Here is a 52,601-nt window from a genome sequence, read left to right on the forward strand (position 1 = left end):
TCTTGGCCGAACTTGTAGCCGTAGTTCTGGGACTCGCTCTCGGTTGTTTCACGAACCAAGGAGGAGGTCACCAGTGAACCGTGCATGGCGGAGAACAGTGAACCACCGAAGACGCCAGCCACACCAAGCATGTGGAAGGGGTGCATCAGGATGTTGTGCTCGGCCTGGAACACCAACATGAAGTTGAAGGTGCCGGAGATGCCCAGGGGCATGCCGTCAGAGAAGGAACCCTGACCGAAGGGGTAAACCAGGAACACGGCGGAGGCAGCAGCCACAGGTGCGCTGTAAGCAACGCAGATCCAGGGGCGCATGCCGAGGCGGTAGGAGAGTTCCCACTCGCGACCCATGTAGCAGAAGATGCCGATGAGGAAGTGGAAGACAACCAGCTGGTAAGGACCGCCGTTGTACAGCCACTCATCAAGAGAAGCAGCTTCCCAGATGGGATAGAAGTGAAGGCCGATGGCGTTCGAGGAGGGAACAACAGCACCAGAGATGATGTTGTTTCCGTAGATCAGGGAGCCAGCAACGGGCTCACGGATGCCGTCGATGTCGACGGGGGGTGCTGCGATGAACGCAACGATGAAGCAGGTGGTGGCAGCCAGCAGGGTGGGGATCATCAGCACACCGAACCAGCCCACATAGAGGCGGTTGTTGGTGGAGGTGACCCACTCGCAGAACTGCTGCCAGCCGTTAGCGCCGGAGCGCTGCTGAATGGTGGTGGTCATGAGAACGGGAAAGAAGCCTGTGGGTCGAAACCCGTCGGCAAGTAAAGAAAGTCGGATAACCGACCACATCAATGTAAAGCTGTTTTGCGCAATGTGAACCGTTCGTATCGCCAAAAACGGGACAGCAACCTTGATCGCAATGATCAGCTCAGCTAATCGTTCCAGCAGGTGACTGATTCCTAAGGGCTTGCTGCGAGCCAACCACAAGCCATCTCCATCGACGCAGCAGGCATCGAAGGCCTCAAATGAGGTGATCAAGCGATGCGCGCTGTTGAGCGAGCCGCCAACCGGCATCGAAAAGCAGGACCGGTTTTAGCCGCAAGCGATTCAAAGCCATCAAAATTGGCTTGAGTAACTAAACACTCGAGCAACCAATAAATCGATTGCAATCAGCACCAGATCACGATGGAGATTGTTCAACTATCTGATCAATTAGCCATTTTGATTCCATATTTCAACATGGAAGGTCTTGCAATCTCACTTAATAGCATCATTATATGCTTTCATTTTTTCAGAGTAGGAGACAAACACAGCTCTCCAACTTTGACCTGAAGATTCCGTGGCATACGCATAGGCTTCATCCCAATTCATGCGCTGCTTGTAAGCATCACAGCGATGCTCTGTATGCTCTTCTGCCCACACTGAGTAAGCATGCTTGGAGTAATCAGCACCTCCTCCACCTCCTCCATGACCAAACAGAAGGGGGAGCAATGCAACCGGAAACAACAAAGGCATTTGCAAAACTTTTAAAATCTTGAATCGCCAACCAGACTGAGACTAGAGGTCGATCAATCGTTTTTTTGATACGAAGAGAGATCTGAATCATTGGCTCCTAATGGTTAGCGACTGGCGTCGAAACGACCACAGCGCTCCACCCCAAACAACCTGCTTATTGCGTAAGCAAGCAAATCACCTTGAAGCCAGTGAAAGCAGCGATCTCTACAACCAATGAATCGTGCCTCCAGGAACTGGCCAAACAGGATGCCGCACCTGAAACAACCACGTCAGTGCTTATGCAAACTGAGCAACCTGAAGATCGAGAAGTGCCACCTCAGCGCTCAGACCGGGACCGAACGCCAGTGCAAGACAAGGGCCCGCAACAGATCGCTTACGCAGGCGTTCGAGAATGAACAAGATCGTCGCCGAAGACATGTTGCCGTGATCCTGGAGAACAGCTCTAGATTCCTCCAGATGCGTCATATCCAGCGCTAACGCCTCAGCGCAGGTCGAGAGAATCTTCGGACCGCCTGGGTGCACGGCCCAACTGCCTATCGCCGAGAGATCAACGGCCCGATCCTGAAGCCAATCCTCTAACCAGGGAAGCAGTGCGGAACCCACCGTTTCCGGCACCAGCGGCGACAGTCCCATGGAAAAACCATGATCACCTATCTCCCAGTGCATGAGATCAGCACTGTGGGGAATCACAATCGAACCGCTGCTCTGCAGTACCAGGTCCCGACCAGACGATGGCGGCGTAGCGGAGCCGACAACGGCTGCTGCTCCATCGGCGAACAACGCATTGGCCACGACTCGTTCGGGATGCCAGCCGTACGACATATGCAGGCTGCACAGCTCCACGGCGCAGAGCAAAACCACAGCGTTGGGGTCCATCTCGGCAAAGGCATGGGCGACACGTAAGCCGTTGAGCGCTCCATGGCAGCCCATGAATCCAACATGCGTTCGTTGCACTGCTGCGGAAAGTCCGAGCTTGTCGATCAGGAACAAATCGACCCCAGGCGATTGAAAGCCCGTGCAGCTGACAGTGACAAGGTGGGTGATCGTCGATGCCGGCAAGCCGGAGTCATTCATTGCCTGACGGGCCGCCTCCAGGGCAAGCCTGCCGGCGTGCTCCGCAAAGGCCTGCATCCGCTCTGCCGTGCCAGGACTCTCCGTGCCGTAAAAACTCAGACGCTTCCGATTCACGCCTCCATCGGCTTCATTTGTAAGCAGCACACTGCCGCGGTTGAGCACCTTGGTCTTTTGATAAATCCGAGCCATCAACCTGGCCTGATCTGGACTTTCGACATTGATCCGACGCGCAACCTCCAGCGCTTCCTCCTGACTCAACCTCTGAGTGGGCACTGCAGTACCGATGCCATGGAGTGTCAGTGACATGGATCAGAGAAAGCTGTGTTGGGAGCAACCCGATTGAGGCCACTGATGACACGCTCGGGGATTGCGGGCCAGTGGTATCCCAACCTGAACACGGCGGCGGTAGCGAGCGGTTGCCGCAATAACGTCGATAAGAGACGACAGAGACGCTGACGACTCACCGTCAGATCGGACAACTTCTTTTGCCAGCGCAGCTCAAGATCAGCGGTCCATGCTCCCTGGGCCTCCTCCACAAAAGGGGCCACCGCCGCACCTGCAGCAAGAGCCCAGGCCATGCCCTCACCGGTGAAAGGTTCCACATAACCGGAAGCATCACCGAGCAGCAGAAAGCGCTCACCTGCAAACACTCCAGCACGACGTGTTAGGGAAGGAGTCAATTGCCAGCGTGATGATTCCAGAGCTCGAGGAATAGCGAACCCGGCCTGGCGTAGAACCTGATCAGCCGCACGAGACACTCCACCTGCAGACCTCAACGCAGAGGGGTCGAAAGCAGCTGCCAGATTGAGAGCACCATCCTCACGGCGCACTAAGCCGACATAACCACGCCGAGCGATAGCCATATGAATAGTCCCGCTGGCGTAAGCGATTTCGTCGTCATTAATCAGGCAACCTGCTCCAATCCTTGATTCGGGAGCGATCCAGGTCTTGTTCTGGTCGCTTGATGCCAAGACCTGATGTTGCAAACCAGCTGCGACAAGGACAATACGGGCCCGAACCCTCTCAGCGGATGCACCACCAGAAGGACGCAATCGCACCACTCGTGCATCGGCGAAAGTCTCCTCAACAGCGGCAGCGGTCTGGAACCTCACTGTGGCTCCTGCCGCCTCAGCCGCATCGACCAACGCTTGATCAAAACGCTCGCGTGAGAGTGCCCAGCCTCCTGGCAACCCCGCATTAAGTGTCCTGGAGTTCCAGCCGAGACGGACTTGATCAAGAGGAACACCTCCCTGATCACGAATCAGGTCCGGTAACCCCAACTCAGCCAAGGCAGCCAAAGCATTGGCATTGAAGCAACAACCACAAACCTTCCAGCGTGGAAAAGAGCGCTTTTCAACGAGCAGGACAGTCAAACCTCGACGCGCACAGGCGAGGGCGGCCAGTCCACCAGCAACTCCAGCTCCAATCACCACGACATCCCAACTGTTTCGCATCTCAGTTGGGTCTCCAGCAAAGCCGATATCTCTCAGGCCAGTTGCGCTCCAGCACGGGATTGTGCAAACCAGCCTGGGCAGCGAGTTCGAGGATCTCCGAGGGAGTGAATGCCGCTTGAACTGAGAGTGGTCCGTCGTAATGCACCACCCAAGAACGGCTCAACAACCGGGTTCCAGCCCAAGCAAGTGCATACCCCAGACGGCTGCGGATCAGATCATCCACCAGCACAAGACGACGCGCCCTTGCAGCCATCACGGACAGCAGTCGCACCACCTCCGGAGGATCGAGGTGGTGAACGAACAGAGTGCAATAGACCACATCAAACGTTCTGTCTTCAGGTGGATTCAGTGCATCAGCAACAAACAATTCGACATTGCTGTTCTGCCTGGCGACATTGCGACGGGCGATGCGAATCGCCTCTGGGTTGAGGTCACAGGCGTGAACCGTCATCTTTAGCTGACGTCGTTGAGCCTGTGCTGCCAGCTCGATGGCGGTGTCAGCTCCTCCACAGGCCAGCTCCAGCACACTTAAAGACTCTGCAGGAGACTCCAGCGCCAGAGCCTCCAGATGCCGAAACAAGCCTGGAACGCAACGGCTGATGGCATTGATGCGACGTAAACCCCGAAGCGCCCGGTCATGTTCAGCTGGGTCCAATCCAGGTTGGTCCATCACCTCCGGCTTGCGATCTCGCAACATCGGGGCCTGGCCTGGAACCATGGGCCTGAACCAACAATTGATCAAAGCTAGGCGCCAGGCGACACCAACTGCTGCGCGCTGGTCTAATTCGAACGCATAGATCCCGTTTGTGCGCGATGGTCTTCGCCGTGAGAAGCGAGGCAAAAAAACGAGCTATCAGAACAACGAAAGTCTCTCGCTCACAACATGACAGGCTCCGTTGGAAATCTTGCCTGGAAAGCCGACACCGACCGCCCGAACATTGTTTTGATGTTGGCCGACAACATCGGCTTCGGAGACCTCGGCTGCTACGGCAGCGGCGGAGACCTCCGCGGTATGCCAACACCGCATCTCGATGATCTGGCGGAAAAGAGCCTGATGTTGACCCAGTTCTTCGTTGAGCCCGGCTGTACCCCGTCTCGGGCTGGATTGATGACCGGTCGATACAGCGTTCGGTCGGGACTCAACAGCATCATCGTCGCTGGAACACCCAGCACCCTGCAGGAAGGGGAGTTGACACTCGCGGAAATCTGCAAGGAGAACGGCTACTCCACAGGGATGGTTGGCAAATGGCATCTGGGTGAAGATGCGCAGAGCATTCCCACAAAGCAGGGATTCGATTCGTACCGCCTCGGCATTCTGGAAACGACAGACGCCACCCTCTATCCCCAGACCATGCGTCGCTCAGGGATGAGCGAAGAGCAGATCGAAGCAGCACAATCCCACATTTGGGAGTCGAATGATGACGGCAGTCTGCGCCGTGTTCGCCCTTATGACCTCGAGTATCGCCGTCACGTCGAAAGTGACATCGCCGATGCGGCAACGTCGTTTATCAAAGAGAAGTCTGCTGACGACGATCCTTTCTTTCTCTATGTCGGATGGTCCCACGTGCACTACCCGGAGGGAGCCCACAGCGATTTCGAGAATCGATCGTCATCCGGTCCCTACGGCGACATGCTCATGGAACACGACCACCGTGTAGGACAGGTTGTGGCCGCTGTTGAGGCGGCAGGAGTCCGAGATAACACGATCATCATCTACCTCTCCGACAACGGTCCGGTTCAGAACCAGGTGATCAGCACCGACTTCAAAGGCAGCTCGCCAGGACCCTTCCGGGGCGAAGTTGGCGACGTACTCGAGGGGTCCCTGCGTGTACCGGGAATGGTGTCATGGCCAGGCAATATTCCGGCGCGCAAGAGCAATGAAATGGTGTCAATTCACGATTTTGTGCCGACCATCGCAGGGATGCTGGGCTCCAAACTGCCGGACGATCGTGCTTACGATGGAGTTAATCAATGGACGTTCTTCGTTGGTGAAAGCGAGCAGTCGAATCGCGATCATCTGATCAGTTTCATCGGTGGTGAGATTGCAGCTGTGCGCTGGAAACAATGGCGTCTTTATCCCAAACAAGTGATCCAGTCGCAGACCAATCCCTCATCGCTCGGAGTCTGCGCCTATCGAGTTGAAGGAATGGGATACCCGTCAATCTTCCATATCGAGCGTGATCCCAGGGAGGAATTCAACGTGGTCGGAACATGTGCCTGGGTCTTGGGTCCATACATGAAAATCGTCGGCAATTATCTAACCTCCATTAAGGAGCATCCCAATCCTCCAACCTTCAGCATGACGTCGTTTCCGCAATGACGAAGCCGAGTGAATTGCAGTTGAACCCAATCGCGACGCAAGACCTTATTCACATTCGCGGTGGATCTCTACTGATGGGATCCGGCGCGTTTTACATCGAAGAATCACCAACAGCTGTGGTGGAGATCGACGATGTTCTGATCCAGTCGAAGCTGGTCACCAACGCGCAGTTCAGCCATTTCATAGCTGAAAGCGGTTATGTCACAACAGCAGAAAGCAACGACCGCCTGGGATCCGTCGTATTCGTTGGGACGACTGGACCCGTCGCTCTAGATGACTGGCGAAAATGGTGGGCTTGGGTTCCTGGCGCGAACTGGCTTCACCCCCAAGGGCCTGAATCGAACCTGGATGAGCAGATGCATCATCCCGTTGTGCATGTGTCCCTACACGACGCTCGGGCCTATGCGGACTGGGCCGGTCTGGCCCTCCCGCAGGAACCGGAATGGGAGTGGTGTGCTCGTGGGGGCCTTGAAGGAGCCACCTACACCTGGGGGGAGGAGCCCAATCAAGGTGAAACTCTCTTCGCCAACACCTGGCAGGGCGACTTTCCATTTGACAATCGTGGGGCCCATGGATGGAAAGGCACGTCACCAGTCGGAGCCTTTCCGGCCAATGGCTACGGCCTTTTCGACATGGCAGGAAACGTCTGGGAGTGAACGGAAAGTGCGTGGCAGGACATTCCTAGTGCACATTCCTGTTGCTCAGGATCAGCAGCCGGTGGTGACCTGAAAATCATCAAGGGCGGCTCGCACCTATGTTCCCCTCAGTACTGCCTCCGCTTCCGTCCAGCTGCCAGATCTCCTCAGGAATCCAGCGAAAGCACGAGTCACATCGGCTTCCGCTGCATCTCGCGGCACAGGCCAAAGTGATCACGTTGCTGACTGCTCAGATCTCCCAGATCAGAGCCTTCTCACTGGCCACGTTGAGAATGTTGCTGCGTGCCTTCGCCTGCAGCTCGGCCGGGTACCAGACACCTGCGGGGATGGTCTGCTCTGCGGACGAGAGTCCTGAACGCCCCCGCAACAGCTCCAATGCGAATGCCGCTGTGGCCTGACCCACACAATCTTCGAGATCCGCATGCACACAGCGCAGGGTGACCTGAGCAGGCATTCCTGAGCTGGCATCACCCTTCCTGAAAGCATCAACACGGATGGCATTGGTGGCTCCGACAAGCTTGTCGACCACCCTGATGAAGGGCATCGAAAACAACGCCAGGCCCTGCATCGCTGAGCGATTGAACAGCCAATCGCTCGGCAGCAGTTTCATGGCCGCGAACAAACTGTTCCAGACACCCGGCGCAGTGCCGAAACGCGAAGCGCAATTAGCAACAGCCAATGCTTCAACAGTGGTCGGCACATCGGGGTTGTCGAGCAGGAAGCAGGCGTGCCTGCCCACACCTGAACCAAAGTCAACGACCCGACGCTCAGTCCAGGGCTCTTTGAGCGTGAGACTGCCATCCAAATAGGTCAACACTTTGGTGGCCAGAAGCAGAAAGGTGGCACTCACGATGGTGGGCCCGGCACCACCGGTTCCGGCTGTGAAAAAGCTCAGCTCGATGCGTTCACAGCTCTCTGGACCTCCAAGCTGTTGTGCTGCCTCGATAGCCATCAGTGCGCTGACTCCGGGCCAGATGCCACAGGAGACCACCGCAGGGATCCCAGCAGCGGCAGCTTCACTCGAGAGCTCCTTGGCATGGCGACTGAGGGCAAATTCATCGCAAACATCGCAATACGGAACCCCTGCTGCGATGCAAGCCCTGAGTAGATCAGGTTGCGTACAACCCTGGAACGGTCCGGCCGTATGCACAACCAGCTTGACGCCACGGACGACGGCGACGAGCGAGTCGAAACCAGTCTCGAGATCCACTGACCTAAAAACGAGCTTCGGGAGGGCGAGACGATTCTGTACGGCCTCAAAATGGGCCCTGCTGCGACCGCCGATGGCAAGCCTGAGTGGCGCACTCGCGTTGCGACGGAGAGAGAGCTGATGGAGCCAACGCACTGTTGAGGCACCAACGCGCCCATTGCCACCGATCACGAGCACATCAATCGTCATTGACGACACCATCACAGCTGGCTGCCGAGCAAGACAAGCCACTAATGAATGAGCGGCATCCTTGGTGCGGCATCCTTGGCCCGCCATGGTTGCTGGACATGCCTCTAGATCGTTCAATCGATTGCATCAGCAAGCAGTCTTGAGCCAAAACGTGCATAAAGAGCAGGGATCATCACAAGCGTGAGCAGCGTTGAGGTGATCAGACCACCCAGCACAACAATTGCAAGCGGCTGCAGAATCTCGTTGCCGGCACCGAAGGCCAGAGCCAAAGGCAACATCCCTAGCGATGAGGTGAGGGCGGTCATCAGGATCGCGTTGAGACGCTCGATGGTGCCGGCCCGGATCAATTCCTTCAAACTCTCTCCCCTCTGATGACGTCGGTTGTAGTTATCAACCAGCAAAAGACCATTACGGACTGCCACGCCAAATAGAGTGATGAATCCGATCAGCGATGCCACAGAGAGCACGCTGCCACTGAGCAGTACGGCAACAAGGCCTCCAACCAGCGCAAGCGGCAGATTGAGCAGGATGGCAACCGTCGCCGGCAGAGACCGGACAGCCACCACCATCACTGCAGCGATGACAACAGCGGCCAGCAAGCTGTAGAGCACCAGAGAACGGCTGGCACGCTGTTCAGACTCAAACTGACCCCCGTAGCGCAGGGTATAGCCAGAGGGCAGTTTCACCGACTGCTCTACGCGGCGGCGGATGTCATTGACCACCGGCCCTAGCGGGCGACCGGCGACATTGGCTGAGACGACGATCCGCCTGGAGACATCTTCGCGATTGACCTCGTAGGGACCCGACGTCTGTTCGAAGGTCACGAAATCACCGAGTGGCTTCAATGCCCCAGATGCCGTTCGGATCGGCAGCTCCTGCAACGCCTGCAGGTCGCCCTGCTGCTCAGTGGGAAGGGTGACGACCAGAGGAACCTGAGCGCCGGAGGATGTCGTATTGCCAACGGCCGTTCCATGCAGGGCCACCTCAGTTGCCCGTGCCAGTGCTGCGACGCGGACTCCCTCACGCAGTGCCGCCTCGCGATCGATCTGAAGTTGGATCTGAGGTACCGGTAACTGTGGCTCCAGCTGCAGATCGACCACTCCGGAGACCTCGGCAACAGCATCGCGAACCTGCCCGCCGAGATCGCTCAGCTCCTGCAGATCAGGACCGGCGATTTTGATCGCGATAGCACTGCGTACCCCTGACAGCACCTCATCCATCCGATGGGAGATGAATCCACCCACATTGGGGGCCACACCAGGCAGGCCAACAAAAGCTTCACGGATGCGCGCGATCGCAGCAGGACGATCCCTCATCGCCTGATCACTCAGCTCAAGATCCACGTGGGCAATGTTCACTCCAGCACCATCGGCATCGCCTGGTGCACGACCAGCTCTCACCTGCACCCACTCCACATCGTCGCTGGACTGGAGCTGTTTGGAGAGAAGTCGACCGGCACGGCTGGTCATCTCTAGAGAAACACCGGGGTAAAGCACCATGGAGTTCACCAGTGACTGCTCCCGGAATTCAGGCAGGAAAACTCGGCCGAGACTGGGAAGAATCAACAAGGTGGCAATCACCACAGACACCGCCAGCACCAAAACCCGACGTGGGGATCGCAGGACAAGCTCAAGCAGCGGTTTGTAAACACGTTGAACACTGGATTCCACCCATGACGCACCTGCAGGCAGAGGAGCACGACTCAGTAGCAAGGCGCAAAGGGCCGGTGACAAGGTGAGCGCAACAGCTGTTGAGGCAACAATCGACAGCACATAGGCGATTCCCATCGGCATGAAAATGCGCCCCTCCACACCACTAAGGGTGAAGATCGGTGCGAACACCACAACGATGATCAAAGTGGAGAACAGCACGGGTTTTCGCACTTCCACCGAGGTGTTGAACACCACCTCAAGCGGATTCAACGGCTGGGCCTGAAGTCGATTGCGACGCAGCCCCCGATAACAGTTCTCCATATCGACGATGGCATCGTCGACAACGGAACCAATTGCCACCACCAGACCACCGAGAGTCATCGTGTTGAGGTGAAGGCCGAACCCACGCATCAATAACAGCCCAACGAGCAGGGAGAGTGGAATGGCGCTGAGAGCGATCAAGGCTGTACGCCAGTTCATCAAAAACAGCAGAAGCACTACGGCAACAATCAACACTCCAAGCAGGAGCGATTCACTGACATTGCGGATGGCAATCTCGATAAACTTCGACTGACGGAAGGTCTGAGTGACCGAGACATCTGCAGGAAGCGACGACTGAAGACGGCGCATGGTGTCTTCAACAGCGCGTGTCAGCTGAGGCGTATCCACATCAGGCTGTTTGTTGATCATCAGCACAACAGCCGGTCGTCCGTTGAGGCTGGCCTCGCCACGACGCAGCGCTGCTCCGGATCTCACCTCTGCAACCAATCCCAGGGGAATGGCACGGCCATCACCCGCACGCACAACGGAACGCGTGATGTCATCGGCATTAGTGATGGCATGGTCGCTGAGGATGAGACGTTCCTGACCACCAGAAATCTGCACCCCACCGCGACCATTGAACTGAGCATTACCAGCGGCTTCAAGCAGCTCATTCAAGGCGACATCCTGATCCTGCAGAGCCTTGAGATCAAGCTGCAACTCGGTCTGAGGACTGTCCCCCCCATAGATCGTGACCTGCGCCACTCCAGCAATGGCAAGCAGTGAGTGTTCATAGGTGCGCTGCACGATGCTGCGCAGTTGCAAGGTCTGCTCGAGCGAAGCGTTCTCCGGAAGCGTGAATGCGTATTGAAGAATCGTTCCCAGAGGTGAAAGCAACGGCGAAATTGCCGGAGCCTCCGCCGATTCGGGAAGCTGCATCCGAACTCGCTGCAAACGTTCCGACACCGCCAGCCGGGCACGCTCCAAGCTGGCCGAATCATCAAACACCACCTGCACCATCGACAGACCAGGTTTGGACGCGGATCGAACCAGATCAACCCCTCTCAAACCGTTCACAGCCGCCTCGATCGGCTCACTGATCTGACGCTCGACCTGTTCAGGTGCCAAACCGGGTGCGACGGTCTGAATTTCGACCTGAGGCGGTGCAAAGGGCGGGAACACATCCAGTGGCATCTGCAGAACATTGATCACGCCAAGGAGGCTGATCAGCAAGCAGCTGATCAGAACTAGCCATCTGCGGGCGATTGACCAGCGCAGAATGTCATTCAGCAGATTGTTGAACATCGATGAACTCTTGAATCGCCAAACGACAAAAAGAAGCTGAGCAGGTTCAACGTTTGTTCTTCTGCGATTCGGCGAAGATCGACAAAGCACCGGAGACGACAATCTGCTCGTCTGCCGTTACACCCTTGAGAACCACCGTGCGATCAACAGAAACGGAACCGAGTTTGATGACAACCGGGTCGTAGGTGGTTCCACTGAAAACGAAGACATAGGGCTCTCCATTCGCCTTGACAATGGCAACGTTCGGCACACTCAACTGACCGTTGGCCTCGACCTTGGGCTTTTCAGAGACGATTCCGAGCAACTGATCGCGGTTGGGGTTGGCCTGCACCTGGCCCACGGCACCGGTCTGGACAAATTCATCGCCATGACCGGCGTGAGCCAACACTGGAGCCGTAGAGAAACCGCTGATACCGGCCAGGGCTGCCATACACATCAAAGCGAGAGCGCGCATGCAAAATCCGTCGTTGTCTTCATTGTGGTGAGAATGATTATCAGTGGCCACTTTTGTGACATCACACAGACAAGCCCGCTGCGACAAAAAGCCTCAAAGCAGCTTCAACAATGCCCAGTCCATGCTCAGCTCAGGCAAGATTGGCTCAGTCCAAGCCGACTGCACTCGGCGAGAGGGTCTGAACCTCAATCTGAATCATGGCTTTTTCAGCGTTGGCGATTGCCTGGACGACGGTAGTTGTCATCTCTGGGGTTGGCATCTCTGACTTCGTGATGCCTGGCTCTGCACGAGCCCACAGCAAAGGCCTCTACGCAACAGAAGCCGAAGCACGCCAACGTGCTGAACAGATCGGCTGCAACGCTGTGCATGAAAACAACGGTCGCTGGATGCCCTGCGCAAATGAGCGTGAACTGCATCAACAGCTGCGCAAGCAATGAAGCGCGGCCTTAGTTCACAACGGAAAGCGCGGCGCATTCACCGCTGGCTCGTTCCGATCGCAGCAGCACCATTGCTCATCACAGCGATCAGTGGCTCGCTATACAGCGTTTTACTGGAACAGGGTATCGATGCATTCTGGTTACTTAAGGTCCACACCGGCAGGTTCGGCATGCTGAACCTGCAGTCGTTTTATCCAGCGCTACTGGGAGTGTTCACCATTGTGATCACAGCATCAGGAGTCACGCTGCTGATCAAGCCTCGCAACTAACAATCCATTAAAGCAATTACTGATCCGTTCAGTGCAAATCTGCCGGTCTGATAGTTGGGACAGAGCCTCCAGAATTGCTAAGCCGTAAACAAACAAACGATCAACATCCACCAATGCGTCGATTCGCTTACAACTGCGCCACGATCGGGTTAATTGCAGGCATCAGCGTTGCAGGTCTGCCAGCGGGAGCACAGACACCCACTTACTGCGAACCGGATATTGGCTCACCAGCGAATCTCAAAATAATTAAGCATGGGCTTCTCGAGGGTTATCTGGCATCCGATGCCGTACCCAACTCCCTAAGGCTGCTTCCCCCACATCCCAAACAGGGGTCTCTGGCCTACGACCTTGATGTTGCCAATGCTGAATCAACCTTCCCACTTCAAGGCACACCACGCTGGGAAGTCGCGGCGATCGATGCCAATCTGCATTTTCCTGAGGCTGCAGCGATCTATTCATGCGCTGTTGGGGTGCCGATCACCAAGGACGGGACGCCAAGGCTCTACACCCTGCTGCAGCGCACACTGACCGATGCCGGTCTGGCGACTTACAAGGCCAAAAACAACTACAAACGCCCAAGGCCGTTCATGGTCAACGGCAAACCAATCTGCACTCCGGATGATGAGACTGAGCTCAGAGGCGATGGCTCCTATCCCTCCGGCCACACCGCAGCTGGATGGGCATGGGCCCTGGTTCTCAGCGAGATCGCACCAGAACGGCGCGATGCAATCCTGGCAAGAGGAATCGAGTATGGAAAGAGCCGCTACATCTGCAATGTGCACTGGCTGAGTGATGTGCAAGCCAGCCAGATCATCGCCTCAGGCACCGTGGCTCAATTGCAGAATGATCCGGTCTTCCGCGCTGATCTAAGAGCCGCAAAAGCGGAGGTCCAGACATTGCGTCTTCAGGGGCTGACCCCCAACGGAGACTGCGGCTTGGAGAGAAGAGCTTTTCAACCCTGAGGTTGAGCTCCTGCTTGAAACCGATCAGGCCACTCGCCCATACCGTCGGCAAATCTTTGCAACATCCATCGGGAGATCTCTGCATCAGACCGAAGCTTGAGCCATGCCATAAGTCGATGACATTGACGTCACCATGAATCTTCGTTCCCGGATCGGTGGTGATCCCGAAAATGTGCAGATCCACCTAAACGACCGCGACGTCCGCGTCACACTTGAGCGTCGTGGCCCAGAGAACGGCGACCTCTGGCTGCTGCTGCCGGCATTGAGCACCGTATCGACCCGGGGCGAGTGGCATGACTTTGCCGATGCCATGGATGAACGCTGTCAGCTGGTGAGCTTCGATTGGCCGGGGTTTGGAGATAGCGAACGTCCAGCAATGCCCTACGACGCGAACGTTCTTCGTGAGGCTCTTAGCGGCATTCTTCAACACCTACAACGCGCTGATCTGGACAAGATCAATGTTGTAGCCGCTGGCCACAGTGTTCCCATCGCTCTCGGTTTAGCCGAGCAATACTCACAGCAATGGGCACAGTTGGTTGTGGTTGCACCCACATTCCGAGGTCCGCTTCCAACCATGACCGGTCGAGCAGGGCAGAGCTTCAACTGGGTGAGACAGCTGGTGGGATTACCAGTCGTAGGACCACTTCTCTATCGACTCAACACCAGCCGCCCGATCCTGAAACTGATGCTGCGTCGCCATGTCTGGATCAACCGCAACCTTTTGACGCCTCAACGTCTGCGGGAACAGCAACAGATCAGTCGGCAGCCGGGAGCTCGTTTTGCGAGCGTAGCTTTTGTCACTGGCGGCCTGGATGCAGCCGCAGACTCTCAGTGGTGGCTTGTGCAGACTCAGCGCCTGCACTGTTCTCTGCATGTGGTGCTGGCCAACGAAGCACCTCCTCGCTCCAAACAGGAAATGTTGACGCTGGCAGACAAAGCAAATCGTGTCACGGATCTCAATGGTCGCCTGGGGCTTCATGAGGAATTTGGCCGCTTGCTGGCCGAGGCAGTCGGCGCCAACGAAACAGGCATGCAAAAGCCTTAAAATGGAACCACATCTGCAATAACGCAGCACTGGTTCACCCTCTTCTGTACTCGCCATGGCATCCTTCACCTGGAATGAATCCACCCTGTCCGCAGATTGCGGAACTCTCGAAGACATGGCGGCACGTTTCGAAGACACCGCTGCACTGATGAGGCGTCTCGCTCAGACCGGATTCGCTGTTAAGCAGCAAGAAGGATCCAGAAAGATCATCCACGCGAACAACGAAATTTTTGAAAGCTTCGGTTTTGTCATCGAAGATTAAAAGACACATCATTCAGGTCGAAACAAACAAACCATTCATTCCGACCCACCAAGTAGATCTTTTTTTAATGCCGCGATCCGAGCGAACACCTCTGCTCGTCGATGTTGCAACAATAAATTTGACGTAATCAAACGCACAACAGCAACCAGGCCAATCAGTTCGGACACTCCCTGGAACAAACCACCCACAATGGGTAGATGATTCACCGAACCCAAAAATGTAGCAATAAATGACAGCAGCAGGCCAAGAATTACGGAGCCAAAGACAATCAGAAAGATCGGGTAAATCTGCTTGAAACCCTCGAGATTCAACTGTTTTAATGACTCCAAGCCAAGCAAAAGTTGTTGAATGAGGTGAGATACCGACAGTTCATTTCCATGATCTTCTGCCTCCAAGGATGAGGATGCTTCAACAGCGCTCAGCGGAGACTTGGCAATCTCAACACTTTGAACCTCTTCACCCTGAGTGGGATCAAGACCGAGATTCAGCTCAGATGCATCAACAGGTTCCTTGAATGGGAAGCCACCACTGTTGCCAAGACTTTCACCCACCTGCACACCTCAGAGACGAAGTTGCCAATATGCGTGAAACGAACAGGCGCACGACACTTAATTCAGCAAACAAAAACTCTCATTACAAAACTCATCAAGACAGGACAAATAAAACACAATGCTCAATGATTACTGCAACAAATATCCATCCTGACCACTTGTGCTACCGAGCCGCAGCGCAAAAAGAAAGAATTGAAAGCGGGATTGAGATGTAGATCTCCACAACAGACATCATCGCGAAACCGCCAACGGCAGCGTTGAACTTACGCTGTCTGCAGCAGTGATCGATCATTGGCGAGGTCGCCGGCGGCCGCGCTGATCGAAGCCTCAAAGAAAGCTCAGACCTCGATCACCAACTCGTCATGACTCGGTTAATGATGCAGCGTGAAAATTCCAGCTATCACCGTCCTCTAACCACAGCTCCCAAGTCATCGCCGTTCCATCACGTAGACGCAACCGACCACCAAAGCCGGCAGGAGAGGGTTGGTAGAGATCGGATAGCTCGATAACGGTGTCGCCATCTCGCGTCAGCAACAGTTCAACACGCCGTCCGATTCGTTCGGACAGGTCGTGACGCAGCTCATCAACGGTCATCAATCAGCAACGCTGAAATCAAGCACGAGGTCACCAAGATCCTCCCGGCTGATGGTGAAGGCAAAGCCATCGACCGTGCCACGCCAGACACCTGCAGCAGCATCGGCAGCCGTGCCCTCCAGCCGCTCAACCTTGTGATCGAAGAGAACAGAAAAGCAGTGAGACGCCACACGAGCAGCCTGGTCCTCATCCATCTCATCGAGCTCATGCCCCTGAACGGAACATCCTTCCAGCAGTTCGGCATCAATCACATTGCCGCCACCAACGTCGGCGACGAGAGCCTGCAACCCGGCAAGTTCGCTGTTGTCTGTCATGTCGTCATTGTCCACGAAGGACAGGCCTTAACAAGGAAGTGCAACAGGGTTATAGCCATCAGATGACGTAAGAATCAGCCGGAGACGAACCGATACAGCGCCCGGCGCAGAAATCATGGCTCCAGACGATTTTGAAAACGGATCATTCCTGCAGATCAGCGCACGAACCCGAGCACACCGGCAAGGCCACAGATCCCAATAAACACAAGGGGGGAAATTTTTGTCTTCAAAACAAAGAAGCAAACCATGAACGAGAGTCCGTAAGCGATCAAGCTGTGATTGGCTGTTCGCAGGATCGTGACGCTCACAGAGAACAGGATGCCGAGCGTCACTGGCCCGAGCCCCCTTTCAAAAGCCATCCGCCATGGAGAGTCACGCCAGCGGTTCCAATAAACCGATGCAATCAGCATGACCACTGTGGAGGGCAGCAGAATGGCAAGCTCTGCTGAATATCCAGTAACTAGAGCCCACGCCGGTCCGTGCTTCCAGCCCGCTCCAAGACCCAGAAGACCCACAAACATGGAACTTGGCCCAGGTGCTGCCTCGGCCAATCCATAAAGGTCAGAGAATTGACGATTGGTGAGCCAGCCGAATGTTTCCACGACCTCATGGTGATAGGCCTGCAGGAGAGTGTTACCCCCACCAATCGAAAACAATGAAAGCTTGAGAAAGGTGCACACCACATGCCACCAGGTTTCGATCGCAGTCATCGACGTTGTCCTCGAGGCCAGTACAAACTCATCGAAATCGCCCCTGAAACCAGGACCACTGGAATCAAGGGAAACTTAAAGCCCTGAAGGCAGACAAAAACAATCCCCGCAATAGCCAGGGCAAGATAATCTTTTTTATAGACATCCAATATTTTGAATCCCATGGACAGTGCCATGCCTGCGGCAGCGGCAGCCAGGCCAGCAAGAAGACGGTTGACCTCAGAGATGGCACTGACCTGAAAATAGATCAGGCCTAAAACCATCAACAAAGTAAAAGGAAAAAGAATGATCCCAGCTATTGCAGCCAAGGATCCAGGAACACCTTTAAAAATTGAGCCGATGTATACCGACATATTGATCTGATTCGGTCCTGGGAAAAGACGCGCAACAGTCAATCCCGTGACAAACGATTCAGACGTCATCCAATGACGTCGCTCAACAATGATCCGGTGACTCCAGAGTGACATTCCTCCACCAAAGGCAGAGAAAGCAACCTGCATCATGCAAACAAAAAGCTCAAGGAGACCTGGGTTTGCAGTTTGCTCCAGCTGCAAACCGGTGTCGGTGGTATCACTCATGAATAAAATTCGGATCCGGTGACAATTCCCCATGGTCATGCAGGGAAGGATCGAGAGGATCGGGGGCGATGTAGTCCTTAGCTTCATGCCAATCGGACTCAAAGATTTGGCAACAGCGTGCAATCACCTCTGGCGCATCTGTTTCCATTCCCAACTCTCGACGAATATCAAATGCACTCCTATCAATATTCATTGACCCAATTACAGCCGATTTCTTGTCAACAATGATCATCTTGGTGTGCAGCTTAAGGTGTTTCTGCCGGCGAATTTTCACCCCGAAACGCGACATTACACGTAAATTTCCGAATGTATCGTAGATATCCCAGTCGGAAATCCCATGTTTGCCACCACACAACAGGTGTACCTTGACACCCCTTACACAAGCTTCAACAATCCGATCAAGAATGACGGCATCAACAAATTTGGGATGTTGGACCCATAAATGCGTCGTTGAGGAATCAATCAGCTTCGCCAACTGACCACGGCTATGCAGATTGCTCCACACAAGCCCAACCGTTAGATCAGGCTTGAATTCAACATTGTTCCAATCAGCATCAAAACCAGCAATAACCTGCTTTATCGCATCTTTATTATAAGTTACCAACCCGTGATCTCTTGTTTGAGTGAAGTATTTTTCAGCCAAATTAAATGTAGCAACTAAAGCAAATTCATCATCAACAACAATTGATTTTTCATGAGTCACCGGGAAGGACTCACTCGTCCAGCGCACATCAATCCCTGATTTCTTAAAAAGTTCAAAAGCCTCGTCATTCCATCGATCCCCACCCGATGTGTGAGGGTTCAACATGATCTGCACTTTCACCCCACGATCATGGGCATCCTGCATCGCCTTGATCACAGCAGGAGCCTGCAGCTTGAATTGCTTGATACGCAAGCTCTTTTTCGCCGACGCGAGCAGATCAAGAACCGCCTGCTCACCGTCATCAGGCATCACAAGCAAACGTTGTTGATGCCCGAGACTCGTGACTCCAGTAGCCATATCGCCTTCCCGTTTAAATTGGCAGTATTGACTCTTACAAACTAGCCACAAGAAAAAATCTGGCCAAGTGTCCTTTGGAAGCGGAATCGGAATATTTATAGCACCACATCAAATTTGAAAATTTGAAAACCATAGCTCCAATACAAATCGGATGCCATGGACATGGCAATGACAACCAATAGCCCATGACCCTTTGATGATCAAAAGATCAGATCAGCGAAATCATCATCAACGGATGAACCACAGGCACGAGCTACGCAACAACCACATTCCTATGAGTTAACAAGTGATGTACTCATTGTGAGCACAACACAAAGGAATGACCGATCATCGATTGTGCTGCCAACTTGAACAAACCACCTGGAAGCATTTCATGCCCACTGTGTCCTGTCGGTATAGCGGTGAACTGCGATGTGAAGCCATCCATCATGGCTCTGGTGCTGTGTTGTTGACCGATGCCCCGGTCGATAACGCTGGCAAAGGGGAAGAGTTCTCGCCAACCGACCTACTAGCCACATCGGTGGCAACCTGCATGCTCACCATCATGGGAATCACGGCTAAGAGCAGGAAGTGGTCCATTGAAGGGAGCACTGCCGATGTCGACAAACTCATGAGCGAATCAAGTCCCCGCAAAGTGGAGAAGCTGCGAGTGCATCTGAAACTGCCCCAGCAACTCAGCGACGAACAGCGCGCACTGTTGCAACGCGTTGCAGAGCAATGTCCCGTAAAGCGGAGCCTTGATCCTTTGATTGAACTGGAGCTGATCTGGAGCTAATCACAACGTCAAACCCTGCGCCAGCACTGCCGGCAGGGCAGTATCAACGCTGAGGATGCGTTCGCCCAGATGGACCCGCTGTGCCACAACCGATGTCGCAAGCTCGATTTCAAAAGGCACAAATCCTCCCTCCGGACCGATCATGACCAGAGCAGGTACCGCTGGGGTCTGCGACAGGGACATTGGGGCTCCCTTGTCGGTGATCCAGCAGGGACGGCCGTTGCAAAGCTGAGGCAACTGGTCCTCCAGAAAGGGGCGGAAGCGTTGATGGCAGTGCACCACCGGAGCGATGGTGTCCTGCGAGCGTTCCATCCCCGCAACCAAAGCCTCCTTGAGTTTTGCCTTCGACAGCAAAGGGGACTGCCAATAACTTTTGTCGACCCTGGCACTGTTGATCAGATGCAGATTAGAAACTCCAAATTCGGCGACAGTTCGCAAAATTCGCCGCAGCATTTTCGGTCGAGGAAGTGCCAAAACAATGTCGAAGCGATGCCTAGGGGGCGGTGATTGCATCAACTGCACCGTCAAGGTCACACCCGCATCATCAATGACATCGACCCGAGCCTTCCCCTGAGCACCGCCGAATAACCCAACCCGAAGCGTGTCCCCGACAACCGCTCGCAGAACCGAACGGATGTGTTGAGCTCGGCGACCATTGGCCAAAAAGCAGCTGGTTCCTGACCAGGCATCATCGGCATAAAGCAAGATCAGATTCATGCTGATCGTTGATGAAAGGCTTGGAGATTTGCATTCCCGGTCATCAATTGCATGCAGTCCGACAGTCTCCGGTCAAGAACAAAAGCGGTGAACCGAACAGTTCAGCTCGGCAATCACACCCTCCGATGAGTTGATGATCTGGTTTCAATCGTGGACAGTATCACTATGCAGAATACGCAAAACAGCAACAGAACAAACACGCTCAAAGACTCTGAATCACTGCTGGACTTGCTCAGTGAGCGCCTACTCCTCTGGGATCGTCAGGACGCGGCGCATGCAGCCGGTGAATGGCATCAGACACTTACTCTGGAGCAATCCATTCGATCCATCTCCCCTCGTATCCGACAGGCCATGGGTCTTCTCGTGAGCACACGAGACGGGAGCTCTGAACTTTGAGGCTGAGTGATGTCGTCGCCAATCATGGCTTTGCTCCATGCAACCTGGGGACAATTGACAATGCACGTCTCTACCAACGCGAGCACGACGATGGGGTCCTGGAACTGCTCTGCATTCAGAAGATCGGAGCCGAGATGCGAGTTGATCGTCAACCGCTGATTCCCCTTGTCATCGATGGACAACTCACCATGCCTGTTTTTCTTCCGGTAGGGAACGCAGTCTCAGATCAGCGCATACCGACGGACCGCCTTGAGGACTACCTCAACACCACTCTCTGATCGCTAACGACAGTACGCCGCGATTTCTGTTGTCGGCTGGCAGATCGCCCTCAGAGAGGGACCTTGTTCCAGACCATCACGCAGTGCTGAAACAACGCGTTTAGCAATCCTGTCCAGAGTCAGCTTGCGTTGTTGTGGGTCGCGCAATCCCCGCTCCAGAGCCCCCTCAAGCTTGCCAATTTCCAACATCGACACACCCCTGCGAGGTGCGCCCAACATGCCGCGATAGTCGTAGGGATAAGCCCCAAATTCCTTCGCTAAGGCTTCGTCCATCACAGAAAAACCGAACGCGACGGCTGGGATGATTCCCGCTCCAATGCCATGTGGTGAGTAGGCGTCGTAATGGATTTCCATGACATAGCCCCCCTCCGACGCGTGTTGTTGACCCACGGACCAGTTGGTGCGTGGATCCTGCACATTACGGATGGTGCGTACACCGGGGTCATAGAAGCTGATGTTCAGACCCTGCTTTGTGCCTTCAGCCACCACAGCCCTAGCGGTGCGCAGGTTCCAATAAAGCTCGTCCGTGATGCCCGATTGCATCGGAGCCGCTCCAGCAACACCGACCGCCCAGCCTGGTGTTCCAGAGCCATACATGCGCTGCGAATCGGCATGACCCGCCAGAACCAAAATCGACAACCCCTCCTTGGGCATGCGGTCACCGACCCAGTTCTTGCCACGGCCAGGCGTCAGAGGAAGCCGCGGAAGCTGTAGCCGCGACTTCTCAGGTTGCACCGGTTTCATGCTGTCAAGCAATTCCATCAAGCCGGCACCTGATACCGGAGCAGGAAGCAGCAGGAAGCCCCCTAGGAGCCAAGCGATGCGACGCATGGGATTCAACATGGTTGACCATGGTGCCTGGATTGGCTCAATCCGTCACCCCCTCTTGGATGATCCAAGAGCTCAAGCAATCCACCCCAGCAATCATCAAGACAAATGTTGCTATCTCAAGAGCAGGAACCAACCCAATGACATGGCTGATCTGAGCGCACTGTTGATGGCATTGATTTGGCCAGGAGTCCTTCTCATCTCAGTACTGGTCATCAGCAGGACCATGCTCGTTGTGGCAAGGAGTGGAATCCGCGTAGAAATTTTCACCCGTGAGCCGATTCTGATCAGTACAGGACGCGCACCTCTTCGCGCAGAAGTTGGAAAAGTCAGGATCTGATCCTGTTGATTCGCACCGATCACAACCCAGCCCGCATCCCCCCTGAAACGCCAACCAAGGCGTATCAAAAGACACGCATAATAGGCACGCTTGCACTGTTATAACCACAGCAATCCAAGGTGCATTCCTGAATCGCTGCACCAGCAACCGATATGGCGCAGGCCGAAGAAAATTTATCAAAACTGGCCACATCGGTTATTACGCTAAAAAAATCAAGCCAACACAGGATTATCACGAACGACAGTAAAAACAGAAACCTTCAACTTAACGTAGTGGATGGTTTTATTCGGCTTTTCTGTGTCAACGAAAGCAAGAATAATTCAACTGAATCTACACTGGCGTTAATCCACTCTGGAACAGTCAGTTCATTTTCTTGGAACAATCACCGCAGACTGATGATTGAAGCCCTAGAAGCATCTAAAGTTGAATTCAACCCAAAAGAGCGACCCATCAATACCCACCATTTCCTGGAAAACTGGATGCTCGACCTCTACGAAATCAAGCAGCCAGCTGACAGCTTGGAACGATTGATCAAACTCTTCTTGCTGCTGGCCAAATCAAATAATGACCAGGATCGCACCCCTAGACAAACCCTAATTTCGGGTCTGTCGCACCGACGCATCGGCGAAATCATCAGCAGCACCAGACCGACAATCAGTAGACACCTTGGATGGATGCAACGTCAGAAACTCATCGAGGTAGATATCACAACAAAAACAATGCGACTCAACCTTGTTCAACTGCAAGCCAAGCAGGATGAGCTTTTCGCTCAACCGCGCCCGCACTTGCACTGACCGCCTTTCCATTTCGAGCACTTGGACTTTTTACAACCTTTCTTTTTCTGAGGCTGATGAACCGTCACGATCCAAGCTGCTGAGAATGCATCTCATTATACAGCGTTGATCAATCAAGACACCAGCACCAATCGAAAGACTCGACAACCCATGTACATTTGATACATAGGTAGCTTGTTTTCATGCAAACGGATCCCTCACAGCACGTTCAACTGCAGGTCGGCCCTTCAGGTCGAGCCATGGCGGAGTCAATGGACCCGGCGCTGCTGGAGGGGTTTCAGGCGCACTTCAACATGGAGCGTCAGGCCCATGCGACATATTTTGGCGCTGCTATCTGGATGGGGGAACGAGAATTACGCGGCTTCTCCAATCACTTCATGGATGAGGCAAAAGGAGAACAAGAGCACGCAGCGAAGGTTGCTGACTACCTGATCGCACGCGCACAATCACCCGAACTACAGGCTCTCGAAGCTCCTGATCAATCCTGGGGATCGATCATCGACGTGATGAGCACAGCCTTTCTGACGGAACGAGACGTGACGACATCACTCCAACAATTACTAATGGCTGCAGAACAAGTCTGTGACACACGCAGCACTGTGTTTCTTGAAGCGATGGTGGAGGCACAAATCAAAGCCGAACATGAAGCCGCTCATCTGCTCGGACGAACAAAGTTCGCTGACGGTCAGGCTGCTGCAGTGTTAGTCATTGACAACGAACTGATAGAGGGTGTCGCGCACCCTGCCCAGCTTCAGTAATCAGTTCACCGAAGATCGGATTTTCGCGACTGCCCGCCTGGCGACTTCACTGGCAAAATCCAATGCCAAGGGATCCAGAACGGACTCGCGATCCATTCCTGCAATCAGCTTCTGAAGCTGCTTGAGATGTGCTGTTAGCTGACACTGCTCAGAGCGCAATCGCTTAAGAAGTGTCTGATTCAGGCAAAAATTGCACTGTTGGTGGATCTGAAGACTCCGCCTAGAGCAACGCTCTGCATCACGACAGAGCGTTGCCAGGAGATTGCTGCTCTGGCAGTGGATCACAACCATCAGAGATGGGTCAGGGGAGCGGTGCTGATCATGTCGATTGAGAAGTTCATGGTGAATTCACCACCCGAACAGTTCATCGGATCCACATTCCTCCACTTAGAGACCTGACGGGTCGTGGTGACGCGCGTGGCTCCGATCAGCTCTCCAAGTCGGTCATGGGTGAGGCGAAAAGGCAACTGGAAGCAATCGCTGCATCGCTTGCCAAGACGATTGACCAACAGCGAGAAGAGAGCATGAAGTCTTTGCTCGGCCTGTCCGAGGTGACGGATGCGCAAAAGCTGCAACGTCCACTCATTCACTGCATCCATACCGACTTCATCGTCAGATGAAACGCTGCGAGCCAGGCGAAGATCAGTGAGGGCTTCCACGCAGATGCCTTCGCTACAGAGGCGGTCAGTCCTCAGGCGATCTCCAGCCTGAAGGAAAGCCAGAGTCATGCCCTCTGTTTCTTCACAGGGGCAGTACACACGGCAAAAGCCTTCATGGACCTCAAGAATGCTGCCTTGGCCAGCAGAAGCCGGGTCGATCAACACGGTCTGGTGACGAGGCATCGTCATCAATGCCACGGGAGCATCGGGAAGAAACCGGTAAGCCGAAAGAGTCATGGACGGATAACGTCCTGCTATTGAGAATCGATCTCGACTCTAGAAGCAAAACTGGCCTTCATGCAAGCGATTCTCAGAAGCAGTAGGAGGTTCCTTTGAGCCATTTGCTACGAAGAGGCCCAACAAGACGTGATCTGCGAGGTACGAATGGCACTTGCGCAACCGACCAGATCCCACTGGACAGCTACAAACACCGCGATTCGAGCGATCCCTGCAACGTTGCAGGAAAGGGGCATCGAAGCCAAGCCAGACACTGCCGATGGGCCGTAGTACCTCTTCACAAACGAGCCTCACGCGTCTGCAAATCACCATCAACAGGTACGCGAACTCACTTGCAGCTCACCGTTGCAAGAACAGTCAGCCTCCTGAGGAGCGATCCTCATCAGAACTTGAGCCCTGCCTGACCCGCTGCTAAGCACTGACGCTCCATGCACCGACGCTCCATGCACCGACGCTCCATGCACTGAAGCTTTCATGCACTGAAGCTTCCATGCACTGACGACGCCAACACAAAAGAAGGGGCAATCAACAAAGAAGGAATCCACACATTTGATACCAAAACAGCACAGAGGTGCATTTCGCTACGTACGAATGTTGAGCATGAATCCAGAAGCATTCGTTCATACAAGTAGACATTCCGCACCGAATCCAGCTCGATGGATCTGCCGGAACAATGCCATCACGGATGCCGCAAAGCACAGGCAGTTGCACTACAGAACTGGTGCATGGGTCGGCTCTCTAAGCTCACACTTCAGGGACGTGAAAATGATGCCCGAGCTTTGACGCAAGAGCACCTTGAAATATTGATTAAAGTCGATATCAGTAAAATTATGTGGATGCAAATCAAGAAATTTAACTAAAATTGCGTACAAAATCAAGCAAAAACAAGTATTCAAATTCAAACGATTATGCCTATTAAGTTATCTCTGAGCAGGACTTGAGTTTAGGCCTAAAACTGATCTGACCGTTACGCTTGACTAATACGATGTCAGTCAAGAATGCTGCAATTCAACGTTGTCTGCACAAGTGAAGTGCAGACAACGTTCGGCAGATCAGAACGAGAAGGTCACACCAGTTCCGATGTGATGATTCCAACCCTTGCCACCCTCAGAGCCCCAGTCTTCGGAGCTATAGACAGGTTCCCAGTGCGCGAAGAGCGCAATGGTGTCTGTAATTGGGTATTCCAGCTCAAGCTCTCCGCCCCAATCGGTGCGAGAGGAAAGACCTGAGTAGCTACCGGGTGAATAGAAACGCGGACCAGCCGAAAGCGTGATATTTAGCAGGTCAACATTGAAACCAAAACCAGGCCAAAGATCGGTGTAATTACCGATATAGGTGCCATCAGATTCCCAACCAGTCCTGTTTTCAACGGAGATGAAAACGCCATCAATCACATCTTCCAGGCCATCACCCAGCGCGAAATTTACATCGCCGTCACCAAAGGCGTACGTGACATTGACGCCCACTTCGTTCTTCAGGCCTTCACCGAATTCCTCACCCTCACCTGTCACGTAGTAGGGCATCCAGGCAACCTGGAAAGCCCACTTTTCATTGGGTTGGTAGCGGGCAGCTAAGTAGCCCCTGACATCAGTCCGCTTAAAGGGTGCACCTGATCCATGTGCATGATCATCGTGCGCGCCGTGATCATCGTGGTCGTCATGATCAGCATGGTCGTCATGATCTTCATCGCCATGATCGTCGTGGCCATGATCATCGTGGTCATCATGATCTTCATCACCATGATCGTCGTGGCCATGATCATCATGGTCGTCATGGTCACCGTGATCATCATGGTCTTCATGGTCACCGTGATCGCCATCGCCATGGTCATCGGAGCCATGGGCGTGAACCACGCCGTAGAAGTGTTCCGCCTCTCCGTAAACAGCAGAAGGTCCGATGGAACCTTCAATGGCAAACACTCCGTTGTTGGGCAATCCCCATTCGAAGACATAACCAAACTGGCCATCAATGGCGTAGTGCTCAGGCTTGCCATCGAGGTTGGTTTCCATTCCTCCATGACCCTCAATGGTGATCACTGGAGTGACACGGAATTCACCGGCCGGCACTTGTTCACCACCACCATGTCCGCCGTGGGCATGGACCCCACGAATTGCAGCATCACCGGCTAGCAATAAAGCAAGTGCCGAGGCGGCATTCAAAAACGAAAGACGAGAAAAGATCATCAGATCAAAAATTCAGAAATCCAAAAATTCAGAAAAGAGTGAAAATCAATCAGCGAATTGAGGCCCAACGCTCCTGAAGCTGAGCTGCGCCGTTTTCATCACAACGTCCGCCCTGGGCAACAACGAACGTGCAGATGTTGCCAGTGGCTGTTTGCACAAGACTTTTCCCTGGAGCCTGGCCGTCTGCAAACAAGGGCTTGCTGGCAAGCGGGACGCCACTGGCTTTGCTGATCCGGCGCATGGTCTTGGACGGGGGCAGCGCCTCGGGGAAAATCACCTTGGTTCCGGATTTTTTGATCGCCTTACTGATGGAACTCAGACTGGAAGGGCGCATGCGACCGCCAGTGGCATATTCATCAATAACGGGAAGTTCGCGAATGCCGAACCGACGCGCCAGAAAGGAATAGGCACGATGGCCCGTGATCAGAACCCTCTGTTCAGCGGGGACTGTCTTGATCTGCTGGCCGGTCCAGGTTCCGAGCGAATTGAGCACTGAATCCATAGCAGCGCGGCGCTGATCAATCGCTGCGTTCTGACTTCCGTTGAACACAGGCTTGAGCTTGGTCGCAACCACATTGGTCATCGATGCCGCAATTGCGGGGTCATGCCAAAGATGCGGGTCATTCAAGGGATTGCTGGGAACAGCAATTTCACCCACGGAGACCACCGGTCCACCAGCTTTGACGCCCTTGAGAGCAGGTGTGAGGTTGTAGCCATTCAGCACAACAAGCTTGGCCTTACTGAGATTGCTGCGATCAGCAGGCCTCAGAGCCATGGTGTGCGGGTCTGTCCCCGGCGGGATCAGGCAAATCACACGGGCCTGATCAGACACCAGCTTCTTGGTGATGTCGCAGAGAACGCCGTCAACTGCAACAACCGTTGGGGTTGAAGAGGCAGCTGCTAGCAGGGTTCCTGCTGCTGCTGTGAGAAGAGAGAAGGCCAACTTGTGACAAATGATCTCCGGAAACGATAATCATTCTCACTACGAATGCAAGTCAAGCTGCATTGGCTGGTCGCAAGCTGGGCAGGCATAGCAGAACCATGCACACAACTCCGATGAGGGGGCCAGGGGGCAGATTCAGGGGAAGAGCCAAGAGGAAACCCACCGCGCTGAGGGCCAGGCCCACCAACGCGGACTGAAGCATCGCGGCACGCAGACTGGTGACCCGCCAAAGACCTGGAAGCACGGGAGCACAGAGCAAGCCAATCACCAAAATCACTCCAACAGCTGACATGGCACTGACGATCACCATGGAGGTGACCAAAGACTGAACGAGTTGCAGAGCTCTCACTGGAAGGCCGGAGGCCTGAGCCCCCTCTGGATCAACACCCAGAAACACAAGCTGTCGGTAGCGAGTCAGCAGCAACACCGCCATCGCGGCGGCAGCCACAAAAACCCTGTATAGGTCTGACCAGTCAACGATCAGCAAATCGCCAAACAGGAGAGCCTCAAGATCAAGACGAATATTCAAGACTGGAATCAGCAGCACACCAAAGCCAAGGAAACCGGCAAGCACGGTGTTAATCACCGCTTCCTGGCCAGCCGGTTGCCCCCGCTGAAGCCGCTCGGCTGCCATGGACCCCAGCAAACCGCTCATCACCCCGCCGATGGCTGGGTCAACCCCGCATGCCACGGCAATGGCAACACCGGGAAGCACGGCATGGGAAATCAGATTGGCTTGCAGAACACGTCTCTGGGTGACCAACAACGTGCCCGTCACCGGGCAGAGCACACCCACAAGCAATGCCATTAGCAGTGGAACCAGCCACAGATCAAGTTCAGTCATGGCATGACTCCCTCGGAGCGATAGTGCTGCCGAGCATCCAACGCACCTGCTGCGGAGGACCATCCGCAAGGACACGACCATCCAGCACGATTACTCGGTCATAAAGATCAAGAGCCGAACCCCAGTCATGGTTGCTCACCAGCAGTGTCTGCCCTGCATCGGCCAGTTGACGCATCAGGGCAATCAACTGTTCTCGTGACGGAGGATCAATCGCGGCGCAGGGTTCATCCAGCAACAGAACCCGAGATGGCTGCACCAGTGTGCGTGCCAGCAAGGCCCGTTGCTGTTGACCTCCAGACAGTGCATCCAGCCGACGGTTCGCCAACATTTCCAAGCCAACACGTTGCAAAGCCGCTTCCCGATCGCAACAACCAAATGAACTGTTGTTCATCGCTCCAAGAGCCACGAACTCGCGCACGGTGATGGGGAAAGACCAGTCGATCCGACCACGCTGCGGCATCAGCACCACCCGGTCACGACAGCTCTGAATCGGCATCCCGTCGCAAGCAACCATCCCCGCCGAAGGCAGCAATCGGCCCTGGAGTAAGTGCAGCAACGTGGATTTACCCGCCCCGTTGGCTCCAACCAGTGCAGTGAGCGTTCCGGCTTCCAGGGTCAGCGAGACATCATCAAGAACAACTCGGTTGCCATAAGCGACCGACAGACCTTGTGCAACGAGGGGGGGCACCCTCATGGGCCATGAGAACGATTCTCGATCAACCTATCCAGACGGATCCGAAAAGTCAGTCAAGACACCTCCGGCCGGCAGCCAACGCGCCAGCACCGCCGGTTGCTCGAGCACCTCGATGCCGAGGGTAATGCCGGAAATCAAAGCTATACGTCCATGATCGGCAGCAGGCTTCTGAACCACGGTGAGAAGTTGATCACTCACTGGGTCGTAGTCGAGTTCCGACCCAGAGCTCAAGCGCCACGGTCCCAGAGAGCGTCGACGAATCTCTTGCCCCTCGCTGTCGAGCTGCAACAGCACGTCCTCAGTGCGCAGTCCGGCTTCCCGCAGCACCAGCCAGAGTCGTTCGCCGCCGTTATCGCAGGCCGCTGCCATCACCCCGGCCTCACCCAGCCAGACCTGCTGCGGAGGCCGGGCTGGAATCACTAGCTCCAGCGATCGGCGGTAGTCAGGCCAGTGGCGCACCAGCAAAGCGCGACCGGAGCCAGAGCAGAAGGCCTTCACCTCCCGACTTCCTGGAAGCGACTGCCTTGACCCTCCATCCAATGAGGGGTTGAGGGGCAGCAACTCCAAACCGTCGTAGGACGGCAACACCAGTCCGTTTCCATCGGGCAACAAACGCAGAGGGCCGCTGGCCTTCAGATCCAAAAACCGTCGTGCTTTCCCTTCGGACTGAATCCAGACGCGATCACTGTCTGGTGCAAACCCCCCGAGCTGAACCAGCAATTCTCCGCGTTGATTGCTGCTCAGGTGAGCAAACAGCAAAGTTCCCGAGTTTCCGGATTCCAGCTCTTCAAGGCTGCCCAGCACCGGATCACCAAGACCTTGCTCACGGATGCTCAGAGCCTGCTGATCCAATTGACGCAGCAGCACTCGCTGCCGAGCCTCACTGTCATCACTGACCAGTGCGACTCCAGCGCCATTCCCCAGTGGTTCAATCTGCAGGATGCGTTGCTGCGCCGGCGCAAGCGACTGCCATCGTCCATCTCGCTGGCGCAGCATCAACCGTTCTCCATCGCCGCTGGGCACCACCGCAAGCAGATGTGGTCTGGGGTTCCACCAGACCAACTGCGCCTTGAGTGGCAACTGCCTCAGATCCTGGCCAAGCAGTTCCAGGCGCAGAGGTCCGGCGATCGGTGGGCCGGGGTTTACCAGTAGCCGCAGACGATCCTGTCGACCGAACCAGCGATGAGCACGATCAGGCGCCAGTGAACTAGCTGCGACAGTGGCGCGGTCCATCGGCCTGCTGAAGCTGACATCCAGCGCAGCGGCTCCAGAACGAAGCGGCTGAATGGCCACGGACTGAAGCCGAGGTGGTCGTCGCAACAGAATCTGCTGCTGCACAACAGCCAGTCCAGCCAGAGCCGCAAGGCATCCGAGTAACAGCCGCGGCCGTGCCGATGGAGCCGACAAGGTCATGGTTCGAGCGGGCGCTCAGGCCTTGGAATCAAGGTCACACGGGTCGGCTTCACCACATTGACCGGAACCCCCTTGCGCTCCTTCACAGTCATGGTTCCCTCAATCGCGAACCACTGATCCACCTTTGGATCGGCTTCATCGGGCCAGTCCACGGGCAGGCCGGCGGGCGTGGCATCTGCGAGGCAGCAGCGCACCGTCAAGCGGGCAAGCTGCAATGGTTCCCCGGGTCGATCCAAAACAAAGCCACTAATTCGCACTGGATCTCCGGCATGCAACTCCGGATCAGGCTGACTGCGAAGCAAACGGACCCACTCCGTCAGCGTGCGCTGCTCCGGAGGCAGGAAAAAGCTCAGACTCGGTGCCGTTGGAAGACTATCCGGACGACTGGCAGCAAGGTCACTGAATGATGGTTGGGGAGGCAGAAGCAAAATCAACAAAGCCACCAGTGCAGACAACAGCCAACCGACAGGCGCCAAAGGCAGGCGTCGCCGGCCAACGAACCGCAGCTGGATCAGTCCAACCACCATCAGGACCACACCGGCAACGGCTACTACCGGATGAAAAGCTGCATTCAGCAGTAGATCCAACCGCGAGGACAGACTGCTCCAGACCAGAACCCAACCCCAAAGTGTGACCACCAGAGGGGGCAGAACAGCGGCCCGACGTAGCTGTCGCAAGCTTCTCATCGGAAAGGACACCACATCAGAGCTGAATCAGATTCACCCACTGGCCGATCAGCAGAACCATCAAAGATGCAGACAGCGCTGTGATTGCAATGGCTCGAGGAGTGAGCAGAACGGTGAACAATCCGGCCAGTTTGAGATCAACAACCGGCCCCAGCAACAAAAAAGCCAGCAACGCTCCCGGCGTGACCTGGGCAGCAAAGCCAAGTGCAAGGAAAGCATCAACACTTGAACACACCGAGACCACCAGCGCCAGCAGCATCAACGCAAGGACCGAGAGCGTCGGAGCACTTCCCAGCGCCAGCAACCAACTGCGCGGCAGCCAGGTCTGAACCACAGCGGCCAGAGCACTGCCGAGCACCAGCAATGTGAGCAGGCTGAGGAATTCCCGGGTGCTGTGGGAGAGAAGCTCACGGGGAAGAAGAGCTTGGGATTGGGCCTGCATCGCAGGCTTGACCGGACCTGCACCGACCAGTCCTGTACGCCGCTCCAACAACCCGATGCTGGTTAGGGGCTGACTGAGCCTGCGCTCTTCCAGCAGTGCACCCTGAAGCAGGCGGGATTCAGGAATCAGCCCCAGCAGAGCACTCAGCGCAAGTGCAATCACAAAAGCCCCAGCAGGCCGGGCCCAAAGCAACCAGGTCTTATCGGGAAATGCCGCCCAAGTGCTGGCCAAAACGATGGGGTTCAGAACCGGCGCAGCGAAAAGGAAACCGAATCCCGTACCGAGCGGTGCGCCGCTGGCCAGTAGGCGGCGAGCCACTGGAACGTTGCCGCATTCACAGGCCGGGAGCGCAAACCCAAGCAAGGCTCCAACGATTGGCGCGAGCAGGGGATTGCGTGGCAGCCGATGAACCCAGGCCGACTGGGGGACCAACCAGCGAGCGAGGCCAGCGATGGTGACCCCCAGCATCAAAAAAGGGAGTGCCTCGATCAGCAGGCCTTGGAAGATGGCCCAGGCTGTGGCAAGACGCGTCATTCAGCCCAGGGCAATGAAGCCACAACCGTGATGGGTGCGCAGATCAACGTAGGGATCATCAGCAGCAATGTCGACATCACTCTGATTTGCAGATCAGTCATCTGGGGAGAACAGACAGCTGTTGGCATCACAACTAACGTCTGAAAAGAGACGTCGTCTTGGGAATTCATGGTGCGCCTCTCGCTGCAATGGGTCCTGAATCTGCTGTTAGCAGCCACCGTCCTTTGGGCTCCCGGAGAGGCCATGGCCTGCATTCCTGGTTTGCAGTGGGGAATGGACAGCTCAACCGTTGAACAGCGTCTGGAGATTTCTCTTGAATCAGCCCGATCTCTGGACACGGATTCGTCGGCCATTTATCGCGTCAGCAACCAGCACATCGGTGACTTTCCCGTTGAACAGCTGGATCTGCGCTTCGGCAACCAAGGACTGGAACAACTGGTGTATAGCTTGCCCAGCGATGCGATGACTGAGGTGCTCGCAGGGCTCAGAACTCGTTATGGGTCACCGGTCAGTACAACGATCAAACACACAGACCAGGCCCCTCAACAGGTCTGGATCTGGACTACAGAAGATGACTGCATCACGGCGGTTAGAGCCGAAGATCAGAAATTTTTGCTCAGCTACCGACCAAGCCGGATCAGGCCATCATTACTTTGATGACCTGAAGCGACTAGCGAGATCAGTTGGCAAGGCCGATCAGTTGACAAGCTGATCAGTGGCCATGGGATGAACAAGGCATCCATTGATTGCCCATCTTGTGAGCCCCCTTGCAATCGAATCCTGGTGCCGCGGCCTCAGCCTCAGCTTTGGTGTTGAAGATGGTTTGTTTGCCCTGGGCCGTACTGGTGGACTGACCAGAAACGAGGGTGCCGGTGTGGTCGTCGCCTGGGACATGGTGGGCCCGGGCCGATTGTGCTCCCACGAGCGTGAGTGCGGCCAGTGCGGCCAGGGAACCCCGAACGACGGATCGGTTGGAGAGGAGCATCAGGCTGGACAACGCAGATGTGTTTGTTCCATTCTCCAACATCAGCCCAGCCATTGGCACCCCCTTTACGAACTAACGGGCATCAAATGGTGCGGACGAGTGATGCAGCACGATGCGAACATCACCATTCATTTCACGGATGAAGGTCCAGGTCTTCTCAGGCTCTGCGGTCTGCCCATTGGAGTCGGTGAGGATCACCTGACCCATGGTGTTCGCAGTGTTACCAAACAACTGCACCACATAGTTCTTGAACTCACATTTGACCCAGTGCCGATAGGTCGTGAATCCAAGCTTCTTGTCCCTGTATAAGTCAATTGTGGGATCAGGACCCACGAAGTATGCGATTGCACCCTCGCGGGTGGTTCGGAAGGTCTCGTCACCGACCGCGTAGGTGGGCTTGAAAGCGATCGGCCCGAAGTCAAAGGCATAAGCCGTATCGATCACGGCCTCAGCCTTGGCTTTGCCGGCCTCATAGCCGCCTTTCTGATAGGCGTCACTGATCGCAAGCACAGCATCACACCAACCACGCGCAGTTTGATTCACCTCAGCTTCAGTGATTGCTGTGCTGAAGACCTCTATGACAGGTTTGGAGTGGACCTGTGCACCTACCAAAGATGTGGCAGCAACAGCCGCAGCAGCAACTGATGTACGGAGCATGAATGACATTGAAGGGATTCTTCTAAGTAGTAGGTAGCTCAATACCGGGATAAGAACACGATCCTCAGGCCGACGGGCGACACAAGATTCCATGACGCGGCGCCAGCAGAAATGCCAGTAGAAAAAGACCTGTCTGAACGAGAACAATGCAGCCTGCCGTGGAGCTATCAGTCCAATAGCTGAGATAGACGCCCAGAAGACTTGAGAGCACACTGCTGCCGATCGCCAGCCAGGTCATGCGATCGAAGCGATCAGTAAGCAGATAGGCCGTGGCGCCGGGGGTCACCAACATGGCCACCACAAGAATGATGCCAACGGTCTGCAGTCCGGCGACCGCGGCAAGCGAGAGCACCGACAGCAGCAGGTAGTGGAGCAGACCGGTGTTGATACCGATCGAGCGGGCATGGGTGGGATCAAAACAGAACAGCAGCAGATCACGGCGGAACAGCAACAGCAACGCCACAACGACAAGGCAGATCATCCAGGTCTGCTGGATATCAGCCGCGGAGATCCCCAGCACGTTTCCAAACAAGATCTGGGTGAGATCAATATTGCTACGCGTCTTCGACACCAGCACCAAACCAAGAGCGAAGAAGCCTGTAAACACAAGGCCGATCACCGTGTCTTCCTTGATGCGCGACTTCTGCTTCACGAATCCGATGGTGGCCACCGATCCCACACCGAACACAAAAGCCCCCAAAGAGAAAGGCAACCCCAGGGCATAGGCCAACACCACTCCGGGAAGAACGGCATGGGAGACGGCATCACCCATCAGGGCCCATCCCTTGAGCGTCATGTAGCAGGAGAGCAGACCGCAAACTCCACCGACCAGTGCACTGATTAACAGCGCCCGCACCATGAAGTCGTGACGGAGAGGCTCCAACAAGAAGTCAGGCAAAGGTGAACTCCTTCTGATCTCGGCAGTGTTTCAAGAAAAAGGTTGTCTTGCAGACCATGACATTCACTGGGTCTGCCCCCGAAGCACATCTGGTGGAAGACCGCCAAATGCCATCGAAAGGTTTTCGGGAGTGAAGACCTCGGATGTTTCTCCGTAGGCCAGCACGGTCTTGTTGATCAGCACCACCAGATCGCAGAAATCACGCACGTGGCTGAGATCGTGGGTCGAGATCAGAATCGAGCAAGACTGTTTGCGCAATTGCAGAAACAGCTCTGCCATGAGCTTCTCGGTACGCACATCCACGCCGTTGAAGGGTTCATCAAGAAGCAGCACAGATGCTCTCTGAGCAATCGCCCTGGCCAGAAAAGCTCGCTTGCGCTGACCACCTGACAGGACAGAAAGGGGGCGATCCTTGAGATCCAGCAGTTCCACACGCTCGAGAGCATTACGCACCGCCAGGCGGTCGGACTGACGAGGGATCCGCAACAGGTTCATCGAGCCATAGCGGCCCATCATCACCACATCCCAGACAGAAACAGGGAAATCGCAATCAATGCCCTCGCTCTGGGGCACATAAGCCACAGCCTGCTCTCGCTGAGCTTCAGACACTTTGAGCCCGTTGATGCGGATCATTCCACGGGACGGACGAACAAAGCCTGTGAGTGCCTTAAACAGTGTGGTTTTGCCGGCTCCATTCATCCCAACCATTCCGCAGATACAGCCAGCAGGAAGCGTCAGAGAGGCGTCATAAAGCGCGACGGAGCCGTTGTAATCGACACAGAGCTGATCGGCTGCGATCCGAATTGTCATGGCTTTGGATCGGCGGCGGAACCCAGCCCTGCTCGAATGAGTTTCACATTGTGGCGCTGCAAATCAAGAAGGGTGGCGGCAGGACCGTTGCTATCCGATAAGGAATCGACATAAAAGCTGCCACCAAAACGACTCCCAGAAGCTCTTGCCACCTCGCGCTGGGCCTTGTCACTGACCGTGGTTTCACAGAACACCACTGGAACTTCATCGCGCTTAACCCGCTCAATCAATCGGCCCATACGTCGTGGTGAGATCTGACTCTCTGCGTTGACGGGCCAGAGATAGGCCTCTTCAAGGTCATAGTCACGCGCCAGATAGCTGAAGGCGCCTTCACAGGTCACCAGTAGGCGTTGGCCAGCAGGCAAGACCTGCAGGGTGTTTTGGAGCTCCACATCCAGCGCCTGAAGCTCCCCTTTGTAAGCCTCTGCATTGTCCTCGTATTGCTGCGCACCTTCAGGATCCAGTGACGAAAAAGCCTCAACAAGCCGATCAACGTAGAGCTGGGCCGTCTTCGGAGACATCCAAGCATGCGGGTTGGGGCGACCGGCATAGGCATCTTCACCAATCAGCATCGGTTCAATGCCATCGGTGAGCGTCACTGTGGGCACATCTCCAGCCGCGTCAGTGAAACGCCTGGCCCAGAGCTCAAGACCCAGGCCGTTTTCAACGATCAGGTCGGCACCTGCAGCACGCTCGATATCGCTGGGAGTGAATTCATATCCATGGATCTCCGCACCGGGCTTGGTAATGGACTCCACCTGCAGCCTGTCGCCTGCAACATTGCGGGCCATATCAGCAAGGATCGTGAAGGTGGTCAGAACCTTGGGGCGGCTGTCTTGAGCCGAACGAGACTCTCCACGACTGTGCTTTGAAGTACCGGACGACTTTGAGATATCCAGCCGTGTCGGACTGCTGCAAGCCGTCGTGATCAAGAGAGAACCGATGCAGGCAGCAATGAGAGGCAGGCTTCGCTTCAGCAAAACAGAATCACCAATACCACAATCACTCCTAAAGACTAAGGAATGAGATGAACCTCAGGCAAAGACCAGCAAAATCTCAAGACCCCGCCCATTCGTCGCAGACCTATACGCAGACTCAACAGAAGCAATCATGGGTATTGACGATCGGAGCCAAATGATCAACGAGTTTTCTTCACTGAAAACGAAGGCTTAGGTCATTCTGTGTTCTGCTTATCTAAGGATATTCACGATCATTGTATCAAAAAATCGTCCTGACTGGTGATCCGTAACAGCAAAACATGGCACTGAACTCGACAAAAACAAGCTCAAGCTATTGAGAATAGAGTCATGCTTTACATGTCACTTCTATATTACCAAGACAAGCAACAATGAGCATAATCGCGCAGTACATGATCAACATCGTCGAAAGAATTAGAAGACAGACAATCTCCAACACAGGGAATAAAGATGCATTTCAGTGAAGATCAATCTTCCTGAGAAATGTTGGAATACGACAACTGAGACCAATCGATCCAGCTGAGACCCGCTTGCGGTTTCGCTCACGAAGCATCAAAGACTGAACAATTCACTCCACATGTAGCGGCATAAACCTGTAGCAACGCCACACGAGAGCTGAATGGCAATACTCCGACCACGCAACCCGTCTTTGACACCAGATCTGGGGCTTGCGCAAAAGCACACACCAGACCTATTGGTAGAGGGGTGAATGGGAAGCAGCCATCGCTGCTGGAATCCCATTCCAGGGCCGGGTGTTGGGGACTTCAATCTCCGGCTTCAAATTCCCCGATCAATGATCGGGGAATTTTTTTTGGCGCCTGCAGCGTTCAGAGCAATAACGCACCTCATCCCAAACGTCCTTCCACTTTTTACGCCACTGAAACGGCCTGCCACAGACTGGACAGATTTTCGTCGGGCGATCACGACGGCGTGTCCCAGACGCAACGCTGACCTGCCCCGTTCGCTGTCTACCCATCTACACGAAAAGCACTGAAATCGTCGAGGGCACAAAACTAGAGCAACTGCTGATCCATCAGAGACCTGAACTCATCAGATCAGAACAAGCGCGACGACTAAACCAAGACCATCGCCGACATCATCACCGCAAGGGATGGAAAGGATCGGGGCGGTCCAGTTAATTCTTTAGGAAAAATAAATACCTATTTGAGATTTAAGAAGCTGCGTGCCTGTAATCCTGCACTGGTCATAGTTTGAACACCTTCAGCTTCTAACGTGATATGGCTTTGCATCATTCAGCTCCATCCTGCTTCATGCACTGGAGCGTTCAGCGCGTCACCAACAACCTGTTCTCGGTATCGGCAACCAGCGATGGCCTCGATTACACCCATGTCGGCAATTACCGATCTGTGGAAGATGCAAATCGCGCTGGGCGACGCTTTGTTTCAGCCAAAGCTCATGATCAAGGCCACAACACACCTGAAAGAGCAGAAGCAAAGATCCATCAGCAACGCCATCTAGCCAGTAGTGCTATGGAAGGTTAATCAAGGGATCTCTAGCTTCGACTTCAGGGCTGAGAAGCAACTCGAAAGTGGAAAGGAAAAACATAAACAATTGGAGGAACATTTCAGCAACAAACCTCATGCTTTGATAGCGGGCATCCATGAAGCAGGAGAGATAATGCACTTCACCAAATGACGACAGAGTGAGATACGGCATTGACTTGCCATGACAAGGCCCAAAGATCAAAGCAAATAAATTGCTTCTTAAAATAGAGCACCAAGAAGCAAAAACCTTCCCGGGATTATAGATTAAGCAATGATCAATTAAATCACAAAAAAATTGGCTATTAATTTGGAGGGTTGCAGCACATTTTCTAAAGGTCAAGCCAGTTCTGGAGGACGTTCAGGAATAGCAAGTGACCTTTCTTGAGTGACTCGTTGCTGTAGACAGCTAAAGCGTTCATCCTTATCAAGGACAGAAAACCAGCGGCGCTTTCCTCCGACAACAATGAATTCCTTAGGACTAGTGGGTGTCTCGTTGGCCATGGATTTGTCTGATTGTCGAGCCATCGCAAGCCCAGCGTTCATTCTGAAGAAGCTAACGAAGCCTTGATTGCCATGACGATCAAATCAGCTCTTTTTCAGCCGATTTTAAGAATTCAGCAAGAGTGAGTCATTACTGCTCGTGAACATGGCAAGAGCGATACTCTGAGCAGCAAACGAACAGCAGTCCTTATTGAAGCTTGAACTCGAATCGCTTCTACAAAGCGATTAATCGTGACAGGCCAGAATTTAAATTTATTGTAGGTATCGACAAAACAAAAAAAATTTCTACAGCAGAGGTTCTGCAGTAGAGCGCTTCCTCGAGGCACCATCCCGCCCAGCCTATTAAACGAAACTAGTGCACCAGGGTTGAAATATGGCATTCGATCACGGGGTTCACAGCTCGCTCGAGTCAGAAAGGCCAGTCTTCCTGGATGTCGCTCCAGGGATGACGGTGATCGTGAAACAGAATCACCAGATTGGCGAAAAGGCTCATAAAGACTGGTGGATGGGGCAAGTGATCCACTGCGGCGGAGCAGCTCATGATCCGAAGATCCACAACCTCTTCCAGATCGCCGAGGTGGACTCGGGAGAGATCCGCTGGGAGAACTCTGATCAAGTAACGCACATCTTTTCCTCGTTCTGAGAGGGACTTTGATCAACCTCTAGGTTCAAAATTTATAGAAACCATTAATTAATACTCTCTCCGCCTTCTAGAGGTTCCACATTCACCAGGAGAAAGACGGCCTGCTCGACAGGCTTTCTGGATCACTTCCCATCGCTTAGTGGGAGTGTTGGCGCCATGACTCTTAAGGAGCACATACACAGCTGGGGTGATCAGACGTTCCTGCAAAAGCTGTTGATTTGTTAGAGCAGATGCTTGAATCCCATGCGGTGAAGTGAGAGCTAGCGACAAACAAAGCGCTTGAAAAGAGGTGTGAGTCATGGGTGATTTATGGGATCTAAACCCCTCGGCTTCTTCAAGATCACAGCCCTTCTGGTGAGACGAACTACACGGCTGTGGTGAGCTTCTGGTGAATGGCTGAGGCCATCTGCCACGCGAGCAAGTTCGTATGGATCACAACGCGCACAAACACAAGTACATCCGCCACAGGACTGTGACACTGTCGTTCACATTGCAAGAGTGTTGGGAATGATCGCTGAGGCGTCCAAGTGATTGTTCTGGTCTTGCTGGTGATCCTGGTGGTGGTTTTCCTGGGCATTGGCAGAGCCTGATCCCACCAGCTAGGGCATTCCCGCGCACCAGCCGAAAGCACATCCCAAGGCATCAGGCGTGATCTCAGCAGACTTCTTGAGCTCCTCAGCAAACGAGCAGCAATCTGCTGGCTGCCCACCAGGGCAAAACCCTTTGATCACAACGGATGGATGAAAAACCGGTCTTGGCATCCATTGCCAAAAAATCACCTTTTCTCGGTGTCCAATGAACCTCCAGTGCTCCACAACCGGCTAACGAGCCCGCTTAAGGTTGAAACAGAACAGGCCACCCATGGTTGAGCTTTACTTAAACGCCAAGCTTCACAGCTGTATGAGCGAGGCAGCCTATCGATCGGTGCTCACACTGAAGGACCTTGATGACCAGGATCTCAAGCTGCGCAAAGACCTACTCAAACAGGTCGATAACGGATCAATCAGGCTTACTTGAACCTGAGAATTTTGAGAGCCTTGTTTCAGGTCAATGACCCACGCTTCTGGAAGTCTCTACTGGGAGTCATTTCGTTGTTCGTGGGCGGTTGGATGGCTTGGTTCATTCTCAATCTATGAGGTTCAGCTCATCAACATCCAAAGCAGCGATACAACAGCCATTCCTAGACCAACACTCAATAGAGCCAGCAGCAACAGACTTCCCCCAGCAAGCCAGAGCAATCGGCGGAATGTCTCGGGAAATAGCAGGTGAAGACTGAGCCCAAGAGCGACAGGCCAAAGGGGAGGAATCAACACACAAATAACAGTGAAGAGACCGAGCTTCAGACGTCGTCGTGAAGTCTGATCCTGCTCGAGTCGGGTCAAGCGCTTGTCATGCTCCATCTTCTCGAGCTCATCGTCACTCAGCCAGCGACCCATTTCGCGAGCACGGGTCAACTCCTGCTCTAACTGCTGAGAAGACATCGAATCAGCCATGCACTGATGCTATTCAGCGATGGTTACGCGTGTCGCTTTTCAACCAGGACCTCTCAAGTGAGGCGCGCGCCTGATCGGGATTGAGTGACTCAAGCCGCTGCTGAGCTTTCAGCTTGGAACGAAACGGACCAGTGAGTCTCCAGAAGCGCAATGCGGAAGCAACCGCCACCACAGCCCAGGCCACCAGGATCCAGCGGGGATCATGCAAGTTCATCGACATCCGTTGGCATGACTAAAAGCGACTGCTTCACCTCGACAGGTGAACGAACGTACGAGCAGTCTGTGACCGAACCGCTGAAGACATGCAAGAGAGCTGAACTTCTTGACGACTTCAAAATTGATGCATCAGGTTGAATGACAGTCAGACGTCAGAGACCCCACAAACTTAACCAGGTCTAGGGAACAGAAGATGACGACGGCGGACCCTGAAGACAACAGTCACTGACTGCAGCGACACAACTGTAGAAAACCAATGCCACTCAAGGGGCATGAGAAGTGTCAGCTCAGGTCGAACCACGAACGCACCCCCCTGGGGGTGCGACAACGCAATAGGACTCAACAGGAGGCCAGAACAGTCAATGAATCGATCCAGAGACTTCACTTCAGTGGTGCAGTCAATCAACGTCACAATGTGTTCAAGCATCAAAGCTGCTCAAACAGATCGAAGACCAAAAGGCTGCTACAACTCCGATTTAACAATCAAAGGGGAACTAAGATCTAGCGACAAGACAGCACATGATCACGTCAATACGATGAAAACTCTTCCAATATTTCTAGCATTAGTGGTTGGCAGCTTGACAGCATGCGACAACAACTATCAGTCAGTCCTAGAGGCCGAGAAAGCATGCGAGGACTGGGCTAGCCGAGGCATTGAATTTACTCTTGAGCCCAATGGATACCTACAAAGCATTGAATACAAGGGTGCAACAACTAATCGATTCTGCGAGAAAAAAGAAATCCAATACATCGGCTATACATTTAGCCTGCCCAACAATGGCAGACCTGTTATTGCCGATGAATTAATGAAGCTCAGAGGAGGTGCAAAGCCCACAGAAAAATTCAGATGGTGAATAAACAGCTTGAACACAGGCTGTAGCCAAACAATCGAGCACAATGGTTGAAACAGCCATCAAGTCATGACGTACGAGCAAGAGATCATCATTAAATGCGCGATCAAGGGAACGATCGGGGGCCTTGACAAAAAGATGACAGCAGAAGAGCTCGATGACTTACTGAATGGCTCACAGGACTGGAAAAAAAACTTAGTGATTGAGGAAATCACGGAAGTTGCAACCATTCATGCAGGGAGGAGACGTCCAGAAATTGAATAGTGTCAAGACAATGCGCCTCGAACAGTTTTAGCACTTCCATTAGAACCCTCAGAGCACGACGACGTTCTCAGCCCAATCGTTGATAGAGGTTGCGATTCGAGCTTCCATGGAACATAACAGCTAAAATTGTATTTGAAATTTAGTTAAGGGCGCTGGCAATCGAACACAGATTCGCAACGATTAGTCAATCAGAAGCGTTTCTATGCTTAACAAGCATCAAAACAGTAGCGATGATTACATCGTGATCGGTAGCAAGCGACGTTGGTTCGAAACACCAACGACATCCAAAGATTCACCAGCGACGCAAGATGCTTATCGTGAACAGACTTCATCAGTCAAGGAAGGCACGATTGACTAACAGGTTGAAGGTTTGCATTCATGGTGTCCGAGCCTTTTGAATGTCTGATCTGTGGCCAATCAGTTGGGGGTTCAATGGAAACATATTGGATTCGCCATGGCCACATGTTCTGTTCGTCCTGCTGGACCGGGGTTCCACCACTGAACGAGACATCACCAGAACAAAGACTTGTCATGCAACGTCGTTTGCTCATGCTGATCAAACACAAGCGTTGCTTCTTGTGAGTAGAAAACATGTCGATAAAAGTTTAGGAAGCAAAAAAGCCTGACTCATCGTAATCTGGTGGGCCAACCAAGAGCACATCGCAATCGCGCTGATTCACTTGAATCACCAAGATTCGTCTCGGGCATTCGTCATAGCCCTTTTTTGCAGTTGAGATTGCCTCAACCAGATCGTCCATCGTTGTGATGGCTCCTCGCTGCAAATCCGATTGAGCCTCTTTCCATAACTGAGCGAATTCCTCTCCCGCCTCCATCAACATCTTGTGCATAGCGTTCTCTGCGCCTCTGTCTTTCGCTAGAGCAATGAACTGCTTCACCAATGGATTCGACATTGCAGACGAGACCTTTAAATGAGTGGAGAGACCCGAAAGGGTCGTCTGCATCACTTCGTTCTGCTGATCGATCACCACGCACTCCGCACTGAGATCGAATGCTGTCCTGCTGCTCAGTCGCATCCAATGCGGCTCTATATCAGTCCAATTGCGCTTCATGAGTTGATTGTGGCTGATCTGACAACGAGAATCCATTGGCACATTTCTCGAATCACTCATCGAGAAATAAGCATTAATCCTTAGTCGTCGAAAAGAAAAATGCGTCCATAGTCAAGGCCCTTAAGGAAACCAATGAAAGGACTTCACTTATCTCTCCCCCTCTTTGGATGCATGGTTGCACTGGCCGTGATGGTGATGACCTTTATGGTGAAAGCAACAGCCTGAAGACAGAGGGGGTCTCCCGTTTGCCAGCCTGCGCTCTCGTTGATCTGACAGCGCCAGAGCCAACAGGCAACTGACAACCGTTGAAGAGTAAAAAAGGGGCATCCCACTGCCCCCCTTGTTGGTAGCGGGATCCCGTCCAAGGAAACTCGCTCAAGCAATAGTAAAGATTTATACAAGGATTCGTGGCTTGAGGCACGGGGGCCTGGCCCAGCAACAACTGGCACAGTGCCACTCGAGTCGCTTCCAAGAGGCATTGAAAAAAGACCACGGAGTAGAACAGAAGACAAACTCCCGCAGAATTTCCAAAACTCCTGCCTTTGGCGGGGATTTCTTTTTAGCTGAGCAGGAGAGCATTCTGGACTCCGATCCTGAGCACGGAAAGCTCATCACGTTGGCCCAGCATTGACCGAAGACAGCGGCAAGCCTGAAGCAAACAAGGCTGCGCGGTCACAGACAATGAAAATGCCGGGAGCGAAACTAATTGTCAATATTTGATGCTAAATTAGAATTACAAAACGCAATCAATCAGGACCATGAGGCTCACGAGAAGGGTTATTATCGGTTCATTGTTTAGCTCTTCGCTTGTACTGCCTGCAGACATCAAAGCTCAGGTCGGCATTGAATACCACAAAGGATATTACATTGGAGCAGTTCATACGGCGTGCGAAATGTATTCAGAAGGCATTATTTCGAGATCAATGGTAAGAGAATTTATCAAATACCTCAAAAAAGGAGATGACAATACTCCTCAAAGAGCAACCAATGAAGCCTTTGCGCTTCTCGCAAATGACCAATCCATTAAAAATTGTCCAGTGCCCCGCTAAAACCTAAAAAAGCAGGACAGTTCGCACCCTGCTTTTTGCAAGCTAAAAACAGCAGCAAACAGGGGGTGGTTATTCACAGGCGAAATCAATCCTCACATTTCAAATGAGGTTATGGAGTGACTATTCGCATGCGTCCATCAATTGCAGCATCGCTTCATCACGCTGAAAAGTTGTGGCCTTTTTGACATACGCCTTGATTGGTGTCGCTAAGCCACCACACTGCTCAGCTCAAAAGCATGATCCCAAAGCTCCCCTATACCTTCCTAGTGAAAGGGCCCGACTGAATCCAGGGTGAAGGGAGAGGTCAGGCATTTCAGTGTTTTCAATACAGCGACTGACAGACAAGGGTTGGCAAACGCAGCAACGGGAGCTCACACTTGACGAAGCCAAGGCCAGTGTGAGTGTCTTGTCAGGTCAATGCCAGAGCGTCTATCGCGTTGTTGATCAGGAATCGTTCGAAATGCAGTGTCTTTGGCGACACGGAACGGTTTTGGTCGATCAATCAGAGGCCCTTGAGCCGCCCATTCATCAGGAGAATCAATCAGCCCCATCCATCACAGCGAAGAACTGAAGCAAGACCAGCTCAACACATTGCTTTAAGAGGGGTCCAACCGATTAAGGTGCCAGCCCTCGGGGCGGGGAACTTGACGCATCAGGTGAACAATCGGGTAGTCGTGATCTGCCGCTCAGACGAAAGCATCTGGCGGCCGAACGGCATCAAGGGAGCCCCTATCGGGTCGTATTCAATCGGAATTGATCCGATCACAAAGAAGATTCGCAGTGAGCGTTCGCCTGAGAGCTGCCTGCACAGCTTCAGCCACAGCGCCAACGGCACGCTGATTGAGTTGTCCAGCGAGGGAGCAGGTGTGATCGCCATCGACACGATCGATCTTCCACTTAGCACGTTGGCGGTGGTGCGACTGATTTCCACACAACAGAACAGCGACATTCACTTAGTGGAAGGGGTGAAAGCTGAGGATCTATCGGCTTACAACTGGAGCCTTGAAGGCAAAGAGAGATTTCAGCTGTTCCGGGAGCCAGAACCACCAGAGCTCTACAGATCCCATCAAGAGGATTTCGATCAGCGGCTGGAACAGGAGTTCGCATCAGCGGTGCAAGCCCTCTCAATTCACATCACTGAAGATGATCAAAAAGTTTTTGATGCCTTCATGACCAGTGCCTGCGCGAACAATCCTGGCTTGTTCTGGGACATTCGCAAAGCTGCAGCTATGTACGCACTACAGGGAAGCTTCAGCAAAAATGATCTATCCCGAATGGTTTATTTGGCGCAAGAAGGAATCGACCCCCAGCAATTGTCATTTGAGTGCACACCTCAACAGTTCATCAAAGCCCTCTTCGATCACTGCAAGCAGACAGCAGAGGCTCTGAGCGATGAGCAGATCTGGGAGGCGCAGACCACTTGCAATCTGCTGACACTGAATCAGCTGATGCCCATCGTGCAGTCCAACTCGACATACAAACCATTTCTGTACCAATGGCTATGGAGACTGAACGGCAAACCGGATCCAAGCCTGATCGAAAACCCTGATCTCTACGAGATCTACAGAGAGGAATTAATTGCCGATCGAGAGAAGATCATGATGGCCTTCGGGATCGATGGAGCCCTTGAAGTCGACTATCGCGATCAGGTGATCAACTCCATGCTTCGTGATGACGGCTGGACCCTGGTGGAGACAGACCGGTTCGAAGAGGAAGAACAACGACGGAGAAGGGGCGAGTTGTAGCCCATCAATGGCATTACCCCTAAATTAGGTTTCCATTGGCTCTGCTCAGCAGACAGACTCTCCTTGGAACGCATTGACGGTCGAGTACTGATTGGTGTGATCGGAGTGTTTCTCCTAGCTGCGGCAGCCTATGAATACTCACTTGTACAGGGATTGGCACCCGCATCCTGAAGCCAACAGATTTATGTCTCAGGGCTGCAGGCATAACTGACGATTCCCCCTTTGCGTTGGCGGAAATCGGGCTGCTCAGGATTCTCGGCCTGCCACCACCACCGACCATCGGTGTAACTGGGAGCCCCAGCATTGTTGGTTCGAGGTAATTGCAGGGTTACACCCCGCCAATTGAGCAGGATCACATCCCCGGGAACGGTGCCGTCCGCAGTGTTAGGGATTGGCTCGTCCATGACACCGAAGGCGTCCCGACCCAACTGAATGGGTTCGGCCGTAAGCCGATCACCGTCACAAATCCAGGCCGCTGACACCGGCAGTCCCGCCGTGATCATGACGATCAACACCAGCAAGACCTGGAACAGACGGCCACCCCAAAGATGTAGCTGTCGCAGAGGGTGATCCACAGCAGCGTCAGGGAAACGACAGGATGACACTGTCGCACCCTCGTGCAGGTTCACTTTGATGCTCCCTCCTTTCGTTCCCTTCTGTCCGATCAGCGCCGCAAAAATTGCAGGGCTCAAAGCCACAGTGACACTGTTATTGATCCTGCTGATCAAATCCAAGCTGCTGCGAGTGAAGATGTCGTTGCTTGGGTCTGTGATCGGACTGATCTTGCTGACAGGATTCCTATTGAGCACGGGGCTGCTCACCTTGGTCGCCGGTGGAGCCGTGGCCTATGGGGTTAACCAAAACAAAGCATGAGTACGGAGTCTTCAGACGAGATGATCCTTCCCAACCGTGATCAGGTTCTTGCCGCATCGGCAGGGTGGGTGGCCGTACTGCTGAATGTGTTGCCAGGGCTCGGTGCGGGTTATCTCTATCAGCGTCGCTGGAAGGCTTACTGGATCACTTCCGCTCTAGCGTCAGCCTGGTTTGCTGCCGGAGCTGTACTTGGACAGGGCGCGACTGCTGATGTCGGAAGTCAGAACCAGCTAATAGGTCTGATCGGACTCCTCTTGCTGGCTGCCGTCACAGCAGTGGAAGCAGGTTTAGCCGTTAAACGGGTCCGCAATGCCAGTTGAGGGACCTCCCCTCGCTGAAAATATCCTTCGCTTCTGGTTCGAAGAATGCAAACCATGGCAATGGTTTCGACGTGACTGCGAATTTGACCGTTCTGTGAGTGAACGATTCAGGTCGCTCACGGAAGACGCTCAAGATGAGAGGTTGATCGACTGGGAAGTCAGCCAAGCGTCGTCTCTGGCACTCGTGTTGTTGCTCGATCAATTCTCTCGACACATTTGGCGTGATCAAGTTCGCGCCTACCAGGGCGATCTCCGTGCACAACGATTGAGCCAAAAAGCACTGGATCAACGTTGGTTGGAGCAGGAGCCTCAGAAGGCGCGTCGACAGTTCTGGTTGATGCCGCTGTTGCACGCTGAATGCCTCGACACAGTGAACAAGGCGATCCCTCTTCTGGAGAGATGGGTTGATGTCGCAACCGCCGATGTTGCACGGCGAAACCGCGGCATGCTTCTCAAGCACGGGCGATACCCCTGGCGAGACACAGCGCTAGGCCGATGATCCATGGCTGAGCAAGGGTTCTGCTGCGATCTTTGTGGGCTTCTGGGGTCTGTCCACTACCGCGTCCGCAGCGAAGTCACAATGGAGTGGAAGCTTGTATGCACAAATTGCTGGACAAGAATTGCTGCTCAACCTGGCTACAGATACGGAGGTACACGCAAGGGCAATCGCCGACGACGAAAGCGGTAAGGCATCAGTTCACCTTCATTCTCTTTCCATTTGAACAAGGCTCAGCTTGCATCAGCACGCTCAAATGGCATGATCAACTCAGTTCGAGATGGATCAGAGGTCGGAGTAATCCGATCTCTTTTTTTGAGAGATTGCCCTTTCGCGTCGAAATCAATAAAAAACCACTGCATCAGCAGTGGTGGGAAATGGCTATCGGATAATCCCCATCACCCGGACCAATACCACAATGCTAGAGATCATCAACTCGAAATAGGTCATCTTGTACACCTTGTGATGAACTTCAAATTCAGTTCACCATCCGCGTAGTTGAATCAAATCATGGCGGTACTCACCGTGGTCTTTTTGAACAGACTGCATTGTTGATCAAAACGGAGAGCACCAAGAAGCACGAAGAAGCTGTCTCGAGATTGCAACCAGGTGTGTGTTCAATGCACTGAAAGACACCGTAGTGGCTATACCTCTTGTAGTTGGCTCTCCTCACCGAGATTCCCAACTCCTCACACCCACAAAAGACCCTATGGGTCTTTTTTTTTGCCTTGGGTCAGATGTCTGATTGGCGACCCACAGATGAAGCAGTCCAGTCGTCATAGTCGGAGTCCGATTTGCGTCGAGCTTTCGGGCGTTTACCAATCCAGTGGATAGGGATACCCACTGGATTGGAGAGCGTTTCAGGCGTTGACGTTGATCCACTTGATCATTCCATTCAGCCGCCGTTACAGACACGCATGCGTTCAATCGACCAGGCTGCTGAATGCGAGCTTGGCCTTCCAAAGCAGCTGAGCTGAGCTAGGCAAGCCATACCCAAGGGAATCAGAGTGATCGCAATCACAATCAGTGCCACCCCCGTTCCAGGTGAGTGGATGTTTGCTTGAAAAAAAGGCTTGTTTCCCATACAGACCATTCAAGCAAGATCCGGGAGTCGGTGAATGGACTGAAACTCTGCTGCTACAAATGAGTTTTGATCCAAAAAAACCTCACGAAGAGGAGCGTTTTGAGATGTCTTCAAATTTTTATCTTAAACATGCTCTCCTTTGCGATCAGAAGGATGGAGGGCTTCAACCTTGAAGCATCAGTTCACTTGCCTTCAGATTTGTTATCAGCGGTCTGATTCATGTGACATTCAGCTTAAGTACAGCTGATGGTGATTCGTCGACTGAGCGCTCACTGAAAGTCCAACAAAAGCAAAGGATTGAGAGAACGGTTACCACTCTCACTCCTGACATCCATCTCGATGTTCAGGCCGGCCATCCCATCAATGCTGGGCGACTAACCTCCACAGGTGCAGCCACAGGCACCAGCCGCGTCGTGACAAGGCTCCTGGTTCGGGTGACCATTAGCGCAGGCATCTGAGCAAAAACTTTGCCCATTTTTGCGAACAACAGACGAACCGTCAGCTTCACAGCTGCAGCTTGGGCATGCACATTTCAAAGAAGTAGTCATAATCCAACTTTTGCATCTGAGATAGGTCTAGCAGCAGATGGAGATTAAACGACTTAAAAACAACTGAGAGTCATGCAATTGAACAAAAAATGAAAATGATAATCGTTTTATCAGGCAAATCCGAGTTGCGTTATCATAATTCCTCTGAATGCTTATGTTGTTGCTTACCACGCAGTCTGATTAGGCACCATCCAAAAGCTCACACAAATGCTCAGGGTTGGGCGTTTCATAACTCCAAGCGGCGTTGGGAATGAGCTTGCGCACATCCCAGTAGCGAGCATTGCCCTTCCAGCCGCAAAGAGTGGTGTGGTTTGATTCGCGGAAGAACTCCTGACGGATTGCAGAGCGTGGGAAGTACGGAACTGTTGCATCTAGAACCGCTTTCATACCTCATCCAGACCGTGGACAAGACCACAAATTATCGACTTCGTCGGTGCATAGCGTGCATACAATAAAAATGGCAGAACCACTGCACTTCAGTCAGGCATGAGCATCAGCCATTGATCACAGCGACCAAATCACAACAGCAGAATGGCCAGAAATAAATGTCTCCAATGCGCCTTCTTGCCTCTCTGCTTTCCCTGTGCGTCGCCCTGCTGCTGCCAGGCAAGCTTCAAGCCAGTTCTCTAGAGATTGATATCCACACCATCTCTAAGGACGGAGTCGGTGAATCGATCGGAACGATTGTTGCTAGCGACAGCACAAACGGGCTTGTGATCGCACCATCCCTCAACAACCTGAGCGAAGGCGAGCATGGTTTTCATCTACATGCCGGCACGTCCTGCCAAGCGGCTCTCAATGATGAAAAGGTCAGCATCCCTGGGCTCGCGGCCAAGGGACACTGGGATCCAGAGAACACCAACACGCACAGCGGTCCGTTCGGCGATGGACATCGTGGTGATCTCAGCCGTTTGGTTGTGAATGCCGACGGCACCACCACGACGGAAGTTGTAGCTCCGCGGTTGAGCACAGCTGATTTGCGCGGGCGGGCTCTGATCGTGCATGCCGGTGGAGACACGTACAGCGACAATCCTCCACTCGGCGGCGGCGGTGAACGCATCGCATGCGGTATCGCAGGCTGACCGGTGGACGTTATTTCAGAAACTGCTCTGGTTCTGGCCTGCGAAACGCCCTTGATAGCTCTCTTCGCCATCGAGGGTCTGGAAAATGAACTGACAAATCGCTGTTCCAGGATGGACGGCGAGAGGCGCTGGACCGAAATTGCTCATCTCCAGCACCTGCTGGCTGTCGATGCCCGGACCCATGAAAGGAGCACTGATGTGCACCATCAGTCCCAAACGAGCAAAGCGACTACGGCCCTCAAGCCATCCGCAAAGACCAGGGGCGAGCGTCAAACGCTCTTCGGTGATCCCCAAGATGGTTTCACCAGGCATGATCAGGATGTGCTCTCCCTCTGAGAGGTCGACCTTGTCGGTAAACGAGCGGTAGTCGGTGTGTTCATTCACATCGACAATTTCGTGCACTTTGCGAAAGACCCGGAAACTGCAGGCAAGCGTGAGGTCCACCGATGCAGGGCCCACATTCTCTGGAATGAAAGGAGTGATTGTGATGGTGCCACCGTCGATTGCCCGCAGGATGGCCTGACGCCCTAGAACCGCCATGACAAGGATGAATGGCTATTCAGACTATGGAAAACTGACCAAGAGGGCCAGTAGAACAGACGAAAATTCTGTCAGCCAAATGTGCTTCCGTTCCAACCGAAGGAACTAGCAGGAACATCCTCGAAGTGGACATAGACCCTGTCGGCAGGAATCCCCATTCGAGCCTTAATCAGCTCACAGAGTGACGCCGTCATTGCAGAAGGACGCAGGGCCCCAATTGACTTGACCTCAACGAATGCGGCAGGAGCGGAGCTGCCAGCAAAGGTCATCGGTACATCGGTCTCGAGGAGTGTCATCACATAATCCTCAGGTTTACCGGTCTGCTCGGCCAGGTTGGCGGACAACTCGAGCAGCAGCTCGTCGGGATGATCGACAGAAGCAAGCGAAGTGCGCAAATTAATTAGAGGCATAGTGTTGTTTTTAGGAATGAATCAGCCTGAATCGCTTAGCCCTGCTGAGACTCTCGAAAGGCCTGAAGCTTGTCGATGTCTTTTTCCTGATCAATCGCGTAATCAGTCAGGATCAAAGCCTTCCCGATCGTGCCAAGGGCGTACTCGATCCGTTCGAGGTTCACACGCCCATGCTGATCTGCACGAGCAGCACGAATCACAGAAGGAGTGAGCTGGTCGGCCAAATGCTCGATTGCTTCCGCAATGGAGCTGGCTTGGATGAGGGGGTCGATGGAGCCCACGGGTCAAGACAGATGTGGTTCTCAACCGATGATGCCAACAGCACACAGCAAAGAACCATTGCTCTGATGGTTCAGCGTCTGCGCCAACGATTCCAAACCCTTCGTTGCCAGGGGGTCACATCTTTAGGAGGAACGGGCTCACCACGTTGCGTTTGCTCGAATTGATCGATTTCCTGACGGAGTTGCTTCAGCACAGGAATCAACAGAACCGCTGCAATCAAGCCGACGACAAGCAAAACCGGTAGAAGCGTCACTAACCAAACCGTCACGATGATCAGAGCAGCAAAGCTGATCAACTGTTGAAGCCAGGGTGGGCGACTACGCCCGGGCAGTTGCTTCATGCGCTGCAGAGCGAAGTGATCAACCTGCCAAGGAGAACACAGGATCAGGTCTCAAAACAAGAGAGCTTTTCACTCAGCTGTATTCCCCGGGGGGCTGACGCTTGGACACCGTGACGCGACCCACCTTTTGACCAGAAAAGCGCAGAAGTTCATCACCAGCGAATTCATACCCAAGACCGGCAGCAATCTTGGCCACATCATCAGCAGTCGAGGAAGCAAGCACAGCCTCTTTCAAGGCCAGGTCGTTCTGCATCAGAACCAGAAACGCCTTGAGCTGATCAAGAGCCATGGGCAAAAGCAACGGAGCTGATCATCGCCTGCTGAGGCCTCAATCAGACACGGAACAGCATCAAGGCTCAATGTTCAAGCTGAATGTGATGTTTTTTGCATCAACAACGCAAAGATTAATTTAGATTGAACAAAATTTACAAGTTTAATGAAGCTCAGCCTACCTTCACTGCAAGAGTTAAAAAAGAAGCTCGAAGAAGGATTGCTGAGCAATAAAACGTATATCGCGACATTACTCATTTTCAACATTCTCTACATTCTTCCAAAATTCACTGCAGCATCGGATCCATCAAGCATCCTGATTGCAACAATTCCCCCAGCATTTATTATTTCAGTAGTAATAACATTTGCAAGGGACCGATACATCAAAAATACCCTTGTACGCAGATTAATGGA

Annotated in this window: 69 protein-coding genes and 1 pseudogene (2 of these 70 only partly in view); 27 read left to right on the plus strand and 43 right to left on the minus strand. The window is 53.6% G+C overall.

What is annotated here, in order from left to right:
* The 5 genes from psbA to SynBIOSU31_RS08230 form a co-directional block, all read right to left on the minus strand.
* Nucleotides 1-725, minus strand: partial view of a photosystem II q(b) protein gene (gene psbA, locus SynBIOSU31_RS08210; protein WP_186490358.1) — the 5' portion only. 355 nt of this gene lie to the left of the window's left edge; the window shows 725 of its 1,080 coding nt (coding positions 1-725); the start codon lies at nt 723-725; its stop codon lies off the left edge, out of view.
* 477 nt (nt 726-1,202) lie between these two features.
* Complete coding sequence (locus tag SynBIOSU31_RS08215) at nt 1,203-1,460, minus strand: hypothetical protein (protein WP_186489077.1); 258 nt, start codon at nt 1,458-1,460, stop codon at nt 1,203-1,205.
* 276 nt (nt 1,461-1,736) lie between these two features.
* Nucleotides 1,737-2,840, minus strand: a complete 1,104-nt coding sequence (locus SynBIOSU31_RS08220; RefSeq protein WP_186489079.1) for a type III polyketide synthase — start codon at nt 2,838-2,840, stop codon at nt 1,737-1,739.
* Nucleotides 2,831-3,988: an NAD(P)/FAD-dependent oxidoreductase gene (locus SynBIOSU31_RS08225; RefSeq protein ID WP_186489080.1), complete on the minus strand. Its 1,158-nt coding sequence runs from the start codon at nt 3,986-3,988 to the stop codon at nt 2,831-2,833. Before SynBIOSU31_RS08225 ends, SynBIOSU31_RS08220 begins: the two co-directional genes overlap by 10 nt.
* Nucleotide 3,989: 1 nt before the next feature.
* Nucleotides 3,990-4,706: a class I SAM-dependent methyltransferase gene (locus SynBIOSU31_RS08230; protein WP_186489081.1), complete on the minus strand. Its 717-nt coding sequence runs from the start codon at nt 4,704-4,706 to the stop codon at nt 3,990-3,992.
* A gap of 165 nt (nt 4,707-4,871) precedes the next feature.
* Here SynBIOSU31_RS08230 and SynBIOSU31_RS08235 point away from each other — a divergent pair, with 165 nt between their 5' ends.
* Both SynBIOSU31_RS08235 and SynBIOSU31_RS08240 read left to right on the plus strand, forming a co-directional pair.
* On the plus strand, nt 4,872-6,308 hold the full coding sequence (locus SynBIOSU31_RS08235; RefSeq protein WP_186489083.1) for a sulfatase-like hydrolase/transferase: 1,437 nt from the start codon (nt 4,872-4,874) through the stop codon (nt 6,306-6,308).
* A pseudogene (locus SynBIOSU31_RS08240) lies at nt 6,305-7,177 on the plus strand (formylglycine-generating enzyme family protein). The gene SynBIOSU31_RS08235 and the pseudogene SynBIOSU31_RS08240 overlap by 4 nt, the downstream one beginning before the upstream one ends.
* 16 nt (nt 7,178-7,193) lie before the next feature.
* Here SynBIOSU31_RS08240 and SynBIOSU31_RS08245 read toward each other — a convergent pair.
* From SynBIOSU31_RS08245 to SynBIOSU31_RS08255, 3 genes are read right to left on the minus strand one after another with little or no spacing between them, the layout of a single operon-like run.
* Complete coding sequence (locus SynBIOSU31_RS08245) at nt 7,194-8,450, minus strand: saccharopine dehydrogenase NADP-binding domain-containing protein (protein ID WP_186489085.1); 1,257 nt, start codon at nt 8,448-8,450, stop codon at nt 7,194-7,196.
* 26 nt (nt 8,451-8,476) lie between these two features.
* A complete protein-coding gene (locus tag SynBIOSU31_RS08250; protein ID WP_186489087.1) occupies nt 8,477-11,581 on the minus strand; it encodes an efflux RND transporter permease subunit in 3,105 nt (1,034 codons plus the stop codon).
* Nucleotides 11,582-11,627: 46 nt separating this feature from the next.
* A complete protein-coding gene (locus SynBIOSU31_RS08255) occupies nt 11,628-12,035 on the minus strand; it encodes an efflux RND transporter periplasmic adaptor subunit (protein ID WP_186489089.1) in 408 nt (135 codons plus the stop codon).
* Between the two features lie 272 nt (nt 12,036-12,307).
* Between SynBIOSU31_RS08255 and SynBIOSU31_RS08260 the strand changes: the two genes are divergently transcribed.
* From SynBIOSU31_RS08260 to SynBIOSU31_RS08280, 5 genes are all read left to right on the plus strand, one after another.
* On the plus strand, nt 12,308-12,472 hold the full coding sequence (locus tag SynBIOSU31_RS08260) for a DUF3721 domain-containing protein (RefSeq protein ID WP_255477447.1): 165 nt from the start codon (nt 12,308-12,310) through the stop codon (nt 12,470-12,472).
* A complete protein-coding gene (locus SynBIOSU31_RS08265) occupies nt 12,469-12,741 on the plus strand; it encodes a hypothetical protein (RefSeq protein ID WP_186489093.1) in 273 nt (90 codons plus the stop codon). Before SynBIOSU31_RS08260 ends, SynBIOSU31_RS08265 begins: the two co-directional genes overlap by 4 nt.
* Nucleotides 12,742-12,854: 113 nt before the next feature.
* Nucleotides 12,855-13,703 carry an acid phosphatase gene (locus SynBIOSU31_RS08270; protein ID WP_186489095.1) on the plus strand — a complete coding sequence of 283 codons (849 nt, stop codon included), beginning with the start codon at nt 12,855-12,857 and terminating at the stop codon, nt 13,701-13,703.
* 133 nt (nt 13,704-13,836) lie between these two features.
* Nucleotides 13,837-14,748, plus strand: a complete 912-nt coding sequence (locus tag SynBIOSU31_RS08275) for an alpha/beta hydrolase (protein ID WP_186489097.1) — start codon at nt 13,837-13,839, stop codon at nt 14,746-14,748.
* 55 nt (nt 14,749-14,803) lie between these two features.
* On the plus strand, nt 14,804-15,010 hold the full coding sequence (locus SynBIOSU31_RS08280; RefSeq protein ID WP_186489099.1) for a hypothetical protein: 207 nt from the start codon (nt 14,804-14,806) through the stop codon (nt 15,008-15,010).
* Nucleotides 15,011-15,045: 35 nt separating this feature from the next.
* Here the strand turns inward: SynBIOSU31_RS08280 and SynBIOSU31_RS08285 are convergent, their stop codons facing one another.
* The 6 genes from SynBIOSU31_RS08285 to SynBIOSU31_RS08310 form a co-directional block, all read right to left on the minus strand.
* On the minus strand, nt 15,046-15,405 hold the full coding sequence (locus tag SynBIOSU31_RS08285) for a CAAD domain-containing protein (RefSeq protein ID WP_186489101.1): 360 nt from the start codon (nt 15,403-15,405) through the stop codon (nt 15,046-15,048).
* Nucleotides 15,406-15,921: 516 nt separating this feature from the next.
* Nucleotides 15,922-16,155 (minus strand): hypothetical protein, encoded by a 234-nt coding sequence (locus tag SynBIOSU31_RS08290; RefSeq protein WP_186489103.1) that lies wholly within the window; start codon nt 16,153-16,155, stop codon nt 15,922-15,924.
* On the minus strand, nt 16,155-16,469 hold the full coding sequence (locus tag SynBIOSU31_RS08295; protein ID WP_186489105.1) for a hypothetical protein: 315 nt from the start codon (nt 16,467-16,469) through the stop codon (nt 16,155-16,157). The genes SynBIOSU31_RS08290 and SynBIOSU31_RS08295 overlap by 1 nt, the downstream gene beginning before the upstream one ends.
* Nucleotides 16,470-16,624: 155 nt before the next feature.
* On the minus strand, nt 16,625-17,179 hold the full coding sequence (locus tag SynBIOSU31_RS08300; protein ID WP_186489107.1) for a chromate transporter: 555 nt from the start codon (nt 17,177-17,179) through the stop codon (nt 16,625-16,627).
* Nucleotides 17,176-17,757, minus strand: a complete 582-nt coding sequence (locus SynBIOSU31_RS08305; protein ID WP_186489109.1) for a chromate transporter — start codon at nt 17,755-17,757, stop codon at nt 17,176-17,178. The genes SynBIOSU31_RS08300 and SynBIOSU31_RS08305 overlap by 4 nt, the downstream gene beginning before the upstream one ends.
* Nucleotides 17,750-18,757 (minus strand): phospholipase D-like domain-containing protein, encoded by a 1,008-nt coding sequence (locus tag SynBIOSU31_RS08310; RefSeq protein ID WP_186489111.1) that lies wholly within the window; start codon nt 18,755-18,757, stop codon nt 17,750-17,752. The genes SynBIOSU31_RS08305 and SynBIOSU31_RS08310 overlap by 8 nt, the downstream gene beginning before the upstream one ends.
* A gap of 373 nt (nt 18,758-19,130) precedes the next feature.
* Here SynBIOSU31_RS08310 and SynBIOSU31_RS08315 point away from each other — a divergent pair, with 373 nt between their 5' ends.
* The gene (locus SynBIOSU31_RS08315) at nt 19,131-19,532 is read left to right on the plus strand and encodes an OsmC family protein (protein WP_186489113.1); all 402 of its coding nucleotides are present in this window, start codon (nt 19,131-19,133) and stop codon (nt 19,530-19,532) included.
* On the opposite strand, the gene SynBIOSU31_RS08320 is transcribed toward SynBIOSU31_RS08315, so the two are convergent.
* Complete coding sequence (locus SynBIOSU31_RS08320) at nt 19,533-20,249, minus strand: 16S rRNA (uracil(1498)-N(3))-methyltransferase (RefSeq protein ID WP_186489115.1); 717 nt, start codon at nt 20,247-20,249, stop codon at nt 19,533-19,535. It lies immediately after the preceding gene.
* 150 nt (nt 20,250-20,399) lie between these two features.
* On the opposite strand from SynBIOSU31_RS08320, the gene SynBIOSU31_RS08325 reads away from it, so the two are divergent.
* Together SynBIOSU31_RS08325 and SynBIOSU31_RS08330 are read left to right on the plus strand one after the other, a co-directional pair.
* Nucleotides 20,400-20,645, plus strand: coding sequence for a hypothetical protein (locus SynBIOSU31_RS08325; RefSeq protein ID WP_186489117.1), 246 nt, complete (start codon nt 20,400-20,402; stop codon nt 20,643-20,645).
* Nucleotides 20,642-20,923 carry a hypothetical protein gene (locus SynBIOSU31_RS08330; protein ID WP_186489119.1) on the plus strand — a complete coding sequence of 94 codons (282 nt, stop codon included), beginning with the start codon at nt 20,642-20,644 and terminating at the stop codon, nt 20,921-20,923. Before SynBIOSU31_RS08325 ends, SynBIOSU31_RS08330 begins: the two co-directional genes overlap by 4 nt.
* A 3-nt stretch (nt 20,924-20,926) precedes the next feature.
* Here the strand turns inward: SynBIOSU31_RS08330 and SynBIOSU31_RS08335 are convergent, their stop codons facing one another.
* Nucleotides 20,927-21,754 (minus strand): dehydrogenase, encoded by an 828-nt coding sequence (locus SynBIOSU31_RS08335; protein ID WP_186489121.1) that lies wholly within the window; start codon nt 21,752-21,754, stop codon nt 20,927-20,929.
* Nucleotides 21,755-21,896: 142 nt separating this feature from the next.
* Between SynBIOSU31_RS08335 and SynBIOSU31_RS08340 the strand changes: the two genes are divergently transcribed.
* The 3 genes from SynBIOSU31_RS08340 (at nt 21,897) to SynBIOSU31_RS08350 (ending at nt 23,643) form a co-directional block, all read left to right on the plus strand.
* A complete protein-coding gene (locus tag SynBIOSU31_RS08340; RefSeq protein ID WP_186489123.1) occupies nt 21,897-22,091 on the plus strand; it encodes a hypothetical protein in 195 nt (64 codons plus the stop codon).
* Between the two features lie 152 nt (nt 22,092-22,243).
* Nucleotides 22,244-22,885, plus strand: coding sequence for a helix-turn-helix domain-containing protein (locus SynBIOSU31_RS08345; protein WP_186489125.1), 642 nt, complete (start codon nt 22,244-22,246; stop codon nt 22,883-22,885).
* Between the two features lie 182 nt (nt 22,886-23,067).
* Nucleotides 23,068-23,643, plus strand: a complete 576-nt coding sequence (locus SynBIOSU31_RS08350) for a ferritin (protein WP_255477168.1) — start codon at nt 23,068-23,070, stop codon at nt 23,641-23,643.
* A 290-nt stretch (nt 23,644-23,933) separates the two neighbouring features.
* On the opposite strand, the gene SynBIOSU31_RS08355 is transcribed toward SynBIOSU31_RS08350, so the two are convergent.
* Nucleotides 23,934-24,539: a Crp/Fnr family transcriptional regulator gene (locus SynBIOSU31_RS08355; protein ID WP_186489127.1), complete on the minus strand. Its 606-nt coding sequence runs from the start codon at nt 24,537-24,539 to the stop codon at nt 23,934-23,936.
* 656 nt (nt 24,540-25,195) lie between these two features.
* Here SynBIOSU31_RS08355 and SynBIOSU31_RS08360 point away from each other — a divergent pair.
* Nucleotides 25,196-25,399 (plus strand): hypothetical protein, encoded by a 204-nt coding sequence (locus SynBIOSU31_RS08360; RefSeq protein ID WP_186489129.1) that lies wholly within the window; start codon nt 25,196-25,198, stop codon nt 25,397-25,399.
* A 192-nt stretch (nt 25,400-25,591) separates the two neighbouring features.
* On the opposite strand, the gene SynBIOSU31_RS08365 is transcribed toward SynBIOSU31_RS08360, so the two are convergent.
* Genes SynBIOSU31_RS08365 through SynBIOSU31_RS08395 form a run of 7 tightly spaced genes read right to left on the minus strand, consistent with a single transcriptional unit; the run spans nt 25,592 to nt 32,278 of the window.
* Nucleotides 25,592-26,722 (minus strand): hypothetical protein, encoded by a 1,131-nt coding sequence (locus SynBIOSU31_RS08365; RefSeq protein ID WP_186489130.1) that lies wholly within the window; start codon nt 26,720-26,722, stop codon nt 25,592-25,594.
* Nucleotides 26,723-26,771: 49 nt separating this feature from the next.
* Nucleotides 26,772-27,665, minus strand: coding sequence for a metal ABC transporter substrate-binding protein (locus tag SynBIOSU31_RS08370; protein WP_186489132.1), 894 nt, complete (start codon nt 27,663-27,665; stop codon nt 26,772-26,774).
* Between the two features lie 52 nt (nt 27,666-27,717).
* Entirely contained in the window at nt 27,718-28,509 is a 792-nt protein-coding gene (locus tag SynBIOSU31_RS08375; RefSeq protein ID WP_186489134.1) for a metal ABC transporter permease, read from the minus strand.
* A complete protein-coding gene (locus SynBIOSU31_RS08380; protein ID WP_186489135.1) occupies nt 28,502-29,203 on the minus strand; it encodes a metal ABC transporter ATP-binding protein in 702 nt (233 codons plus the stop codon). Before SynBIOSU31_RS08380 ends, SynBIOSU31_RS08375 begins: the two co-directional genes overlap by 8 nt.
* Before the next feature lie 27 nt (nt 29,204-29,230).
* Nucleotides 29,231-30,616 carry a hypothetical protein gene (locus SynBIOSU31_RS08385; RefSeq protein ID WP_186489136.1) on the minus strand — a complete coding sequence of 462 codons (1,386 nt, stop codon included), beginning with the start codon at nt 30,614-30,616 and terminating at the stop codon, nt 29,231-29,233.
* Nucleotides 30,613-31,302 carry a TIGR03943 family putative permease subunit gene (locus tag SynBIOSU31_RS08390; protein ID WP_186492940.1) on the minus strand — a complete coding sequence of 230 codons (690 nt, stop codon included), beginning with the start codon at nt 31,300-31,302 and terminating at the stop codon, nt 30,613-30,615. Before SynBIOSU31_RS08390 ends, SynBIOSU31_RS08385 begins: the two co-directional genes overlap by 4 nt.
* Nucleotides 31,303-31,318: 16 nt before the next feature.
* Nucleotides 31,319-32,278: a permease gene (locus SynBIOSU31_RS08395; RefSeq protein WP_186489137.1), complete on the minus strand. Its 960-nt coding sequence runs from the start codon at nt 32,276-32,278 to the stop codon at nt 31,319-31,321.
* Nucleotides 32,279-32,446: 168 nt separating this feature from the next.
* On the opposite strand from SynBIOSU31_RS08395, the gene SynBIOSU31_RS08400 reads away from it, so the two are divergent.
* Entirely contained in the window at nt 32,447-32,935 is a 489-nt protein-coding gene (locus SynBIOSU31_RS08400; RefSeq protein ID WP_186489138.1) for a hypothetical protein, read from the plus strand.
* A 55-nt stretch (nt 32,936-32,990) separates the two neighbouring features.
* Here the strand turns inward: SynBIOSU31_RS08400 and SynBIOSU31_RS08405 are convergent, their stop codons facing one another.
* The 6 genes from SynBIOSU31_RS08405 to SynBIOSU31_RS08430 all read right to left on the minus strand — a co-directional run bounded on the left by SynBIOSU31_RS08405 (nt 32,991) and on the right by SynBIOSU31_RS08430 (nt 37,581).
* Entirely contained in the window at nt 32,991-33,263 is a 273-nt protein-coding gene (locus tag SynBIOSU31_RS08405; protein WP_186489139.1) for a DUF3721 domain-containing protein, read from the minus strand.
* 72 nt (nt 33,264-33,335) lie between these two features.
* The gene (locus SynBIOSU31_RS08410) at nt 33,336-33,920 is read right to left on the minus strand and encodes a hypothetical protein (protein WP_186489140.1); all 585 of its coding nucleotides are present in this window, start codon (nt 33,918-33,920) and stop codon (nt 33,336-33,338) included.
* Nucleotides 33,921-33,984: 64 nt separating this feature from the next.
* Nucleotides 33,985-34,779, minus strand: a complete 795-nt coding sequence (locus SynBIOSU31_RS08415) for a metal ABC transporter permease (protein ID WP_186492941.1) — start codon at nt 34,777-34,779, stop codon at nt 33,985-33,987.
* A 102-nt stretch (nt 34,780-34,881) separates the two neighbouring features.
* On the minus strand, nt 34,882-35,622 hold the full coding sequence (locus tag SynBIOSU31_RS08420) for a metal ABC transporter ATP-binding protein (RefSeq protein ID WP_186492942.1): 741 nt from the start codon (nt 35,620-35,622) through the stop codon (nt 34,882-34,884).
* A 2-nt stretch (nt 35,623-35,624) separates the two neighbouring features.
* A complete protein-coding gene (locus SynBIOSU31_RS08425; RefSeq protein WP_255477448.1) occupies nt 35,625-36,521 on the minus strand; it encodes a metal ABC transporter substrate-binding protein in 897 nt (298 codons plus the stop codon).
* An 874-nt stretch (nt 36,522-37,395) separates the two neighbouring features.
* On the minus strand, nt 37,396-37,581 hold the full coding sequence (locus SynBIOSU31_RS08430) for a DUF2256 domain-containing protein (protein WP_186489141.1): 186 nt from the start codon (nt 37,579-37,581) through the stop codon (nt 37,396-37,398).
* A gap of 295 nt (nt 37,582-37,876) precedes the next feature.
* Here SynBIOSU31_RS08430 and SynBIOSU31_RS08435 point away from each other — a divergent pair, with 295 nt between their 5' ends.
* The gene (locus SynBIOSU31_RS08435; protein WP_186489142.1) at nt 37,877-38,107 is read left to right on the plus strand and encodes a hypothetical protein; all 231 of its coding nucleotides are present in this window, start codon (nt 37,877-37,879) and stop codon (nt 38,105-38,107) included.
* 339 nt (nt 38,108-38,446) lie between these two features.
* On the opposite strand, the gene SynBIOSU31_RS08440 is transcribed toward SynBIOSU31_RS08435, so the two are convergent.
* The gene (locus SynBIOSU31_RS08440) at nt 38,447-38,653 is read right to left on the minus strand and encodes a hypothetical protein (RefSeq protein WP_186489144.1); all 207 of its coding nucleotides are present in this window, start codon (nt 38,651-38,653) and stop codon (nt 38,447-38,449) included.
* Nucleotides 38,654-38,984: 331 nt separating this feature from the next.
* Between SynBIOSU31_RS08440 and SynBIOSU31_RS08445 the strand changes: the two genes are divergently transcribed.
* Entirely contained in the window at nt 38,985-39,254 is a 270-nt protein-coding gene (locus tag SynBIOSU31_RS08445; protein WP_186489146.1) for a DUF3104 domain-containing protein, read from the plus strand.
* 364 nt (nt 39,255-39,618) lie between these two features.
* On the opposite strand, the gene SynBIOSU31_RS08450 is transcribed toward SynBIOSU31_RS08445, so the two are convergent.
* The 3 genes from SynBIOSU31_RS08450 to SynBIOSU31_RS08460 all read right to left on the minus strand — a co-directional run bounded on the left by SynBIOSU31_RS08450 (nt 39,619) and on the right by SynBIOSU31_RS08460 (nt 40,967).
* The gene (locus SynBIOSU31_RS08450; protein WP_186489148.1) at nt 39,619-39,963 is read right to left on the minus strand and encodes a hypothetical protein; all 345 of its coding nucleotides are present in this window, start codon (nt 39,961-39,963) and stop codon (nt 39,619-39,621) included.
* Between the two features lie 430 nt (nt 39,964-40,393).
* Complete coding sequence (locus tag SynBIOSU31_RS08455; protein WP_186489150.1) at nt 40,394-40,735, minus strand: hypothetical protein; 342 nt, start codon at nt 40,733-40,735, stop codon at nt 40,394-40,396.
* 25 nt (nt 40,736-40,760) lie between these two features.
* Nucleotides 40,761-40,967 (minus strand): hypothetical protein, encoded by a 207-nt coding sequence (locus SynBIOSU31_RS08460; RefSeq protein WP_186489151.1) that lies wholly within the window; start codon nt 40,965-40,967, stop codon nt 40,761-40,763.
* 388 nt (nt 40,968-41,355) lie between these two features.
* Here SynBIOSU31_RS08460 and SynBIOSU31_RS08465 point away from each other — a divergent pair, with 388 nt between their 5' ends.
* Both SynBIOSU31_RS08465 and SynBIOSU31_RS08470 read left to right on the plus strand, forming a co-directional pair.
* Nucleotides 41,356-41,817, plus strand: coding sequence for a hypothetical protein (locus tag SynBIOSU31_RS08465; protein WP_186489153.1), 462 nt, complete (start codon nt 41,356-41,358; stop codon nt 41,815-41,817).
* A 66-nt stretch (nt 41,818-41,883) separates the two neighbouring features.
* Nucleotides 41,884-42,078, plus strand: coding sequence for a hypothetical protein (locus tag SynBIOSU31_RS08470; RefSeq protein WP_186489155.1), 195 nt, complete (start codon nt 41,884-41,886; stop codon nt 42,076-42,078).
* 605 nt (nt 42,079-42,683) lie between these two features.
* Here SynBIOSU31_RS08470 and SynBIOSU31_RS08475 read toward each other — a convergent pair.
* On the minus strand, nt 42,684-43,112 hold the full coding sequence (locus SynBIOSU31_RS08475; protein WP_186489157.1) for a hypothetical protein: 429 nt from the start codon (nt 43,110-43,112) through the stop codon (nt 42,684-42,686).
* 794 nt (nt 43,113-43,906) lie between these two features.
* Here SynBIOSU31_RS08475 and SynBIOSU31_RS08480 point away from each other — a divergent pair.
* From SynBIOSU31_RS08480 to SynBIOSU31_RS08490, 3 genes are all read left to right on the plus strand, one after another.
* The gene (locus tag SynBIOSU31_RS08480) at nt 43,907-44,197 is read left to right on the plus strand and encodes a hypothetical protein (RefSeq protein WP_186489159.1); all 291 of its coding nucleotides are present in this window, start codon (nt 43,907-43,909) and stop codon (nt 44,195-44,197) included.
* 316 nt (nt 44,198-44,513) lie between these two features.
* The gene (locus tag SynBIOSU31_RS08485) at nt 44,514-44,768 is read left to right on the plus strand and encodes a hypothetical protein (protein WP_186489161.1); all 255 of its coding nucleotides are present in this window, start codon (nt 44,514-44,516) and stop codon (nt 44,766-44,768) included.
* Nucleotides 44,769-44,853: 85 nt separating this feature from the next.
* A complete protein-coding gene (locus SynBIOSU31_RS08490; protein ID WP_186489163.1) occupies nt 44,854-45,942 on the plus strand; it encodes a hypothetical protein in 1,089 nt (362 codons plus the stop codon).
* Between the two features lie 182 nt (nt 45,943-46,124).
* On the opposite strand, the gene SynBIOSU31_RS08495 is transcribed toward SynBIOSU31_RS08490, so the two are convergent.
* Complete coding sequence (locus tag SynBIOSU31_RS08495) at nt 46,125-46,571, minus strand: hypothetical protein (RefSeq protein WP_370593613.1); 447 nt, start codon at nt 46,569-46,571, stop codon at nt 46,125-46,127.
* 4 nt (nt 46,572-46,575) lie between these two features.
* On the opposite strand from SynBIOSU31_RS08495, the gene SynBIOSU31_RS08500 reads away from it, so the two are divergent.
* From SynBIOSU31_RS08500 to SynBIOSU31_RS08510, 3 genes are read left to right on the plus strand one after another with little or no spacing between them, the layout of a single operon-like run.
* Nucleotides 46,576-46,815 carry a hypothetical protein gene (locus SynBIOSU31_RS08500; RefSeq protein ID WP_186489164.1) on the plus strand — a complete coding sequence of 80 codons (240 nt, stop codon included), beginning with the start codon at nt 46,576-46,578 and terminating at the stop codon, nt 46,813-46,815.
* A 20-nt stretch (nt 46,816-46,835) separates the two neighbouring features.
* Nucleotides 46,836-47,135: a hypothetical protein gene (locus SynBIOSU31_RS08505; protein WP_186492945.1), complete on the plus strand. Its 300-nt coding sequence runs from the start codon at nt 46,836-46,838 to the stop codon at nt 47,133-47,135.
* A complete protein-coding gene (locus SynBIOSU31_RS08510; protein ID WP_186489165.1) occupies nt 47,125-47,634 on the plus strand; it encodes a DUF924 family protein in 510 nt (169 codons plus the stop codon). Before SynBIOSU31_RS08505 ends, SynBIOSU31_RS08510 begins: the two co-directional genes overlap by 11 nt.
* A 1,455-nt stretch (nt 47,635-49,089) precedes the next feature.
* On the opposite strand, the gene SynBIOSU31_RS08515 is transcribed toward SynBIOSU31_RS08510, so the two are convergent.
* Entirely contained in the window at nt 49,090-49,263 is a 174-nt protein-coding gene (locus tag SynBIOSU31_RS08515) for a conjugal transfer protein TrbI (RefSeq protein ID WP_186489166.1), read from the minus strand.
* A 180-nt stretch (nt 49,264-49,443) separates the two neighbouring features.
* Nucleotides 49,444-49,650, minus strand: coding sequence for a DUF427 domain-containing protein (locus tag SynBIOSU31_RS08520; RefSeq protein ID WP_186489167.1), 207 nt, complete (start codon nt 49,648-49,650; stop codon nt 49,444-49,446).
* 167 nt (nt 49,651-49,817) lie between these two features.
* Between SynBIOSU31_RS08520 and sodC the strand changes: the two genes are divergently transcribed.
* Nucleotides 49,818-50,345 carry a superoxide dismutase family protein gene (gene sodC / locus SynBIOSU31_RS08525; RefSeq protein WP_186489168.1) on the plus strand — a complete coding sequence of 176 codons (528 nt, stop codon included), beginning with the start codon at nt 49,818-49,820 and terminating at the stop codon, nt 50,343-50,345.
* A gap of 15 nt (nt 50,346-50,360) precedes the next feature.
* Here sodC and dcd read toward each other — a convergent pair whose 3' ends face one another.
* From dcd to SynBIOSU31_RS08550, 5 genes are all read right to left on the minus strand, one after another.
* Nucleotides 50,361-50,885, minus strand: coding sequence for a dCTP deaminase (gene dcd, locus SynBIOSU31_RS08530; RefSeq protein ID WP_186489169.1), 525 nt, complete (start codon nt 50,883-50,885; stop codon nt 50,361-50,363).
* Nucleotides 50,886-50,956: 71 nt separating this feature from the next.
* Complete coding sequence (locus tag SynBIOSU31_RS08535) at nt 50,957-51,295, minus strand: phenylpyruvate tautomerase MIF-related protein (protein WP_186489170.1); 339 nt, start codon at nt 51,293-51,295, stop codon at nt 50,957-50,959.
* 35 nt (nt 51,296-51,330) lie between these two features.
* On the minus strand, nt 51,331-51,576 hold the full coding sequence (locus tag SynBIOSU31_RS08540) for a hypothetical protein (protein WP_186489172.1): 246 nt from the start codon (nt 51,574-51,576) through the stop codon (nt 51,331-51,333).
* A gap of 71 nt (nt 51,577-51,647) precedes the next feature.
* Complete coding sequence (locus tag SynBIOSU31_RS08545; RefSeq protein WP_186489174.1) at nt 51,648-51,917, minus strand: hypothetical protein; 270 nt, start codon at nt 51,915-51,917, stop codon at nt 51,648-51,650.
* A 73-nt stretch (nt 51,918-51,990) separates the two neighbouring features.
* A complete protein-coding gene (locus SynBIOSU31_RS08550; RefSeq protein ID WP_186489181.1) occupies nt 51,991-52,206 on the minus strand; it encodes a Nif11-like leader peptide family natural product precursor in 216 nt (71 codons plus the stop codon).
* Between the two features lie 147 nt (nt 52,207-52,353).
* Between SynBIOSU31_RS08550 and SynBIOSU31_RS08555 the strand changes: the two genes are divergently transcribed.
* Nucleotides 52,354-52,601, plus strand: the 5' portion of a protein-coding gene (locus SynBIOSU31_RS08555; RefSeq protein ID WP_186489182.1) for a hypothetical protein. It continues 139 nt past the right edge of the window; only the first 248 of its 387 coding nucleotides appear in the window; it begins with the start codon at nt 52,354-52,356; the stop codon falls past the right edge of the window.

This window comes from Synechococcus sp. BIOS-U3-1 (assembly GCF_014279975.1).
GTDB lineage: Bacteria > Cyanobacteriota > Cyanobacteriia > PCC-6307 > Cyanobiaceae > Synechococcus_C.

Coding starts and splice junctions, on each gene's coding strand:
- SynBIOSU31_RS08215 (WP_186489077.1), bottom strand. CDS start 1,460: ATGCCTTTGTTGTTTCCGGTTGCATTGCTCCCCCTTCTGTTTGGTCAT.
- SynBIOSU31_RS08220 (WP_186489079.1), bottom strand. CDS start 2,840: ATGTCACTGACACTCCATGGCATCGGTACTGCAGTGCCCACTCAGAGG.
- SynBIOSU31_RS08225 (WP_186489080.1), bottom strand. CDS start 3,988: ATGCGAAACAGTTGGGATGTCGTGGTGATTGGAGCTGGAGTTGCTGGT.
- SynBIOSU31_RS08230 (WP_186489081.1), bottom strand. CDS start 4,706: ATGGTTCCAGGCCAGGCCCCGATGTTGCGAGATCGCAAGCCGGAGGTG.
- SynBIOSU31_RS08235 (WP_186489083.1), top strand. CDS start 4,872: ATGACAGGCTCCGTTGGAAATCTTGCCTGGAAAGCCGACACCGACCGC.
- SynBIOSU31_RS08245 (WP_186489085.1), bottom strand. CDS start 8,450: ATGGCGGGCCAAGGATGCCGCACCAAGGATGCCGCTCATTCATTAGTG.
- SynBIOSU31_RS08250 (WP_186489087.1), bottom strand. CDS start 11,581: ATGTTCAACAATCTGCTGAATGACATTCTGCGCTGGTCAATCGCCCGC.
- SynBIOSU31_RS08255 (WP_186489089.1), bottom strand. CDS start 12,035: ATGCGCGCTCTCGCTTTGATGTGTATGGCAGCCCTGGCCGGTATCAGC.
- SynBIOSU31_RS08260 (WP_255477447.1), top strand. CDS start 12,308: ATGCCTGGCTCTGCACGAGCCCACAGCAAAGGCCTCTACGCAACAGAA.
- SynBIOSU31_RS08265 (WP_186489093.1), top strand. CDS start 12,469: ATGAAGCGCGGCCTTAGTTCACAACGGAAAGCGCGGCGCATTCACCGC.
- SynBIOSU31_RS08270 (WP_186489095.1), top strand. CDS start 12,855: ATGCGTCGATTCGCTTACAACTGCGCCACGATCGGGTTAATTGCAGGC.
- SynBIOSU31_RS08275 (WP_186489097.1), top strand. CDS start 13,837: ATGAATCTTCGTTCCCGGATCGGTGGTGATCCCGAAAATGTGCAGATC.
- SynBIOSU31_RS08280 (WP_186489099.1), top strand. CDS start 14,804: ATGGCATCCTTCACCTGGAATGAATCCACCCTGTCCGCAGATTGCGGA.
- SynBIOSU31_RS08290 (WP_186489103.1), bottom strand. CDS start 16,155: ATGACCGTTGATGAGCTGCGTCACGACCTGTCCGAACGAATCGGACGG.
- SynBIOSU31_RS08295 (WP_186489105.1), bottom strand. CDS start 16,469: ATGACAGACAACAGCGAACTTGCCGGGTTGCAGGCTCTCGTCGCCGAC.
- SynBIOSU31_RS08300 (WP_186489107.1), bottom strand. CDS start 17,179: ATGACTGCGATCGAAACCTGGTGGCATGTGGTGTGCACCTTTCTCAAG.
- SynBIOSU31_RS08305 (WP_186489109.1), bottom strand. CDS start 17,757: ATGAGTGATACCACCGACACCGGTTTGCAGCTGGAGCAAACTGCAAAC.
- SynBIOSU31_RS08310 (WP_186489111.1), bottom strand. CDS start 18,757: ATGGCTACTGGAGTCACGAGTCTCGGGCATCAACAACGTTTGCTTGTG.
- SynBIOSU31_RS08315 (WP_186489113.1), top strand. CDS start 19,131: ATGCCCACTGTGTCCTGTCGGTATAGCGGTGAACTGCGATGTGAAGCC.
- SynBIOSU31_RS08320 (WP_186489115.1), bottom strand. CDS start 20,249: ATGAATCTGATCTTGCTTTATGCCGATGATGCCTGGTCAGGAACCAGC.
- SynBIOSU31_RS08335 (WP_186489121.1), bottom strand. CDS start 21,754: ATGCGTCGCATCGCTTGGCTCCTAGGGGGCTTCCTGCTGCTTCCTGCT.
- SynBIOSU31_RS08340 (WP_186489123.1), top strand. CDS start 21,897: ATGGCTGATCTGAGCGCACTGTTGATGGCATTGATTTGGCCAGGAGTC.
- SynBIOSU31_RS08345 (WP_186489125.1), top strand. CDS start 22,244: ATGGCGCAGGCCGAAGAAAATTTATCAAAACTGGCCACATCGGTTATT.
- SynBIOSU31_RS08350 (WP_255477168.1), top strand. CDS start 23,068: ATGCAAACGGATCCCTCACAGCACGTTCAACTGCAGGTCGGCCCTTCA.
- SynBIOSU31_RS08355 (WP_186489127.1), bottom strand. CDS start 24,539: ATGACTCTTTCGGCTTACCGGTTTCTTCCCGATGCTCCCGTGGCATTG.
- SynBIOSU31_RS08360 (WP_186489129.1), top strand. CDS start 25,196: ATGGATCTGCCGGAACAATGCCATCACGGATGCCGCAAAGCACAGGCA.
- SynBIOSU31_RS08365 (WP_186489130.1), bottom strand. CDS start 26,722: ATGATCTTTTCTCGTCTTTCGTTTTTGAATGCCGCCTCGGCACTTGCT.
- SynBIOSU31_RS08375 (WP_186489134.1), bottom strand. CDS start 28,509: ATGACTGAACTTGATCTGTGGCTGGTTCCACTGCTAATGGCATTGCTT.
- SynBIOSU31_RS08380 (WP_186489135.1), bottom strand. CDS start 29,203: ATGAGGGTGCCCCCCCTCGTTGCACAAGGTCTGTCGGTCGCTTATGGC.
- SynBIOSU31_RS08385 (WP_186489136.1), bottom strand. CDS start 30,616: ATGACCTTGTCGGCTCCATCGGCACGGCCGCGGCTGTTACTCGGATGC.
- SynBIOSU31_RS08390 (WP_186492940.1), bottom strand. CDS start 31,302: ATGAGAAGCTTGCGACAGCTACGTCGGGCCGCTGTTCTGCCCCCTCTG.
- SynBIOSU31_RS08395 (WP_186489137.1), bottom strand. CDS start 32,278: ATGACGCGTCTTGCCACAGCCTGGGCCATCTTCCAAGGCCTGCTGATC.
- SynBIOSU31_RS08400 (WP_186489138.1), top strand. CDS start 32,447: ATGGTGCGCCTCTCGCTGCAATGGGTCCTGAATCTGCTGTTAGCAGCC.
- SynBIOSU31_RS08405 (WP_186489139.1), bottom strand. CDS start 33,263: ATGCTCCTCTCCAACCGATCCGTCGTTCGGGGTTCCCTGGCCGCACTG.
- SynBIOSU31_RS08410 (WP_186489140.1), bottom strand. CDS start 33,920: ATGCTCCGTACATCAGTTGCTGCTGCGGCTGTTGCTGCCACATCTTTG.
- SynBIOSU31_RS08415 (WP_186492941.1), bottom strand. CDS start 34,779: ATGGTGCGGGCGCTGTTAATCAGTGCACTGGTCGGTGGAGTTTGCGGT.
- SynBIOSU31_RS08430 (WP_186489141.1), bottom strand. CDS start 37,581: ATGGGTAGACAGCGAACGGGGCAGGTCAGCGTTGCGTCTGGGACACGC.
- SynBIOSU31_RS08435 (WP_186489142.1), top strand. CDS start 37,877: ATGCACTGGAGCGTTCAGCGCGTCACCAACAACCTGTTCTCGGTATCG.
- SynBIOSU31_RS08440 (WP_186489144.1), bottom strand. CDS start 38,653: ATGAACGCTGGGCTTGCGATGGCTCGACAATCAGACAAATCCATGGCC.
- SynBIOSU31_RS08445 (WP_186489146.1), top strand. CDS start 38,985: ATGGCATTCGATCACGGGGTTCACAGCTCGCTCGAGTCAGAAAGGCCA.
- SynBIOSU31_RS08455 (WP_186489150.1), bottom strand. CDS start 40,735: ATGTCTTCTCAGCAGTTAGAGCAGGAGTTGACCCGTGCTCGCGAAATG.
- SynBIOSU31_RS08460 (WP_186489151.1), bottom strand. CDS start 40,967: ATGTCGATGAACTTGCATGATCCCCGCTGGATCCTGGTGGCCTGGGCT.
- SynBIOSU31_RS08470 (WP_186489155.1), top strand. CDS start 41,884: ATGACGTACGAGCAAGAGATCATCATTAAATGCGCGATCAAGGGAACG.
- SynBIOSU31_RS08475 (WP_186489157.1), bottom strand. CDS start 43,112: ATGCGACTGAGCAGCAGGACAGCATTCGATCTCAGTGCGGAGTGCGTG.
- SynBIOSU31_RS08480 (WP_186489159.1), top strand. CDS start 43,907: ATGAGGCTCACGAGAAGGGTTATTATCGGTTCATTGTTTAGCTCTTCG.
- SynBIOSU31_RS08500 (WP_186489164.1), top strand. CDS start 46,576: ATGCTCCCTCCTTTCGTTCCCTTCTGTCCGATCAGCGCCGCAAAAATT.
- SynBIOSU31_RS08505 (WP_186492945.1), top strand. CDS start 46,836: ATGATCCTTCCCAACCGTGATCAGGTTCTTGCCGCATCGGCAGGGTGG.
- SynBIOSU31_RS08510 (WP_186489165.1), top strand. CDS start 47,125: ATGCCAGTTGAGGGACCTCCCCTCGCTGAAAATATCCTTCGCTTCTGG.
- SynBIOSU31_RS08515 (WP_186489166.1), bottom strand. CDS start 49,263: ATGACTACTTCTTTGAAATGTGCATGCCCAAGCTGCAGCTGTGAAGCT.
- SynBIOSU31_RS08520 (WP_186489167.1), bottom strand. CDS start 49,650: ATGAAAGCGGTTCTAGATGCAACAGTTCCGTACTTCCCACGCTCTGCA.
- sodC (WP_186489168.1), top strand. CDS start 49,818: ATGCGCCTTCTTGCCTCTCTGCTTTCCCTGTGCGTCGCCCTGCTGCTG.
- dcd (WP_186489169.1), bottom strand. CDS start 50,885: ATGGCGGTTCTAGGGCGTCAGGCCATCCTGCGGGCAATCGACGGTGGC.
- SynBIOSU31_RS08535 (WP_186489170.1), bottom strand. CDS start 51,295: ATGCCTCTAATTAATTTGCGCACTTCGCTTGCTTCTGTCGATCATCCC.
- SynBIOSU31_RS08545 (WP_186489174.1), bottom strand. CDS start 51,917: ATGAAGCAACTGCCCGGGCGTAGTCGCCCACCCTGGCTTCAACAGTTG.
- SynBIOSU31_RS08550 (WP_186489181.1), bottom strand. CDS start 52,206: ATGGCTCTTGATCAGCTCAAGGCGTTTCTGGTTCTGATGCAGAACGAC.